This is a genomic window from Chryseobacterium gossypii (genome assembly GCF_041361455.1).
GTDB classification, from domain to species: domain Bacteria; phylum Bacteroidota; class Bacteroidia; order Flavobacteriales; family Weeksellaceae; genus Chryseobacterium; species Chryseobacterium gossypii.
On sequence record NZ_JBGCUR010000005.1, the window covers coordinates 57672 to 115342 of the forward strand.

General features: G+C 35.7%; 45 protein-coding genes, 1 tRNA gene and 3 pseudogenes (2 of these 49 cut by a window edge). 20 read left to right on the forward strand and 29 right to left on the reverse strand.

Features of this window, described 5'->3' with window-relative positions; translation table 11 throughout:
• The 10 genes from ABMQ40_RS04925 to ABMQ40_RS04970 all read right to left on the reverse strand — a co-directional run.
• Positions 1–1308 carry the 5' portion of an L-serine ammonia-lyase gene (locus ABMQ40_RS04925; protein ID WP_370897142.1) on the reverse strand. The gene continues 111 nt to the left of window position 1, outside the view, so the window shows 1308 of its 1419 coding nt (coding positions 1–1308); its start codon is at positions 1306–1308; the stop codon falls past the left edge of the window.
• A 96-nt stretch (positions 1309–1404) separates the two neighbouring features.
• Complete coding sequence (locus ABMQ40_RS04930; RefSeq protein ID WP_370897144.1) at positions 1405–2748, reverse strand: ammonium transporter; 1344 nt, start codon at positions 2746–2748, stop codon at positions 1405–1407.
• A 98-nt stretch (positions 2749–2846) separates the two neighbouring features.
• On the reverse strand, positions 2847–3491 hold the full coding sequence (locus tag ABMQ40_RS04935) for an alpha/beta hydrolase family protein (protein WP_370897146.1): 645 nt from the start codon (positions 3489–3491) through the stop codon (positions 2847–2849).
• A 70-nt stretch (positions 3492–3561) separates the two neighbouring features.
• The gene (locus tag ABMQ40_RS04940) at positions 3562–4188 is read right to left on the reverse strand and encodes a YceI family protein (protein ID WP_370897148.1); all 627 of its coding nucleotides are present in this window, start codon (positions 4186–4188) and stop codon (positions 3562–3564) included.
• Positions 4189–4266: 78 nt separating this feature from the next.
• Positions 4267–4833, reverse strand: a complete 567-nt coding sequence (locus ABMQ40_RS04945; RefSeq protein WP_370897150.1) for a YceI family protein — start codon at positions 4831–4833, stop codon at positions 4267–4269.
• Positions 4834–4976: 143 nt separating this feature from the next.
• Positions 4977–6026, reverse strand: coding sequence for a glucokinase (locus tag ABMQ40_RS04950; RefSeq protein WP_370897152.1), 1050 nt, complete (start codon positions 6024–6026; stop codon positions 4977–4979).
• Between the two features lie 114 nt (positions 6027–6140).
• Positions 6141–6704 carry a hypothetical protein gene (locus ABMQ40_RS04955; RefSeq protein WP_370897154.1) on the reverse strand — a complete coding sequence of 188 codons (564 nt, stop codon included), beginning with the start codon at positions 6702–6704 and terminating at the stop codon, positions 6141–6143.
• Positions 6705–6922: 218 nt separating this feature from the next.
• Entirely contained in the window at positions 6923–7060 is a 138-nt protein-coding gene (locus ABMQ40_RS04960) for a hypothetical protein (protein ID WP_370897156.1), read from the reverse strand.
• A 134-nt stretch (positions 7061–7194) separates the two neighbouring features.
• Positions 7195–8223: a helix-turn-helix transcriptional regulator gene (locus ABMQ40_RS04965; protein ID WP_370897158.1), complete on the reverse strand. Its 1029-nt coding sequence runs from the start codon at positions 8221–8223 to the stop codon at positions 7195–7197.
• Positions 8224–8306: 83 nt separating this feature from the next.
• Positions 8307–8645 carry a HopJ type III effector protein gene (locus tag ABMQ40_RS04970; RefSeq protein ID WP_370897160.1) on the reverse strand — a complete coding sequence of 113 codons (339 nt, stop codon included), beginning with the start codon at positions 8643–8645 and terminating at the stop codon, positions 8307–8309.
• A 135-nt stretch (positions 8646–8780) separates the two neighbouring features.
• Here ABMQ40_RS04970 and ABMQ40_RS04975 point away from each other — a divergent pair, with 135 nt between their 5' ends.
• The 3 genes and pseudogenes from ABMQ40_RS04975 (at position 8781) to ABMQ40_RS04985 (ending at position 12356) form a co-directional block, all read left to right on the forward strand.
• Positions 8781–10163 carry an RtcB family protein gene (locus tag ABMQ40_RS04975; protein WP_370897162.1) on the forward strand — a complete coding sequence of 461 codons (1383 nt, stop codon included), beginning with the start codon at positions 8781–8783 and terminating at the stop codon, positions 10161–10163.
• A 270-nt stretch (positions 10164–10433) separates the two neighbouring features.
• A pseudogene (locus ABMQ40_RS04980) lies at positions 10434–11185 on the forward strand (nucleotidyltransferase domain-containing protein).
• Between the two features lie 112 nt (positions 11186–11297).
• A complete protein-coding gene (locus tag ABMQ40_RS04985; RefSeq protein WP_370897164.1) occupies positions 11298–12356 on the forward strand; it encodes a nucleotidyltransferase domain-containing protein in 1059 nt (352 codons plus the stop codon).
• Between the two features lie 88 nt (positions 12357–12444).
• Here ABMQ40_RS04985 and ABMQ40_RS04990 read toward each other — a convergent pair whose 3' ends face one another.
• Positions 12445–14652, reverse strand: coding sequence for a polyribonucleotide nucleotidyltransferase (locus ABMQ40_RS04990; RefSeq protein ID WP_370897166.1), 2208 nt, complete (start codon positions 14650–14652; stop codon positions 12445–12447).
• A gap of 194 nt (positions 14653–14846) precedes the next feature.
• Between ABMQ40_RS04990 and ABMQ40_RS04995 the strand changes: the two genes are divergently transcribed.
• Positions 14847–15212, forward strand: coding sequence for a DUF4260 domain-containing protein (locus ABMQ40_RS04995; RefSeq protein WP_370897168.1), 366 nt, complete (start codon positions 14847–14849; stop codon positions 15210–15212).
• A 48-nt stretch (positions 15213–15260) separates the two neighbouring features.
• Here the strand turns inward: ABMQ40_RS04995 and rpsO are convergent, their stop codons facing one another.
• Positions 15261–15530, reverse strand: coding sequence for a 30S ribosomal protein S15 (gene rpsO, locus ABMQ40_RS05000; RefSeq protein WP_370897170.1), 270 nt, complete (start codon positions 15528–15530; stop codon positions 15261–15263).
• A 174-nt stretch (positions 15531–15704) separates the two neighbouring features.
• Between rpsO and ABMQ40_RS05005 the strand changes: the two genes are divergently transcribed.
• The 4 genes from ABMQ40_RS05005 (at position 15705) to ABMQ40_RS05020 (ending at position 18791) form a co-directional block, all read left to right on the forward strand.
• Positions 15705–16259 (forward strand): pyruvate decarboxylase, encoded by a 555-nt coding sequence (locus ABMQ40_RS05005; RefSeq protein WP_370897172.1) that lies wholly within the window; start codon positions 15705–15707, stop codon positions 16257–16259.
• Positions 16260–16389: 130 nt separating this feature from the next.
• The gene (locus tag ABMQ40_RS05010) at positions 16390–16539 is read left to right on the forward strand and encodes a bacteriocin-like protein (RefSeq protein WP_370897174.1); all 150 of its coding nucleotides are present in this window, start codon (positions 16390–16392) and stop codon (positions 16537–16539) included.
• Between the two features lie 147 nt (positions 16540–16686).
• Positions 16687–18033 (forward strand): magnesium transporter, encoded by a 1347-nt coding sequence (mgtE, locus tag ABMQ40_RS05015; RefSeq protein WP_370897176.1) that lies wholly within the window; start codon positions 16687–16689, stop codon positions 18031–18033.
• Positions 18034–18053: 20 nt separating this feature from the next.
• Entirely contained in the window at positions 18054–18791 is a 738-nt protein-coding gene (locus ABMQ40_RS05020) for an ABC transporter substrate-binding protein (RefSeq protein ID WP_370897178.1), read from the forward strand.
• 16 nt (positions 18792–18807) lie between these two features.
• Here ABMQ40_RS05020 and ABMQ40_RS05025 read toward each other — a convergent pair whose 3' ends face one another.
• Complete coding sequence (locus tag ABMQ40_RS05025) at positions 18808–19257, reverse strand: XrtF-associated fRMsr-like GAF protein (RefSeq protein ID WP_370897181.1); 450 nt, start codon at positions 19255–19257, stop codon at positions 18808–18810.
• Positions 19258–19268: 11 nt separating this feature from the next.
• The gene (locus tag ABMQ40_RS05030) at positions 19269–20696 is read right to left on the reverse strand and encodes a TonB-dependent receptor (protein WP_370897183.1); all 1428 of its coding nucleotides are present in this window, start codon (positions 20694–20696) and stop codon (positions 19269–19271) included.
• 56 nt (positions 20697–20752) lie between these two features.
• Here ABMQ40_RS05030 and ABMQ40_RS05035 point away from each other — a divergent pair, with 56 nt between their 5' ends.
• Positions 20753–21520: an MBL fold metallo-hydrolase gene (locus tag ABMQ40_RS05035; RefSeq protein ID WP_370897185.1), complete on the forward strand. Its 768-nt coding sequence runs from the start codon at positions 20753–20755 to the stop codon at positions 21518–21520.
• Between the two features lie 67 nt (positions 21521–21587).
• Positions 21588–21669, forward strand: a tRNA-Leu gene (locus ABMQ40_RS05040).
• 255 nt (positions 21670–21924) lie between these two features.
• Here ABMQ40_RS05040 and ABMQ40_RS05045 read toward each other — a convergent pair.
• A pseudogene (locus ABMQ40_RS05045) lies at positions 21925–23271 on the reverse strand (AAA family ATPase); the annotation flags it as partial.
• Positions 23272–23661: 390 nt separating this feature from the next.
• Between ABMQ40_RS05045 and ABMQ40_RS05050 the strand changes: the two are divergent.
• Together ABMQ40_RS05050 and ABMQ40_RS05055 are read left to right on the forward strand one after the other, a co-directional pair.
• Positions 23662–24801, forward strand: coding sequence for a DUF3800 domain-containing protein (locus ABMQ40_RS05050; protein ID WP_370897187.1), 1140 nt, complete (start codon positions 23662–23664; stop codon positions 24799–24801).
• Between the two features lie 8 nt (positions 24802–24809).
• A complete protein-coding gene (locus tag ABMQ40_RS05055; RefSeq protein WP_370897189.1) occupies positions 24810–27368 on the forward strand; it encodes a DEAD/DEAH box helicase in 2559 nt (852 codons plus the stop codon).
• Between the two features lie 131 nt (positions 27369–27499).
• Here the strand turns inward: ABMQ40_RS05055 and ABMQ40_RS05060 are convergent, their stop codons facing one another.
• Positions 27500–28972 (reverse strand): SEC-C metal-binding domain-containing protein, encoded by a 1473-nt coding sequence (locus ABMQ40_RS05060; RefSeq protein WP_370897191.1) that lies wholly within the window; start codon positions 28970–28972, stop codon positions 27500–27502.
• A gap of 741 nt (positions 28973–29713) precedes the next feature.
• On the opposite strand from ABMQ40_RS05060, the gene ABMQ40_RS05065 reads away from it, so the two are divergent.
• Positions 29714–29854, forward strand: coding sequence for a hypothetical protein (locus ABMQ40_RS05065; protein WP_370897193.1), 141 nt, complete (start codon positions 29714–29716; stop codon positions 29852–29854).
• A 69-nt stretch (positions 29855–29923) separates the two neighbouring features.
• On the opposite strand, the gene ABMQ40_RS05070 is transcribed toward ABMQ40_RS05065, so the two are convergent.
• From ABMQ40_RS05070 to ABMQ40_RS05080, 4 genes are all read right to left on the reverse strand, one after another.
• A complete protein-coding gene (locus tag ABMQ40_RS05070) occupies positions 29924–32011 on the reverse strand; it encodes a type IA DNA topoisomerase (protein ID WP_370897195.1) in 2088 nt (695 codons plus the stop codon).
• A gap of 20 nt (positions 32012–32031) precedes the next feature.
• A complete protein-coding gene (locus ABMQ40_RS16715; RefSeq protein WP_442340153.1) occupies positions 32032–32367 on the reverse strand; it encodes a DUF3945 domain-containing protein in 336 nt (111 codons plus the stop codon).
• A 90-nt stretch (positions 32368–32457) separates the two neighbouring features.
• Positions 32458–33486, reverse strand: a complete 1029-nt coding sequence (locus ABMQ40_RS05075) for a DUF3945 domain-containing protein (protein WP_442340151.1) — start codon at positions 33484–33486, stop codon at positions 32458–32460.
• 97 nt (positions 33487–33583) lie between these two features.
• Positions 33584–33865, reverse strand: coding sequence for a helix-turn-helix domain-containing protein (locus ABMQ40_RS05080; RefSeq protein ID WP_042719841.1), 282 nt, complete (start codon positions 33863–33865; stop codon positions 33584–33586).
• A 159-nt stretch (positions 33866–34024) separates the two neighbouring features.
• Here ABMQ40_RS05080 and ABMQ40_RS05085 point away from each other — a divergent pair, with 159 nt between their 5' ends.
• Together ABMQ40_RS05085 and ABMQ40_RS05090 are read left to right on the forward strand one after the other, a co-directional pair.
• Positions 34025–35062 carry a hypothetical protein gene (locus tag ABMQ40_RS05085; RefSeq protein WP_370897197.1) on the forward strand — a complete coding sequence of 346 codons (1038 nt, stop codon included), beginning with the start codon at positions 34025–34027 and terminating at the stop codon, positions 35060–35062.
• A 226-nt stretch (positions 35063–35288) separates the two neighbouring features.
• A pseudogene (locus tag ABMQ40_RS05090) lies at positions 35289–35501 on the forward strand (single stranded DNA-binding domain-containing protein); the annotation flags it as partial.
• On the opposite strand, the gene ABMQ40_RS05095 reads toward ABMQ40_RS05090, so the two are convergent.
• The 5 genes from ABMQ40_RS05095 to ABMQ40_RS05115 form a co-directional block, all read right to left on the reverse strand.
• Complete coding sequence (locus ABMQ40_RS05095) at positions 35478–36605, reverse strand: hypothetical protein (protein ID WP_370897199.1); 1128 nt, start codon at positions 36603–36605, stop codon at positions 35478–35480. The pseudogene ABMQ40_RS05090 and the gene ABMQ40_RS05095 sit on opposite strands and share 24 nt — an antisense overlap.
• A gap of 718 nt (positions 36606–37323) precedes the next feature.
• A complete protein-coding gene (locus ABMQ40_RS05100) occupies positions 37324–37629 on the reverse strand; it encodes a type 1 glutamine amidotransferase family protein (RefSeq protein WP_370897201.1) in 306 nt (101 codons plus the stop codon).
• Between the two features lie 793 nt (positions 37630–38422).
• The gene (locus tag ABMQ40_RS05105) at positions 38423–41416 is read right to left on the reverse strand and encodes a reprolysin-like metallopeptidase (protein ID WP_370897203.1); all 2994 of its coding nucleotides are present in this window, start codon (positions 41414–41416) and stop codon (positions 38423–38425) included.
• Between the two features lie 680 nt (positions 41417–42096).
• A complete protein-coding gene (locus ABMQ40_RS05110; protein ID WP_370897205.1) occupies positions 42097–43287 on the reverse strand; it encodes a helix-turn-helix transcriptional regulator in 1191 nt (396 codons plus the stop codon).
• 302 nt (positions 43288–43589) lie between these two features.
• Positions 43590–43811, reverse strand: a complete 222-nt coding sequence (locus ABMQ40_RS05115; protein ID WP_370897207.1) for a T9SS type A sorting domain-containing protein — start codon at positions 43809–43811, stop codon at positions 43590–43592.
• Positions 43812–43954: 143 nt separating this feature from the next.
• On the opposite strand from ABMQ40_RS05115, the gene ABMQ40_RS05120 reads away from it, so the two are divergent.
• From ABMQ40_RS05120 to ABMQ40_RS05130, 3 genes are all read left to right on the forward strand, one after another.
• Positions 43955–45727: a TonB-dependent receptor domain-containing protein gene (locus ABMQ40_RS05120; protein ID WP_370897209.1), complete on the forward strand. Its 1773-nt coding sequence runs from the start codon at positions 43955–43957 to the stop codon at positions 45725–45727.
• 12 nt (positions 45728–45739) lie between these two features.
• Positions 45740–47428 (forward strand): SusD/RagB family nutrient-binding outer membrane lipoprotein, encoded by a 1689-nt coding sequence (locus tag ABMQ40_RS05125; protein WP_370897211.1) that lies wholly within the window; start codon positions 45740–45742, stop codon positions 47426–47428.
• Between the two features lie 2103 nt (positions 47429–49531).
• Entirely contained in the window at positions 49532–49717 is a 186-nt protein-coding gene (locus tag ABMQ40_RS05130) for a JAB domain-containing protein (RefSeq protein ID WP_370897213.1), read from the forward strand.
• An 868-nt stretch (positions 49718–50585) separates the two neighbouring features.
• Here the strand turns inward: ABMQ40_RS05130 and ABMQ40_RS05135 are convergent.
• Entirely contained in the window at positions 50586–52019 is a 1434-nt protein-coding gene (locus ABMQ40_RS05135; protein WP_370897215.1) for an endonuclease/exonuclease/phosphatase family protein, read from the reverse strand.
• A gap of 636 nt (positions 52020–52655) precedes the next feature.
• On the opposite strand from ABMQ40_RS05135, the gene ABMQ40_RS05140 reads away from it, so the two are divergent.
• Positions 52656–52880 (forward strand): hypothetical protein, encoded by a 225-nt coding sequence (locus tag ABMQ40_RS05140; RefSeq protein ID WP_370897217.1) that lies wholly within the window; start codon positions 52656–52658, stop codon positions 52878–52880.
• 54 nt (positions 52881–52934) lie between these two features.
• Positions 52935–53087, forward strand: a complete 153-nt coding sequence (locus ABMQ40_RS05145; RefSeq protein WP_370897219.1) for a hypothetical protein — start codon at positions 52935–52937, stop codon at positions 53085–53087.
• Positions 53088–53995: 908 nt separating this feature from the next.
• Here ABMQ40_RS05145 and ABMQ40_RS05150 read toward each other — a convergent pair.
• The 3 genes from ABMQ40_RS05150 to ABMQ40_RS05160 form a co-directional block, all read right to left on the reverse strand.
• On the reverse strand, positions 53996–55783 hold the full coding sequence (locus ABMQ40_RS05150) for an RCC1 domain-containing protein (RefSeq protein WP_370897221.1): 1788 nt from the start codon (positions 55781–55783) through the stop codon (positions 53996–53998).
• A 1257-nt stretch (positions 55784–57040) separates the two neighbouring features.
• Positions 57041–57646: a DUF6705 family protein gene (locus ABMQ40_RS05155; protein ID WP_370897223.1), complete on the reverse strand. Its 606-nt coding sequence runs from the start codon at positions 57644–57646 to the stop codon at positions 57041–57043.
• Positions 57647–57654: 8 nt separating this feature from the next.
• Positions 57655–57671 carry the end of a hypothetical protein gene (locus tag ABMQ40_RS05160; RefSeq protein WP_370897225.1) on the reverse strand. Its footprint extends 1525 nt past the window's final position, so 17 of the gene's 1542 nt are visible here — the last part of the coding sequence; the start codon falls outside the window, past its right edge; it ends in the stop codon at positions 57655–57657.

Below are 57671 nucleotides of genomic sequence, written 5' to 3' on the forward strand. Positions count from 1 at the left end.
CGTTACTCTGGCCTTTGCAGGATCACTTTCAAGGGCAATATTTGCCGCAGTGATTGCTTTTATGGCTCCCATTGTGTTTCTTTCTATACAAGGGATCTGAACCAGGCCTTTTATCGGATCACAGGTCAGACCCAAATGATGTTCCATAGCAATCTCGGCAGCCATTAGCACCTGGCCAATATTACCTCCGAGGATTTCGGTAAGTCCTGCGGCGGCCATTGCCGAGGAAACACCTATTTCTGCCTGGCAGCCTCCCATTGCAGCAGAGATCGTCGCATTTTTCTTGAATAATGTTCCGATCTCACCGGCAACCAGAAGGAACCTTACGATATCATCTTCACTGGTGAAGGGGGTAAAAGCCTGCGCATACATCAGAACAGCCGGGATCACTCCGCTGGCCCCATTGGTAGGCGCCGTAATTATTCTTCCGAAACTCGCATTCTCTTCATTAACAGCAAGGGCAAAGCAGGCGATCCATTTATTGATATTGGTGAAATTTTCTTCAGCATCCACTACCAGCTGGAACCATTCATCAATATTTCTGTAAATCTTATCTCCCAAAAGCTTTCTGTTGATCCCCGCTGCCCGCCGGGAAACATTAAGCCCGCCGGGAAGAACTCCTTCCTTATTCACTCCTTTATAGATGCATTCCTTGATCTGCTGCCAGATATACAATGCCTCCTTTCTTGTTTCTTCCTGCGTTCTCCAGCTTTCTTCATTCACAAGGATCAAATCTGAAAATTTCTGAAATCCGAATTTTTCACAATATTTTATTATATCGGAAGCATGGTGGCAGGGGTATAGGGTACGTACGCAATCTTTTTCAATTGAGTTTTTTTCCTGGGTGGCAATAAAGCCTCCTCCTACGGAATAATAATCCTGAACCAGCTCGGTACCGTCTTCAAAAACAGCCTTAAATATCATTCCGTTCGGATGGTATTCCAAGGATCTCTGCATGTTCAGAACCAGATGATAGCCATAGACGAACGGGATCTCCTTTTCGCCACCCAGGTTCAGGCGTTCATCACGTTTTATTTTTGCAACCTTTTCATCGATCTTTGATGTATCGATTGTTTTGAAGTTTTCGCCATTTAGCCCCAGCATTCCCGCGATATCCGTCCCATGGCCGATCCCCGTTTTAGCCAATGATCCGAAAAACTCCAGGAAAACTTCTTTTACTTCCGCAACTGATCTTTCTCTCCTGATCAGGTTGATAAAAGATGTTGCAGCGTTCCAGGGACCCATGGTATGTGAACTTGACGGGCCGATCCCTACTTTAATAATTTCAAAAACTGATATTGACTCCATAAAAAATAATTCCCTTTTCCTGAACAAAGATACATAATAAATAAGTCATATCAGCTTACAGTACAAGATAAAACAGCCTTTTATAATCCCTCTGAATTACGAAAGTTTTTCTTCATGCTGAGACAAATCGAGTCCCATTTTTTCCGATTCTTCAGATACCCTTAACGTAATTATACTGTTTGTGATTTTATACAAAAACAATGAACCAAAAAACGCAAATGCAGAAACCAGAAGTAAAGCGGCCATATGATGGGCAAAAACCCCAAACCCGCCATGAAGAAGGCTTGCATTCTCTCCATGGGCAAAAACAGCAGTAAGGATCATTCCCATAATCCCTCCTACCCCATGGCATGCAAATACATCCAGTGTGTCATCAATTTTTTTAAGCCTGTTCCAGTTTACCATGAGATTTGAAACCACAGCTGAAATAAATCCGATAAACAGGCTTTCAGGAATAGACACGAACCCGCAGCCCGGTGTTATGGCAACAAGACCTACCACAGCACCAATGCAGGCTCCCATAGCGGATATACTTCTTCCATTGATCCGGTCAAAAAATATCCATGTCATCATGGCTGATGCCGACGCTATGGTTGTGGTTCCGAAAGCTATGGCCGCCGTCGCATTGGCACTTAGTGCTGATCCCGCATTAAACCCGAACCATCCGAACCAAAGCTTCCCCGTTCCCAGAAGCACATAAGGGATATTGGATGGCTCATGGTGCGGATTTTTTCTGTTTCCCAACACCAAAGCCCCGGCTAATGCGGCAAAACCGGCACTCATATGTACAACTGTTCCTCCCGCAAAATCCTTCACTCCGAAATATTTGTTCAAGAGGCCATCAGGATACCATACCATATGGCAAAGCGGGGTATAGATAAAAATACTGAAAAGCACTATGAATAAGAGATAGGAAATGAAACGGACCCGTTCTGCAAAGGATCCCGTGATCAGGGCCGGCGTAATGACCGCAAACTTCATCTGAAATAAAGCGAAAAGCACAAAAGGAATGGTGGAAGCAAGCATTTTATGAGGCAGTATCCCTACCCGGCTGAAAAAAGGATAGCTCAGCGGATTTCCAATAACTCCATAATGCTCGCCGTTGATGGTAAAGCCCAAAGAATCCCCGAAAGACAAGGAAAACCCTATCACTACCCATAAGATGGAAATAACGCCCAAAGCGATAAAACTCTGGAGCATAGTAGAGATCACATTCTTTTTTCCTACCATCCCGCCATAGAAAAAAGAAAGGCCGGGCGTCATGAGCAGTACCAGACCTGCGGCAGCTAATATCCAGGCAACATCAGCCCCTACGATATTAGCTTCGCTCAAAAACTCGCCGGTATTGGGAAAATCACTAAAAGGGCTCCAGAACAATCCTCCTATGGCAATAAGGGCGATCATTGAAAACGAAACCACCCATTTCAAACCTATTTTCATAATATTTTATATTTAACCCTATCAAAATTAAATATAATTTATGAAAAACATATAATTATTCCAATAAACCCTCCTAAAAAATAAGGGTATTTATTCAATTAATTAACAAATATTTCATTCAGGATCTTTGAAACTTCTTTATATTTTGTAGCCGGAAAGAGATGGGTTCCCCCTTTAATAATATAATCAGGGCGGGAGTTTTTAACCGGGAATACAATATCCTTGTCTCCTAATATCTGGATCACCCCGGGTATTTCATCACACTTCCAGGAAGAAATCTGCTCTATGGACCATTTCAGGTAATAAGGGTCCCTGACTTTAAAATACTGTAATAGCCTGGGATTTTTAGGATCAAATAACTTCCTTACCACAGAATACATCCGTGTAGCTCTTTCATTGAAAAACCTTACAGGCAGTATCCTGACGATCTTTGTAACTTCACCGGTTCTGATCAATCTGGACTTTTCCTTATGGGATCTGATGCTTCCCAGAATTACGACCTTCAGGGCGGGCTTTATCTTGTTGATCTCCTGTACGATAATACCACCGAAGGAGTACCCTAATAAATAAAAGGGCTCTGAATCATCAATTCTGGCTGCCATTCTTTGGACATAAGTATGGAACGGCTCATTTTTCTCCGGGATCAGCCAGTCTATAAAGACCACTTCCAGATGTTCCGGAAAAGACAACCGTTCCAGGACCTTAAAGTCAGCGCCCAGCCCGCTTACTACATAAACTTTCATAGCACTAAAATAATAAAAATGGACCGCTTTTAAAACGGTCCATTTTATTACTACAGTATATATGTACTGCTTATTTTTTCTTTACAGGAGTTCTGTTCTCATTATCAAGCTTTTCGGTAGATATCTTAAATTGGATATCCATTTCATTCTTAATAAAATAGTCTTTTAATGATGACTGATAGAATACCTTGAAATCTCTTCTGTTCAATGAGAATTTGGCAGACTCTATGATTACGGTAAATTGCGTGATATAGACATTAGCAGGAAAAGAAATTGTTTTTCTCACATCCTTGATCGTAATATCTCCATAAATGGTAGAGTTGTATTCGCTGTTTGCCAAAGGAATGATTTTGGTCAGATGAAATTTGGCGATCGGGAATTTTTTTACATCAAAGAAATTTGGCCCCTTAAGATCATTGGTAAGTTTGATCTGATCTTCTTCAGAAACGTCTCCCGCCATCAGGCTCCTCATATCAATTACAAATTCGCCGTCAACCAAAACGGTTTTATCAAAGTTGAACTTTCCGCTCTTCAGTTTCACTGTTCCGGAATGTGAGGAAGGCACGGTTTTCACCACTTTGTATCCCCACCATCTGATCTCGGAAGAAGTAACTTTTACAACCTTATCTCCTTTTTTCTGAGCAAAAGCAAATGACATGCCCACACACATCATAACAAACAATAGTAATCTTTTCATTCTTTTTTATTTACAATTTAACAAAAATAAAAAAAAGTGTAGAACTTCTACACTTTTAACAATCTTTTTTTGGTTAAATTATTTTGCAGTCACCTTTACAAGCATATCGATGTCATCTTTCACAAAAACATCCTGCATGGTAGACTTGTAAGCAACATCAAACTTTTGTCTGTCGAAGCTGAACTTATTAGATACCAGGCTCACTACACCTTTGCTGTAAGAAATCTTGGCAGGGAACGAGATTGGATTGGTTTTCCCTTTCACTGTAAGGTTTCCGCTTACAAGGGAATTGTAGATCTTATCATTATTTTTCTTTACCGAAGTGATCTTGAATGTTGCCGTAGGGTATTTTTCAACTTCAAAGAAATCCCCGTTTTTAAGGTGACCATTAAGCTTGGCCTGATATTCCCCTGTAAGATCCGTTGAATTAATGGAGGTCATATCCAGAACAAAAGTTCCTCCCACAAGCTGATTTCCCTTCATCACCATTTCTCCTGATTTCACTTTCACAGTACCATCATGAGAGCTTGCTTCAGATTTTGCTACTTTGTAACCCCACCAGTGTACATCAGATGCCACTACTTTTTTTGTTTGTCCGAAACTCAAACCGCTAGCTAAAACCGCTAATAAAAATATTTTTTTCATTTGAATAAAGTTATTTACTTGTTGTTTAACAATGCAAATGTAATCATCTCACAAGATAGATTTTGTTGATGTATATCAATAAAAACAATTATTTTTATGAATAATATCAGCAAAAAAACTCCGGAAAATCCGGAGATGATTCTTTATTCCTGATAATAAGCGGTATAGAGAGCCGCCCCGTTCAGTCCGGTATTATTGGTTTTGATAAGATATATCGGAATGTTTCTCAACATATCTTCCATCTTATCACTTATCTTATATTTCTCATAGAATTTATCCTTATCTATATAATCTTTTATGGTCTGCGGTATATCCCCTGAAATCAGCAGGCTTCCCGTAGCTTTAAGCTTCAGGGTAAGGTTGTTGGCCTCTCTAGCCAGAAATTCCAGGAATGTATCCAGGGCAATCTTACAGATCAGCACGTCGTCTTCAACGGCTGCTCTGTACAATTCCTGAACAAAATTCCCGTTGCTTAAACGCTCGCTCAGCCATTCCGGTTCAGGATGCCTTTTAACATCTCTTAAAAACCGGTAGATATTAAACAATCCCGTTTTAGAAAGCACATTTTCCCAGCTCACAATTCCGTAAAGATTATTCAGGAACTGATAAAATTCAACTTCCACATTCGTTCTTGGAGAAAATTCGGAATGGCCTCCTTCGGTTGCGAACGGCCTCAGGTACTTTCCATCAAAGAAATATCCGGCCTCACCAAGACCGTTACCGGGTGCCAGGATAGCCACGTTACCCTTTTCCAGATGCCCGCTGGAATAGATTGGCTCCAGGTCATTATCCTCAAGCAGCCCCATTCCGTATGCTGAGGCTTCCAGGTCATTAAGCATGCGGACATCTTCAAACCCGAAATCCCTTTTAAAATCTTCCACATCCAGGCTCCAGCCTAATCTTGCCGGGCTGCTTTTGCCATTAATTACAGGTCCCGGAACCGCCATTCCCAGACGTTTTACATTTTCGAGATGGTTATCCTGAATAAATTTTCTTAAAATATCGGAAAAAGAAGAATATTCTTTAGTAGGATAGCTATTATGGGTTTCCATTTCAAGACCTTCGCTGGCGGACATAAAATATCCTAAAGTAGTGATATCTTCACGAAGATTGGCACCTATAATGGAAATATTATCATTATTACTGTTCTTTACCCCCGGTAAATAAAGCGGAAATTTCGGATTCAATTTCATAATCACAAATTTTATCAAATATAATAATTGTTTTCGTAAATACTGTAAGGCAAAACAAAACCTTCTCAAAAATATGAAAAGGTTTGGTTAATAATTGTTTATATTAAAATCTAACTACTTTCCTAATGGAATATTATACGAAAATCCCAGTCCGATGTTTCCCACATTGTAATCCTGGTTCGGTAAATCACCGTCATTTCCTACAAATACCTTCTGATATTGTACGAAGAAATTCCAGTCTCTGTTGTGATATCCGATCTCAGGTTTAATGTAGAAACCTCCGTCCGGCCTGCTTAAAGTACTGTTGGAAGCTACCCTGTCATTTCCAACCAGAAAGCCATATCCCAGATCCGTACCGAAATAGAATCCGGTTTGCTTTGGATATACTCTGATCAAAGCGCCTACAGGAATCACCCCTACATCGTTATTATTGTATCCGTTATTGTCTTTTCCGAAATAATGGGTATATCCCGTAGCAATACCTAATCCGAAACCAGGAGTTATCAGGTTCTGATAAGATACATCCACGCCGACAGCAGCCGAAAGATTATCTGCAGGAACCGCTAAACCAACGTTAGCACCTACTTTAATCATGTTATTCATCTGCGCACTTTGTGCACTTACTGCACCAGCCGTTAAAATACCGGCAAGCAGAGCTACCTGTTTAAACATTTTCATAACTCTAATTTTTAAATTTTACTTACCATTAAGCTGTAAAAATCGTGCCAACAAAGGCCTTTTTTATCTTTTTAACAGCAGCAGACACCCCAAAATAATGAATATCAATCCATTAAATTTAAATATCCGTTTAAGATTATCCGGAAAAATATTCATTAAATGAATAAAAAAGAGGCAATCTTTTAAGACTGCCTCTTTTCAATAATCCTAAATTTTAGCTACTCCCAATTTTCTACAGGAATCTGTTTCCTGTCTTCCTGCTTTTTATTTAGTTTCTCTGATATTTTCTTAACGACGTATTCAATCGCTATGGGTGCTATGATTGCAATCAATGCTTTAAAGATCCTAGATTTCATAATGTGGTTTTTATACTATAATTAATACAATTTCCGAGCCATTATGGTCATACCGGCATCAAATCCGTTATGCTCGCTGATCTCCGGCAGGAATTGATAATTTGTATATCAACCAGTAACTTATAAACGGTAATTCAAGCTTCTTCATTCTCATCAGAAATAGCCAGGTTTTGATAATTCATACTTCCCATTCTGAATTTTTCCTGGATCCTTAATCTTAGCTTTCTCGGCTTGTGTACGACCAGAGCATCACCAAAGCCAAGCAGGAGCCTTTCCAGCTCATAGTTTATCTGGACACAGATTTTAAACAGGGTTCCTTCCTGCGTTTCACTCAGGATCTCCTGACTTCTATGCAGGGGCTTGGTTTTTACATAAGGCGCATTGGAAGAATCTACGAAAAATATCACATTCCTGGGCTTCATCGTTTCGGAAACCGTAACCCCTACTATATCCTTGAAATACTCATCTCCGTCAAGATGCAGATCAATATACTCAATATGTTCCTTAACTTCAATATGTTCCATCCTGTCTAAAGCAAGATTATACATTTTCCCTTTATAAAGGCAGATCAAAAACCAGCGGTTGTTATATTCCTTCAATAATTGCGGATGAACGATAAAACGGCTGGACTCCCTTGCTGTAAAGCTTTTATAAAGAATATCCAGGACTTTTTTATTCACTATACTTTCATACAGGATATCAATATGTTCCAGGCCTTTCAGCTGTTCATTCTTACCGAGATGGATTATAGATTTCTGGCTGGTTGCATGGATAGAATCTTCGAGCTTCTGGATCACTCCGTTCATTTCTTTAAACATTGAAAAGTCTTTGAACTGTTTCAATATCTGAATGGCATTGTTCATTGCCTTCAGATCACTTTCATTAACAGAGATATTATGTATACTGTAATCAGGATCGCTGTACCGGTAATACTTCCGGTCGTACACCTCAATAGGCGCCTCATAGCCGAATTTTTCACTACGCATATTCTGGAGGTCGAGCTGTACCGTACGCCTGCTTACATAGGATTCTTTGCCTTCAAATTCAAATAAAGCTTCGGAACAGGCATCAATAAGATCTTCCAGAGTATATTTCCGGTATCTGTTTTTAAGGCATTTATCCAGGGTCTTATACCGGATAAGGGCATTTTTATTGGATGGCATAGTTGTATTTAAAGAATGTTTTGTTTAATGCCAGAGTTTATCGACGTCAGGCAACCATTTACCCGAACAGGATATCACCGGCTTCACTTTTTCTTCAGAGGATCACCTTCAAAGCGGATCCCGTTCCAGCCCGATACCATAAAATTCCTGATGTTCTGATGATCTGTGGCATCAGGATGCTTCAGGACATCTTCCCTGTAAAATTCACCAAAAAGAAGTAATGTCTTTTCTTCAGACAGATGGTTCAGCTGTGCAAAACTGAAAATTTTACAGGAGCCGTTATTCTGGTTAGCCTCATTCACTATTTTTCCGTTTACAAACTTTGTCGGAGTAAAATCGTAGTTTTTATCGATGTACGTTATGACGTCGTTGAACCGGATGGTTTCAGGATAATTTTCCCATTGTTCAGGCAATATATTCATAAGATCAGATTTCAGGTGTTTAAATGGTTCTGTACTGTCATTGATTTAATTCCGTAAAAATATCAAAAAAAAATTTTACCTGCGCAAAAATATTGCGCAATTGCCTTTTTACTTTGCATCATCAAAATGAAAAAAATGGAATTTAACGGAAATCACTTAATCGAACTTGGATTCAGACCTGCAAAATGGTTTAAGGAGGCGATTGCTTATATCAACGAAAACAATCTGGATGAAAACCAGATCAGAGAATATCTTGGCCGGTTCAAACAGCCGGAACTGATCCCGCTTCATGAAAGTCCTAAAGATTTTGTCATCAATATCAGGGCCGAGCATGAGAGTGAATATGACAATGTAGAAAAAGTAATCAGAACTATGCAGGTGCTGATGAAAACCCCAACCCTGATCGGAGGGGCTCTGATGCCTGATGCCTGTCCTACGGGTCCTGAAGGAAATATCCCTGTTGGCGGGGTTGTGGTAGCCAAAAATGCCATCCATCCCGGCTTTCACAGTGCCGACATCTGCTGTTCTGTCATGCTGACAGATTTCGGAAAGACCGATCCTAAGGCAATGCTGGACGCAGCTCATTCGGTGACCCATTTCGGATACGGAGGAAGGCCCAGAGGTGAGCAGATGCCCATGTCTTTAGAACTGATGGACGCTTTCAGAGAGAATCAATTTCTGAATGATGAAAGGCTGATCAGCATTGCCCGTTCGCATATGGGTACTCAGGGTGATGGCAACCATTTCCTGTTCGTGGGGATTTCTAAAAACACCGGAAATACCATGCTGGTGACCCATCACGGCTCAAGAGCTCCGGGAGCTGCTTTATATGATAAAGGGATGAAGGTTGCGAACAGATTCAGAATGGAGATTTCACCTGAAACCCTAAAGGAAAACGCATGGATCCCTTATGATACGGAAGAAGGAAAAGCCTATTGGGAAGCTCTTCAGCTGATAAGACAATGGACTAAGGAAAACCATACTTCCATCCATGATGCGGTTTTAAGCAGGCTTGAAGTCGGGAAGCTGGACAGATACTGGAATGAGCACAACTTTGTGTTCAGAGACGGAGATCTGTTTTACCATGCCAAAGGCGCTACCCCGCTGGATGATAAATTCATGCCTGATATTACAGGTCCAAGGCTGATTCCTTTAAATATGGCAGAGCCGGTGCTGATCGTTCAGGGAACAACCAATGAAAGAAATTTAGGTTTTGCTCCCCACGGTGCGGGAAGAAATTTCAGCAGAAGCCAGCATAAACGATCATTGGCCCATAAAACCATCGAAGAAATTTTCAATGAAGAGACGCGGGGTCTGGACGTTCGTTTTTTCTCCAATGAAATTGATATCTCCGAGTTGCCAAGCGCCTATAAAAGCGCAAAGAACGTAAGAGCACAGATAGAGGAATACGGACTTTGCGAAGTGCTGGATGAAGTAATGCCTTACGGATGTATTATGGCTGGGGATGTAAAGAAGAACGCACCCTGGAAGAAAAAGAAAAAATTCAGAAATGCATGAACTAAAAAAATAAACTAATGACCGGTTCCTTAAAGGCTATGAAAACCTTTCATAAAGGCGGAGGCAGTAGCTCAGCCAGGTAAAAGCAACATTACTTTCCGCTCCTGGCCAAAAATCCCTGTCTGTGTACACAGGTTCGGATTCTTCCTCCTCCGATAATGTCATTCTGAGTACTTTCAGAGTGACATTTTTTTCAATATTCCCGTAAAAAAATTATCTGCGCAAAAATACTGCGCAAATCTGCTTTTATTTTGTATCAAATAATAAACAATGACATCAAAAATACTTAAAAAACTTAAAGAGATTGAGACCTCGAAGAACGTAGAGATACTTCTTGCCGTAGAATCGGGAAGCAGGGCCTGGGCTTTGCTTCTCCTGACAGCGATTATGACATACGCTTCATATACCGCCATGAAAAAGACTGGTACCTTTCTCCATGGGATAAGGATGAAACCATAGAATTTATGACAGAAGATGACCTGGATGGTTCCGGCTGGGACCTCCGGAAGACATTTCATCTTTTATTAAAATCGAATGCAGCATTGCTGAGCTGGTTCTACTCTCCTGTAGTATATCAGGAAAACAAAAGATTTACAGAGCTGTTCAAGCCTCTGGCAGATAGCTGTTTCTCTCCGGTAGCCGTATCCTATCATTACCTAAGTATGAGCAAGAAATACCTGGATGCCTGCAGGACCGAAGAAGTAAAGCTGAAAAGCTATTTTTACTGCCTGAGAACTGCCCTTACCGGAAAATGGATACTTGAAAAAGGTAGCGTTCCGCCGGTGCTGTTCAGTGAACTGCTGGTCCTTGTAGATGATCTTACAAGAGCTAAGATAGAAAGCCTCATAACCATAAAAGCAACAAAAGGGGAATCCTACCTGCATCCGAACGATTGGGAGCTTTTCGGGTTTCTGGAGGATATGGTTACAGACAATGAAAAAAGGTCTAAAGGGCTGGCTGGAGGAAAGGCGGATAAAAGCAGGATGGAAAGGGTTTTCAGAGATATATTGATGGAAACATAATAATTAAAAGTTGCGGAAACCTTAATCTCCCATTAAACTAAATATATTTGTAACAGGACAACTGATAAGCCGTAATCTGTTAATTGTTTTTATAACGAAATTAAAAATACGCATGACAATCCCGACACTGAAAGATAAAAAACTCATTCTCTTCGAAGTCGTCTCCGGAAGCCGGGCTTTCGGGCTTGCCACGGAAAACTCGGATACGGATATCCGGGGAGTATATTATTTGCCGAAAGAGAAATTTTACGGATTAAATTATATTCCCCAGATCTCTGATGAAACAAACGATACTACCTATTATGAAATAGGAAGGTTTATAGAGCTTCTACAAAAGAACAATCCCAATATTCTGGAAATCCTGGCCAGCCCGGAAGACTGCCTTTTGCATAAAAATCCCCTGATGGATTTGCTGAAACCCGAAAATTTTCTTTCCAGGCTGTGCAAAGATACTTTTGCGGGCTATGCGGTTTCCCAGATCAAAAAAGCGAAAGGGCTGAACAAAAAGATCCTTAATCCGGTGGAAAAGGAAAGAAAATCAATTCTGGACTTTTGCTATATTCTTAAAGATCATGGTTCCGTTCCATTCAAAAGATGGCTTTCCGAGAATGGAAAAGTACAGGAAAAATGCGGACTGGTGAATATCAGCAATACCAAAGGGATATTTGCCGTTTTTTACGATGGCACGGGAACTTACGGTTATAAAGGAATCATCCAGCATGAGGATGCTAACCAGGTTTCGGTATCTTCCATTCCAAGGGATGAAAAGCCTCTGGCCTATCTGTTTTGTAACCTGGATGCCTACTCTGCTTATTGCAGGGAGTTCAGGGAATACTGGAAATGGGTCTCTGAAAGGAATGAAGACCGCTACAATGTTAACCGGCAGCACGGACAGAATTATGACAGCAAAAATATGATGCATACGATACGGCTTTTGCAATCCTGTGAACATATCTTTAAGACAGGTTCACTTCAGACCCGTGTAGACAATCGGGACGAGCTGTTAGAAATCAAGGCGGGAAACTTGCCATACGAAGCAGTAATACAGAAAGCTGAGAAGCTGATACAATCTATTGACCACTTTCATGCCATCTCCACGCTTCCGGATTATCCGGATCCGGATAAGACAGAAAAAATCCTGGTGGAAATCAGAGAAAGGCTCTATTGCTAAATTCCGGCTATTTTAAAGGGGCAATAAATATTAGAAGCAAAAATCCTCCGGTTGATTGGAGGATTTTTATATCTATATAAGAAAGATCTTATGCTTCTGCCGGAGGGTTCTGATTTTGCACAGGTTTTCCGTTTTCTGGCTTAGCCTGTCCTTCCGGTTTTGGTTTTGATTCCGGTTTCGGAGGTCTCGGCAAAAGTACTTTACGGGAAAGCTTCATTTTCTTACGGTCATCATATCCCATGAATTTCACCTCTACTTCATCACCTTCTTTATACGGAACCTTATCCAGACGCTTCCATTCGATCTCCGAAATATGAAGAAGACCTTCTGTTCCTTTCGCCAGCTGAACAAATGCACCGAAATCCATTACCTTTACCACCTTACCATTGTAAACTTCTCCTACTACCGGCACAAAAGTAATTTCGTTGATCTTCGCAACTGCTTCATTGATCTTCGTTCTGTCTGTTCCGGCGATCTCAATACGCCCGATTTCTCCAATTTCTTCAATCGCGATAACTGTATCCGTATCTTTCTGCAACTGCTGGATGATTTTTCCTCCAGGCCCGATCACTGCACCGATAAAGTCTTTCGGAATCTCCATCACCACCATTTTCGGAGCATGTGGCTTCACATCTGCTCTTGGTTCTGCGATGGTTTCCGTGATCTTATTTAAAATATGTAATCTACCGTCTCTTGCCTGCATTAAAGCTTTTTCCATAATATCCATGGAAAGCCCCTGGATCTTAATATCCATCTGGCAGGCTGTAATACCTTCCGCAGTTCCCGTTACTTTAAAGTCCATATCTCCAAGATGGTCTTCATCTCCCAGGATATCTGAAAGTACAGTCCATTTCCCTGATTTTTTATCAGTGATCAGTCCCATGGCAATTCCTGAAACAGGTCTCGTGATCTGCACCCCTGCATCCATCAATGCCAGCGTTCCCGCACACACAGTAGCCATAGAAGATGAACCGTTTGATTCCAGAATATCAGAAACAATTCTGATGGTGTATGGGTTATCCTGCGGAATAACGGCCGTTAAAGCTCTCTGGGCCAGGTTTCCATGCCCTACCTCTCTTCTTGAAGTTCCTCTCAAAGGTCTTGCTTCTCCTGTTGAGAACGGAGGGAAGTTATAGTGCAGGAAGAATTTTTCGTCATGTTGGGTAATAACGCTGTCGATCATATTGGCATCTTTGATAGAGCCTAAAGTTACAGCGGTAAGGGATTGGGTTTCCCCTCTTGTAAAGATTGCGGAACCGTGCGCTCCCGGCAGGTAATCGATCTCAGACCAGATCGGACGGATGGTTTTCGGATCACGGCCGTCAAGACGGATGTTTTCTTCAAGGATCATCTGACGCATTGCTTCTTTCTCCACATCATGGTAGTAGATTTTAGCAAAAGGGGTCACTCTTTCCAGCTCCTCTTCATCTTCAGCGTATTGGGCCAGGAATTCATCAAGAATGGCTTTGAACTTTTCATGCCTTTCTTCCTTGTTGGAAGGCGTTTTTGCTACTTCATACACTTTATTGTAGCACTCATTCCAAACCTTGGCACGAATTTCCTCATCATGTTCTTCGTGGTTATATTCTCTTTTAGGGAAAGCTTTGCCTACTTTTTCGGCCAGTCTTTCCTGAGCTTCGATCTGTTTTTTGATTTCGGCATGAGCAAACTGGATGGCTTCCAGCATTTCCTGCTCAGAGATCTCTTTCATCTCTCCTTCTACCATTACGATGGAGTCTTTAGTGGCTCCAACCATAATGTCGATATCGGCTTTTAATAAATTTTCATAACTTGGGTTTACGGACAGTTCTCCGTCCACCCTTATCACTCTTACTTCAGACATGGGCCCGTTGAAAGGGATATCCGTGATCGCAATTGCTGCTGAGGCTGCCAGACCGGCCAAAGCTTCAGGCATTACTTCTTTATCATAAGAGATCAGCGAAATCATCACCTGCACTTCCGCGTGGAAGTCTTCAGGGAAAAGTGGTCGCAGAACCCTGTCCACCAGTCTCATGGTAAGAACTTCATCATCGGAAGGCTTTGCTTCTCTACGGAAGAAATTCCCGGGAATTCTTCCACCTGCATAGAACTTTTCTCTGTAATCTACCGTTAATGGCAGGAAATCTACACCAGGATTTGCTTCTTTGGCAGCTACAACGGTCGCTAAAAGCATTGTTCCGCCACTTTTTACAACTACGGCTCCGTCGGCTTGTTTTGCCAATTTCCCCGTTTCAATAATGATTTCTCTGCCGTCTGCCAGAGTAATCGTTTCTGTAAACGCTTGAGGTATACTCATAAAAAAATTGTCTCTATGTACTCCGTATTGAGTACGATTAATATTTAAACTCTTTAAATTTTCGTTTGCAAAGGTAATGCATTCTGATGGTTTTTTAAATTTTTAATCTCAAAAATCTTATTTTTATACGGTAAGTTTCAATAAAAAAGATTATCTTTTTAAGCAAACGAATGATCGTAAAATACAAAATATCAATGAAAACACAATTACAGCTCGAATATGTGGCGTTTCTGTTGTTAGGAATCATCGCTTTTGAAAGAACGGGATTTTCATGGTGGTGGTTCATCGGGTTATTCCTGGCACCGGACATTTCCATGCTGGGCTATGCCGTCAACAATAAAGTGGGAGCATTTTGCTACAATCTCTTTCATCACCTGGGCATTGCGATTGTTCTCTATCTGACAGGAATTATCATTTCTCTTCCATATCTGAGCATGGCGGGAACTATTTTGTTTGCCCACTCCGCTTTTGACAGGATCTTAGGGTATGGATTAAAATATCCGGACCATTTTCAGAATACCCATCTCGGAAAGATCGGAAACAATAAAATTAAGGAATAAAAAAAAGCAACTTCTTCCGAAGTTGCTTTATCTGAAAATCTTTATAGATTATTTTCTTAAACCTAGTTCAGCAATAATTGCTCTGTATCTTTCGATATCTTTGTTTTTAAGATAATCTAGTAATCTTTTTCTTTTACCTACCAGTTTCACCAAAGATCTTTCTGTATTATAATCTTTGTGGTTGCTCTTCAAGTGAGCAGAAAGGTGGTTGATTCTGTAAGTGAAAAGTGCAATCTGTCCTTCAGCACTTCCAGTGTCCTGTGCAGATTTTCCGTGCTTTGCGAAAATTTCCTGCTTTTTTTCTGTAGTCAAGTACATTCCAATATTATTTAAATGATTATTATGTAACGGCTGCAAAATTACGACTATTTTTTGATTCTGCAAGCATTATTGATTTCATTTATCAAATTCAATAGAAAAAAATGTTAAAAATTTCTTAATGAACTGTATGACATCCAATGAAAAGGCAGTACTTTTGCACTCAAATTACAAATGAGAAAATTCATATTTTTAACTATTCTGATTTCTTTTTTATTCACCGGCGTGGCTTCAGTGAAAGCACAGAAAAATGCCGACAACAAAGTAAAAAAGATTCTCTATTTCAATCCTGATGTGGAGCCCGACATCGAAGAAATAAAGGAACCCACCAATCATGCTTTCTTTAGTGCGGTTTCAGATAATATGAGCAGATATAAGAGGAATAAGATGCTGAGGGCCGAAATGAAGATCCCGCTTGACAGCATAGACAAAAAGACCATTTCCGATTATTGCATCTACAATGATGCAGATTTTGCTGTGGTTCCGAAGGTAAAATATTTCAAAGTGGGAATAGGAAAATATGTTTTTTCAAACCAGGTTGTAGTAAGCATGAAGCTTTTCGATGCTGAAGGAAATCTTGTTACAGAAAGTGATTATGATACCTACCGGAAAAACATGCGTCTTCTGGGATCTACGGAGAATTTTATCAAAATAGGTACCAACGGTGCCATCAAGAGCATCCTGAAAAAGCTGAGAAAGATCAAGCCATCGGAAGAAGATGGTTTTTAGGTGCCTTCTGAGATCGGCCACAAAAATATTGACGAAAGGAATTTCTTCCGGGCCTCCAAATAATTTCACCGCACAGCGAATAATTAAAAATTTTTTTTTAATTTAGTATTGCTTCAAAATCTAAATTACTATGAAAAATTCAAATTTAAAAAAACTCAGCAGAAATGAGCAAAAAGCGATCAACGGCGGAGCTCTGAAGAGATGCAGCAGTCATTCCCAATGTTTCGGGGCCTGGTGCTGCAACGGAATATGCGTACCTCAGGCATGTATTGAGGCTTAAAACCAATAGCTTTATGTAATTTTAAATTTAATTTTTTGAGCATCCGTTTTTTCAACGGATGCTTTTTTTAGCCGGGTCCGGAGAAAAACTTTAATTAATCCTTAATTTTTTTTCATTATTGCCTAATCTTAAAATTTTGAATTATTTTTGCATAATCAAAAATTTCACGTTTTGAATTCTACAGACGAACTTATCTTTAATCCTGCCGATATCGCCGAAACACTCAGTGGACTTCCCGCTGATGAAAGGCTATTGGCATTTTTGAAGGTTCCTAAAGAATATAAAGCTGAAGTTTTTTCCCACCTCGATCCGGACTTCCAGGAAGAAACCATCAGGAGTATCGGAAGTGACGACGTTTCAGAGATCCTGAATGCCATGACCCCTGATGACAGGACCGCCCTGTTTGAAGATTTTCCGGATGAGCTTATCAAATATTCCATCAATCATCTCAATCCTCAGGAAAGGAGGATCGCCTTGAAACTTCTCGGATACGATTCGGATTCCATTGCCCGTCTGATGACTCCTTACTACATCCAGATCCGTAAGGAATGGACTGTAAAAAGATGCCTTCAGCAGATCAAAAAGGTAGGCAAGAAGGTAGAAACCATGAACCACCTGTATGTAGTGGATGAAAGAAACCGCCTGATTGATGATATAGCCCTGGGAAGTTTACTGCTGGCAGAAGAAGATACTCTGGTTTCCGAGATCACAGATAATCACTTCGTTGCGATCACTACCACCACCTCCAAAGAGGATGCCGTAACGTATTTTGAAAAATATGACAGAACCGCCCTTCCGATCATTACGGAAGCGGGAGTTCTGGTAGGGATCGTAACCATTGATGATATTCTTGACCAGATCGAGCAGCAGAATACTGAGGATATTCAGAAATTCGGGGGTCTTGAAGCCCTGGATGTGCCGTATACCCAGACCTCTCTTCTTGAAATGGTAAAAAAAAGGGGTATGTGGCTGATCATTCTTTTTTTCTCTGAAATGCTGACCGCTTCTGCCATGGGATATTTTGAAGATGAGATCCAGAAAGCTGTTGTTCTGGCCTTATTTGTACCGCTGATCATTTCCAGTGGAGGAAATTCCGGTTCCCAGGCAGCCACCCTTATTATCCGGGCCATGGCACTGCAGGAGATCGGGTTAAAGGATTGGTGGTATGTGATGAGAAAAGAAATTTTCACCGGCCTGCTGCTCGGTGGTATTTTAGGTATTATCGGCTTTTTCAGGATCATGATCTGGCATGAGGCAGGTTTCTTCAATTATGGTGTTTATTGGCCATTCGTAGGCCTGAGTGTAGGGGTTTCCTTAGTGATGATCGTACTGTGGGGAACGCTTTCCGGTTCCATGGTTCCATTTATTCTGAAAAAACTAAAGCTTGACCCTGCCACCTCTTCTGCCCCTTTTGTGGCTACTCTGGTGGACGTTACGGGATTAATCATCTACTTCTCTGTGGCCGGGCTTTTCCTTACCGGAAAACTTTTGTAATTTTAGGCAAAGTCTAAAACATGAAAGTTATTTCTCTGGTTCCTTCTATCACAGAAGCTTTATTTGATTTGGGATTGACTGAAAAAGAAATCATAGGAAGAACAAAATTCTGTATTCATCCTGAAGACAAGATCAGGCAGGTACCCGTAATCGGTGGAACAAAAAACCTGAATATTGAAAAAATCAAGAGCCTGAAACCCGACCTGATCCTTGCCAATAAGGAGGAAAACGTCAGAGAGCAGGTGGAGGCTTTAATGGAAGACTTCAAAGTAATGGTCACCCATGTTGAAACGGTAGAAGATAATTATTACCTGCTTAAGAATCTGGGAAAAATCTTTAATAGGGAAGATAAAGCCCAGGCCTACAATCTTAAGATTTATGAGGTTCTGGCGCAGGCTAAGATCAAATCACAGATAAAAGCGGTCTACCTCATCTGGAAAAAGCCTTATATGACAGTAGGTTCAGATACATTTATCCATCATATCCTTACCGAGATCGGTTTCAGGAACAGTTTCGGTCATACCTCACGTTATCCCGAAATCACTGTTGAAGATCTTGCAGACACGGACATTATAATGCTTTCCTCGGAGCCTTTTCCTTTCAAAGAAAAGCATATTGAGAAGCTGAAGGCTTTTTATCCGGAAAAGCAGATCATTATCGTTGATGGGGAAGCTTTTTCCTGGTATGGCACCCATATAGCCAAATGCGGGGATTATTTCAAGAACTTCCTGTCCGGGATCCATTCGGGAACCGGATAAGAAACGGGATCACCCCTTATAAAATTTTGGAAACTTCATGGCAGAGCCATTCCAGCATCTCAAGATCTTCTTTTGTAAAAGGGTCCAGCGTATGGGAATCAATATCAATCTGACCGATATTTTCTCCGTTTTTAAAAATCGGAACTACAATCTCGGCTTTTGTATCAATCGAGCAGCTCAGGTAATTATCCTGCAGCTGTACATCCGGAACGATAAAAGTTTCGTTAGAAACAGCTACCTGACCGCATATTCCTTTTCCGTAGGGAATAATAGTATGGTCTGTAGGGGCACCAACATACGGGCCCAAAATCAGCTCATCCTTATCCCCGTTTTTAAAATAGAATCCAGTCCAGTTGAAATAAGGAATCTCCTGGTCCAGCAAATGGCAAACCTTCTGAAGTTTTTCTTCAGTATTATGTTTCGGACTTTCAAGAATGGAAGATAGTCTTTTCTTTAATTCCAGCATGATCTTATTATTTAAGAGAATTGTTTTAAGGAAAGCTCTTCTTTATATCCGAACATTCCACGTTCTTTTATCATTTCCGCAACACCTTCCGGAACCTGGGATTCCCATCCTTTGATGCCACATGCGATTTTTCTTAGAATTTCCCTGGAATAAATTTCCAAAAATTCGGGATTATAGTTCTTAATATCTACGATACGGTTATTATGCTTGAAATATTTATAAAGCTCTTTCAGGTTCTCTTCCACCTTAAGGTTTGAAGAGTCAAGCAGCTCATGGGTTTCAGGATCTTTATAGGGATACAGGTATACCCTCATCCCGTTCCTGAAAAATTTACCGAATGCCTCCAGGATACCTCCCGACAGGTCTTTATAATATTTCTCATCAAATACCATCAAAAGGTTATTTACCCCCATGGCAACACCGATATTACCGTTTGTATATGAGGCAAAATAATCGATCAGCCTGTAATATTCGGAAAAATTGGAAACAATTACCGTATATCCCAGCTTTCCGAGAATATCTACCCTGTCCAGGAAGTCCCTTTCATCAATATCTCCGTCCGCTCTCAGGTTGGAGATGGTGATTTCGATCAGGATCTCCGTTTCTTCCTGGGTACATATTGCATCTTTGAGAAACATATCGATACCATTCTGAAGCATATCGATATTCACCTTGGTTACAGGTCTGAAGCTTCCTCTTATAGCAAAGATGTTCTTTTTATATAAAACGTCTGCCGGAAGCATATTATTTCCCTCCGAATTAAAAATTACGGCATCTGTCATTCCGTTCTTCACCAGCTGAAGGGACATTAGCCTGTTATCTACATACGCAAAGGCGGGTCCGCTGAAATCAATCATATCAATTTCAAGGTTGTCTTTGGCAATATCATCATACAAGGACTCGATCAGGGTCCTCGGGTTGTCGTAATAGTTAAAAGCCCCGAAAATAAGGTTCACTCCCAGGTTTCCTAATGTCTCCTGCTGTAAGGTAGCATCATTTTCCTTGAATTTAACGTGGATCACAATTTCATTATAATCTTCATTTTCTTTCACCTGGAAACGGATTCCCACCCAGCCATGTCCTTTAATGGTCTTATCAAAATTAATGGTTGTCACCGTATTGGCATAAGAGAAAAACTTCCGGTCAGGATTGTTCTCTCTGGAAATTCTCTCTTCGATCAATGCTACTTCATAGCGAAGCATTTTACGAAGCCTGTTTTGGGTAACATATCTGTTTTTTACTTCTTTTCCGTAGATGGCATCACTAAAATCTTTGTCGTAAGCAGACATTGCCTTGGCGATTGTACCGGAAGCTCCACCTGCTCTAAAAAAATATCGAACAGTCTCCTGCCCTGCTCCAATTTCCGCGAAAGTACCATAAATAGTAGGATCTAGATTAATTGTTAATGCTTTTTGTTTAGGAGTTAGTTTCTGATACATTAGGACATTAAATTTTTGTGTAAATTTACCAAAATTAATACCAACCTCAAAACAAAATGAAGTTGAAATTTTTAGGAACCGGTACTTCCCAGGGTGTGCCTGTTATTGGCTGTGCCTGTGAGGTATGTACTTCCGAAAATCCCAAGGACAAACGATTCCGATCTTCTGTGATGGTGACTACAGAAGAGAATAAAAAAATACTCATAGACTGTGGTCCCGATTTCAGGCAGCAAATGCTTCTGAACCATGAGCATGCCGTAGACATCACTTTGCTTACCCATGAGCATAATGATCACATTATAGGACTCGATGATATGCGCCCCCTGATCTTTAAAAGCGGAAAAGATATGCCTGTTTTCTGCTATCAGCGGGTAGCCCATGAAATCAAGAACCGCTTCCCTTACGCTTTTACAGAGATCAGATATCCGGGAGCTCCCGCTTTTGAGCTGCATGAAATAGAAAATAGGCCGTTTCTGATCCTGGATACGGAGATCACCCCTATTGAAGTGATCCATTATAAAATCACCGTTTTTGGTTATAAGTTTAAAAAACTGGCTTATATCACGGATGCCAATTTTATTTCGGATACGGAAAAAGAAAAATTAAAGGGCCTGGATGTACTGATCTTAAACTGTATCAGGAAATTTGATCCCCATCCTGCCCATTTCATCCTTCCGGACGTTATCAGGCTGTACGAAGAACTAAAGCCCAAGAAATTATTTTTAACCCATATCAGCCACCACCTGGGGCTGCATAATATTGAGGATAAACAACTTCCACCGGGAATGCATCTTGCCTATGACGGCCTGGAGCTGGAATTTTAAGAAAAATCCACAAAAAGTTTTTAAATAGTAAAAAAAGTTTCTATATTTGCACACCAATTTAAGGCAAGCCCAGATGGCGGAATTGGTAGACGCGTTGGTCTCAAACACCAATGCCGCAAGGCGTGCCGGTTCGATCCCGGCTCTGGGTACAAGACCGGAAAGACGTGATAATTCACTTTCTTTCCGGTTTTTTTCACTCCTAACTCATTGTTTATCTGATAGATATAAGACAATAGAACATTAGGTTTGGTGGTTCGATAATGATTTTTTGAAAATTGCAATTTTTGAGGAAATATCGAACCAATTATTTTGCGTTTCACGTCAATATCCCCGTCAGTATAGACTTTCGCAAGATCTACCAGGTTCGATAATGCTTGGTCTAGTAGTTTTAAAAAATCAATTTTTTTATTATCTTTTCCTTTAGTTAATTTAGCTTCGAGCTTTTCAATTTGCCCTTTACATTCGGCTTTAATTTCAAAATAATCATCATCATCAATTACCCCTTCCATCAGTTTATTTCTTGCCTGTTTTAACCTGCTGTTTAAACGATCTATCTCTAATAGAATTGCTTTCCTTTCCTTTTGGGGATTATTAATTAATTTTTCAAAATTTTGTTTCAACACCTTTTTTAAATAGTTTTTTATAGATGCGCGCATTTCCAATGACTGCAATAGCTCTAAAAATTTTGAATTAATAATCTCAGATTTGTACCGGTATGAACACGGAGACTGGCAATGGTAGTAATAATACTTATTTCCGGAACGTCCCGTAGATGCACTACCTGTGATCAAATGACCGCAATCCGAACAAACTAGGAAACCTCTTAATGGTAAATTATCGTCAGATAATACTTTTACATTGGGTCTGGCTGGATTCACATTTCCATCCATTATACATTGAACTTTTTCGAATAGTTCTTCACTGATCAGAGGTTCATGAATACTTTTAACAAAATGGGCCTCCTCTTCATTGAATTGCTCCACGTAAATTTTCCCACAATATGCCGTATTGCGTAAACTTGCTAGAAAAGCACTTATCTTAACTGATTTTCCTTCCTTTCTGTTCATCATATCCATTATCTGACTCGCTGAATATACGCCTTTTGACATTTCGTTAAATGCCCATCTCATGTTAGAAGCTTCTGGTTCCTTCAGAGTTATATACTTCTTTCCGTTCTCCGTTATTTTGTTAGCATAGCCGTAAGGCGCCCTTCCCATTAATCTGCCTTCTTTTTTAGCACGGCGCATTCCATAATAAGTATCATCATCATTAAAATCACCGGAACCACGACTTAAATAAACTACTTCATAATCGGCTATTGTAATTTTATCTAAGAGTAGCTCTAGTCCTTCTAAATCTTTTTCGGCTAAAATCGAATAGTCATGCAACTCTTTTCTAAATTGATATTTAGGTCGAAAATATACCGAATAACTACCTTTAGAAGAAGTATTCATATGTCCAGTGGATTGTACAGCCAAAGCTTGTGCTTCTTCACTTGCATCTAATCCTTCAAAAAAAACTGTTATAACGATCCAATGTCCCGCCCAATTGCCAATTCCCCGGTTGAAATCGTTTGAATTAAAATTAATATATCTTGGCAATGAATCATCAATAAGTATTCGAAGTGCATAAAAGAGATTGGTTTTGCCTGACCCATTTTCTCCTATTATTGTATTTATTCCTTCAGTAAATTTAAAATGTGCTGATTTAAAATTACGGAAATTTCTAATGGATAATCCAGAAATATACATAGTTAATAGTTTTGTTAAAAATACCAATATTTATAGAATTAAACTAACTGTATTTACAGTTTTACTTAGTAAAATTTATTAATTTCATGACACTAAACGATTTAAAACATAAATACTATGGCCCTTAAGAGAGGACCAAAAAGAATTGCAAAATCACCGGAGAAGAAGATCAACGTGATGACAAGAAAACACCTGGAAACACACCCAGATTAAAACCACCTAAGAAACAACAGGGAAAATAAAATTTTAAAAAGTGACTTTTCAAAAAATCCGAAGCATTAAGATTTTTGTAAATACATGATTAGAACTGTAAAATTAAATTAGCTATCTATTTTCAAAATAGTATTCCGTAACTTTACTATCAGACAGATTATAAACTTAATTTAACTGATGATTCCAGCCAAAATTTTTATCGACGAATTTGGAAATGCACACCTTGATCTTTCGAAAGAAGGAACATTTTCACATTTTATTTACACCTCCATAATTATAAAAGATACAGATATTGAAAAAGCAAGAAAAGTATTGAAAGATATATGTATAAAATATAGACTTGGAGAAAATCTTAAATCCAGTAATATCAAGAACAAAAATTTTAAAAAGAGAAAAGATATTCTAATTGAATTTGTTGAAAGATTGGATTTTGTTATTGACATCATGGTAGTCGATAAATCAAAACTTTTTGGAGAAGGTTTAAAAATCAAAAGAACTTTTTATAAATATTTCCAGTCATTATTTGTAGAAAAATATAATAAAATCTATGAAAGTTATTCTATCAATGCTGATAAAGTAGGTGAAGAGTTTAAGCAGGAACTGCAAGATTATGTTAGGGAAAAAAGCATTAACCGTGATTTATTTAATCAGGACAGAAGCTTTGAAATTTTTGATGATAAAGATGAAAAGCTCATACAAATTGCAGATTTTATTTCAGGATGCTTGGGCAAGGTCTTTTGTACAAGCCATTTTGATCACCAATATATTGAATTGTTCAATCTCTTGCATGCAAGAACTTCAATTTCATATTTTCCTTTCGAAAGCTATATAACCAAAGAAATAGAGGGCAAGTCCGAACTTGACAGACAAATCATGAGAATGAACTATCAGTTAATTCAGAAATTCTTAGAATCAACCAATGTTCAAAAAACTAAAGAAAAAGCCAGACTACTAGAATACCTACGATTCCAATCAGAATTAAATCCTAATCGTTTAGTCTCAACAACTGAACTGCTTATTTATCTCAATAATTTTTTTCCTAATATCAAAAGTGAAAGAGTAAGGATATTAATCAGAGACCTAAGATATGAAGGACTATTTATTGTAAGCCATTCTGGTAAACCTGGTTATAAACTTGCAACAAAGTATTCAGATGTTTCTGAACATTTTAACCATTTTCTAAAATACGTTGTACCAATGCTCCAAAAGGTAAAAATATTAAACGAAACCCTTTCTAAGAATTCATTTAATGATATCAACCCTATAGAGAAAGACCCAAATATGCAAAAACTTAAAGAATTAATATCTGGAATTTAATCCCTATTATGCAAAAAGCCCCTATATATAAGCTAAAAGAACAAGCGATACATATCGATGGCAAAGACAGAACTGATGAGATAGAATCTTATTCTTTTGTGGGTAATAAGTGTGTTGTGGAATATAAAAGCAGTGAGAAAACCTATTCTTATCCTCAAAGTAGAATTAAAATCGTAAGATCAGCTATTCAAAGTGAGAGAGCAGGAAATATTTTTTCTTATCTAAAGGCGATTGCGGAAAGTGTTGGTTTGAAGACCGAGGAAGGCAATAATATTTTGGCCAATAGCTATGGGAGTATCCGTTTTATTCCTGAGACATCTATTCTTTACAATTTCCTTAATGGAAAAGAACCTGATAAGAATTACCACGCCTCTCCTATTGAAATCTTTCCTTTTGGTTTTAATCTGAGCCAGAAAACAGGAGTTGATCATGCATTTTCAAACCCGCTAAGTGTTATAGAAGGTCCTCCCGGAACAGGAAAGACCCAGACTATTCTTAATATTATTGCCAATGCAGTGATGAATGATCAGAGTGTGGCTGTTGTTTCAAGCAATAATTCGGCGACAAAAAATGTTTTTGAAAAGCTGGAGAGCAATGGGGTTTCTTTTATAGCAGCATTGTTGGGAAGCAGCCAGAATAAAAAAGAATTTATCGATGCTCAAACTGAAATTCCGGATCTATCAGATTTTAGATTAAAGGAAGAACAGGAACAATCCCTTATTCAATCTACTACTCTTCTTTTTACTGAACTTGCTGAAAAGTTGGAATTAAAGAATGAGTTGGCTTTGCTTACACTGGAAATAGATAAGATCCAAACAGAGTATCAACATTTTACGGATAATATCGCATTGGCAACCGAAATCCGTTTTAAAAGAAATGTCAGCTCAGATCAGCTTCTTTCATTATGGGTTACATTGGAAGATTATGAGAAAACGGATAAAAGATTTTACTGGTGGCGAAAACTGATATTTCCTTTCTTATATGGGGTGAAAGATAAGATTTTTTATACCTTATCGTATGAAGAGATGATCAGGATTGTTCAGTCAAAATACTATGGGGTAAAAATTTCAGAGCTTGAGCTTAGAAAGCGAGAGCTTCAAAATACGTTACAGCATTTTTCTTTCTATGATAAAATGAAAGAATATACTGAAGGATCTATGCAGCTGTTTAAAAACAAACTTTACAAAAAATATAAAGGAAATGAACGTTTAGAATATACTGAATGGGATCTTCGTTTTAATTCAGAAGAATTTATTAAAGATTATCCCGTCATTATGAGTACGACGTACTCCTTAAGAAGAAGCCTTGCTGAAAATGTAGTCTACGATTATGTAATTGTTGATGAATCTTCACAGGTGGATCTTGCAACAGGTGTGCTCGCATTATCCTGTGCAAAACAGGCCGTCATTGTGGGAGATTTAAAACAGCTCCCCAATGTAGTGGATTCTGAAACAGCAGAAAATACAGATCAGATTTTTAAAAACTATGATATACCGGAACCTTATCGCTATTCCAATCACAGCCTGCTTTCTTCCGTAACAGAAGTATTTCCGAAGGTACCTAAAACACTGTTAAAGGAACATTATCGCTGCCATCCTAAAATCATCGATTTTTGTAACCGTAAGTTTTATAATGATCAGTTGATTATTCTTTCGGAAGGACAAACAGAAAGAGAACCTTTATTAGTCTATAAAACAACTGAAGGCAACCATGCCCGGCAAAGAGAGAATCAACGGCAGATTGATGTGATTATTCAGGAAATCATTCCCCAGCAAAAGCTGGAAGGTGTAAATCTGGGAATTGTAACCCCTTACCGAAATCAGACCTTAGCACTACAAAGAACATTCCAAGGAACAGATATCAAAGCTGATACAGTAGATAAATTTCAGGGAAGGGAAAATGATGTGATCATTCTCTCCACAGTAGATAATGAAATCTCAGAATTCACCGACAACCCCAACCGACTTAATGTAGCCATTTCCAGAGCCAAAGATCAGCTGATTCTATTGGTGAACGGAAATGAAAATGACACTGACACGAACATCTCAGATCTGATCCGTTATATAGATTACAATAATTTCAGCACGATCAACAGTGAGGTACATTCTATTTTTGATTACCTGTACAAAGGATATGAAGAAAAAAGAAGAACACTTTTATCGGATCAAAAAAAGAAATCTGTTTTTGACAGTGAGAATCTCATGTATGTATTAATCAGGGAGGTTTTATCTGAAGAACAATTTTCTAAATATGATGTTATTCTACATCATCCTTTAAGAAATTTACTGTCAGATTTTTCCAGATTAAGTCCTGAAGAAGAGCGTTACGCCAGACATCATGCCACACATCTTGATTTTCTGATCTACAATAAACTGGGAAAAAACCCTGTATTGGCCATAGAAGTTGATGGGTATGAATATCATAAAATAGAAAGTCGGCAAGCCGAAAGAGATGTCATGAAAAATGAGATCTTAGAGAAGTATGGAATTCCGTTGGTAAGGTTTTCGACGACGGGAAGCAGGGAAAGAGAGAAGCTGATAAGTGTACTAAAAACATTAATAGGCTAATAGTAAGCCCCTTACAAAAGTTGCAAACCGGTTTCTTTTTTGGAAGATAAAATTATATAATACTTAAATACACAGATAGATAAGTGTTTAATAAAAACCATCTTTGTACCAATGATTATAGACCAACGATATTACTTCTTGAGACCAATACAGCATTTCTTATACTTTTTTCCAGAGCCGCAAGGACATCGATCATTTCTACCAACTTTTTTATGACTGCTCAAATTATTGTTAATTGGAAAATCCCTAACAGTTAATGTTTCCCGAACCATTTTTTTAGTTTCTAAGAAATTAATGTTTTTATTTGCATCCGAATAATACAAAGTATCGTCTTCGGACCAATCCTTTGCGTTAAGTAGAATGAAATCCTCAGAATTGGTTTGGGTAAATTTAGGAGCGTCAATAGCAATCCCTATTATTTTTTCATACCTAGGAAATTTGTTTTTTGTAACACCACAGGCTATTTCCAGCAGCGCTTGTCTTTTAGGTCTATATTCATTATCGTAATCCTTATTTCTGGGATCATGTAATTGTAAAAAAACGTAAACTGTATTTTTATAAAAGGACGGCATAATAGATAAATTACGCATAAGCGTTGTCCCATCTCCAGGAAATCCCTCTATAGCTCGTGTCATAAGATCAGACAACGTTCTTCTAAAAAATCTAGGTTCTTTGGCCATTTCACAAATGGCGCTTTCACCTTTAAAGATGTTACTATTTCCTTTAAGCGTTTCATCTAAGGCATTTTGAGTAGTATATTGAAGTAAATTATCCCACAGCTCAGATATTTTATTTGCTTCTTTTCTCCTTTTGTACAAAGCTGAATTTTCAAAGGAGTTCCACCCACCTTCGGAAATCATAATACTGGTTGCTTTTTCATCTATTACTCCAACAAAATGTTTTTGCTTTACCGAATCAAAGTTTTGAAAGTAATTAGCTAACAGATCTTCTTCTCCGCAATAAGTAATATTGTCATAGTGCTTTAACGCCATCTCTTTCTCTGAAAGATATTCAGAAAAATCGTATACAGTATCTAATTCTTTTAGAATGATTTCTAAATTAAAGGTATCAAAAATATGAATAGGTTTATTACTATCAAGCTCCACGAGAAAAGGAATATCAAGCCCTAATTTTCCCATTTTACTGTAAGTTACAGCAAGACTTCCGTTAATATTTTCGGGTGAATGCCGCAAACAAGCTTCCGCTGCTCCATGAGCAATAATAATACTATATATAGTTAGATTTTCATGAGGTATCAGTATAGGAAAAGGTATTGTTTTTTTACTGTCCAAATATATTTTATTGGGATTTTCAAGTACATATCTTCTTGCTCCTTCCGCTGTTCTTATTTGGTTTTCAATTACATTTTTGTGCCAGCGTTTCCATTGCACATTAATATCTCCTTCCAAATTATCAAATTTCCTGCTTTCACGATCAAAAAATAAAAAAATCTTATTGTCAAAGACAGCCATTAAATCGCACAATTCCTTTGTATCTTCTTTGTAAGGATTTGGATAAGACCATAGTTTTAAGAAAGTAGCATCACATAATTTTGCTAATATCCTTTCTGTTTCAGTATAACCTGTAGATTTTTCAATTGCCATTAGTTTTAATCTTTAAGAGATAATGTAAGGTAGCAATTATTTAGTGAGTCTCCTATAGTTTTAATTTTTTTTATTTGTTAATCAAGATTTTAAACATTACTAACGTAGAATTTTTGAGACTACGGAAAACCGTAATTAGTTCCTTTAAAGTTCATTTAGATTTGTAGACATAAAATTAACTGCAATGAAAAAATCATTACTTTATCTGGTATTACTTCTCTCTGTTATTTCATGTACAAACTATTATACTGTTAGACTACAGGAAGCTACACCTCTTTACTACAGCAGTGACAGCAGTAGATCAGTTACCATTATTCCTAAAGATACGGAAGTTTTCTTGTCTTCAAAAGCTAGTAAGAAAAATTACAACAAACTTAAATGGGGAAATTATTACGGGTGGGCCTATAAACCCAGCTACACAGCTTATAGCGGCTATTATAAAACCTCATCGTATTCTTCTTCACCAGTAAGATCATCCTCTAGTTACAGTTCTCAATCAAATTCAGGTGGTTCAGTACATGTTAAAGGTTATACGCGAAAAGATGGAACTTATGTTCGATCTCATACAAGGAGTGCACCGAGAAGGAGATAGTTGCAATCAAAATTGTTTTGTCAATCCTTCTGGAAAGCAATGATTACGGATTTCCGTAATGAAAATGATGACCAAAAATTTACTTTTGATCTGGTATTAATCTGTTTTGATATCAAAATAATTATTAATTAATCTTTATTGTACTATCTATGAATACAATCAAAGCAATCAAGCCAGGGCCTAAGCCTAAAAAACCGGATGGAGAACCTGACAGAAGAAGAAGGGTAACACCTCCCAATCAGCCGAAGCATCCAAAGCTAAAACCTCACGAACACGAAAAAGGGGATTAGACTTGGATAAAATGTAAAATGAAGAAGCAGCTCGTCTGCTGCTTCTTCACATTATTATTTTTCTTGAAATTAATTTTTGTTTTCAAATTCAAATGATGTACTAAAATCATTTTTTAGAATAATAAACGCATCAAACTTTTTACCGTTTTTGTTTTTCATGTTTTTGATGAGTGATGTTTTGTTTTGAGTTAATAACAAAGTAAGATCTTTAATACTAAGTTGTATTCCACATATAGTTCTAAAGAGAATCCAACTGCATTGTTCATCTGGGCATTTGACAATTTTATCCTTGATAATAAGATTGTGTTGCTGGCATTTGGGGCATATTAATTGTGGAATATTTTCTTGGGGAATATGAAGTGATAAAAGTTCGCTGGTGATTTCTGCTGTGTAATTTTGGATATCATTGATAAATTGGGTTCTGTTGAGTTCACCTTTTTCAATTCGATCTAATGCCATTTCCCATTCTGCGGTCATTTGGACATTGGCAATTTTTTTGTCGTTAACAAGGTTATAAACTTGTAATCCTTTATCTGTAGGAATTAATGTTTTGCTTTTTCTGGTGATATAGTTTCTGCGGAGTAGGGTTTCAATAATGGAAGCTCTTGTAGCCGGGGTTCCTATGCCTATATTGGATAGAGCTTTCTGTTCTTCTTTGTTCTCCATAGATCGGCCTGCATTTTCCATTGCTGATAAGAGATCAGCTTCTGTATAAAGTTTGGGAGGTTGTGTTACTTTTTCCAGTAAGTCGGTTTTTGAGATCTTCAATTCATCTCCGATTTTGAGTTTCGGAAGTTCAGTAAGGGCTTCGTCAACATTCTTTGAATCTTCAGTGTCAGAAAGGATTCCTTTGATGGCTCGCCAGCCTTTCTCTAGGATTGTAGAGCCTTTGATCCGGAATTCATAATGGTGTACTTTTATCATAATATGACTGACTTGTTTTGTACAGGCATGGGATAGAGATTCCAATAAGCGGTAAGCAATCATATCATAAATGGCTTTTTCCGTTGCAGTAAGCGCAGAAGGAACTTTTGTTGTAATGAGTAAACCGTGATGGTCCGTTACTTTTAGATCGTTCACAATCCGTTTATTAAAGTTTCCAAATTTTATATAGGTTATAGCTGGCTTGAACTGATCGGTTGCATTGAGAATTCTGACCAGTTCAGGAATTTCAGGCCATAAGTCTTCGGGAATATACTTGCTGCCGGTTCTGGGATAGGTAATGAATTTCTTTTCATACAAGCTTTGAGCAATCTGTAAAACCTCATCGGCAGAAAAGCCTAGCTTTCTGTTGGCTTCTTTCTGTAATTCTGTGAGGTCAAAAAGTAACGGAGACTGTTCCTGCACTGTTGTAATAGATACATCTTCTACAAAAGCCCTACCCTCCCGTTCTATGGATTTTTGGATTTGTTCTGCCTGCTTTTTTTCTTCCCATTGTAATAGTGAAAGGCTGGTGAAGTCTGTATATTCTTTTCTATGGCTCAGCTGGATTTGAAAGTACTTTTGCTTAGTGAAGTTTTGATTTTGCAGGAATCTTTGACAGATTAAAGCAAGAGTTGGAGTCTGCACTCTGCCTAATGAATAAACATCTTGGTTTCCGGCAATGGTTAATGCCTGGGTGGCATTGATTCCTACTAGCCAGTCTGCTTCGCTTCTGGTTTTAACTGCTTGATACAAACCGTCAAAGGCTGAGCCTGGCTGAAGTTTGCTGAAGCCCTCCTGTATTGCCTTTTCGGTAAGGGAGCTTATCCATAATCTTTCAAAGGGTTTGTTGCATTGTATGTAGTGATAGATATAGCGGAAAATCAGTTCTCCTTCCCTTCCTGCATCTGTTGCTACAATGATACTGCTGCATTGATTGATGACTTGTTTTATAGTGTTGAGTTGTTTTAAAGCCGAAGGATCAGGCTCATAGCCTTTTGCTTTCTTTAATTTTTTGGGAGTTAGAATAAAAGGGTTTGGAAAGATAGGCAAAGAGGCTTTGTTAAAACCTCTTATACCATAATCTTCCGGCATTCCTAATGCGATCAGATGTCCTAATGCCCAGGTGACACGATAGCCATTACCGGATAGGTAACCATCTTTCTTTTCATGTGCTCCTAACAATTGTGCGATTTCTCTTGCGACACTTGGTTTTTCCGCGATGATTGCTTTCATATAAAGGATTTAGATGATTATTATAGTTTTTGTCCTCTTGGTTTTCTACCCTTTTTTTGCTGATCCTCTTGCTGCTTATTCGCAGGCTGCTGCTGTTTTGATTCTAAAGGCTCCTTCACATTTCTAGTAGCTTCATTGGTTTTACCATGGGTGTTAACCGCAGTTTGGGTCTTATGATCTTCTGTAGGTTTTACCTCTTCTTTAAGTTTATTAGGATGAGTGAAGGAGAAATCGGTTTTAAAGGTTTCTTTATTGAAGGTAATATAGCCTTGATAGGCTTTACCTTTAGCATCGGTAAGGCCGTCAACGTACACGGTTTGCCCGGCTTTGAACTTTTCATATTGTGAATCGTCCAGCTCTTTTCCTCTGAATGCTCTGGGTGCCTCTTTATCCGTAGGCTGAGTTTGTTGTTGGTTATGATGCTGCTGTTGACTTTGTTGGAGTGCCTAGTTATTGTTGAATAAAAATTCCACATACCGCTTATCTGCATTGAACTGTACAGTGGCATCGAAAAGTTCACCTTTTTTAGAGGTCATGCCTTCAAGGTACAATGGTGCTCCTTCTAGTAGGGTTTGTTTCTGATGTTCATCCAGTTGTATCCCTTTAATTTCATCAGGGATTTTCATGTACTCTGCTCTATAGGCAACCAATTCATTGGTTAAACGGTCACGGCTGATCACTGATGGAATGATTTCATCTGTTTTAGGATTGACAAGATCTACTACCCTACCCATATTCCCGGTTTCTCTAAGGTTCTTTTTGTCTTCATCACTGAACTGATGACCTAAGAATTTATTATTGAGGTTCGGCTCTTTTCGGATACCGTGCAGATGAACGGCAACCTGCCCTGTATCCCCTGTTTGAAGGGATAATCTAACATCCATCTTGCTTACTGCCGTTCCCAGATTAATAGTAATGGGGATTAATGTATTGGTTTTAAAGCCTCTGAGTAATGAATCCATCACATTCATTTTTTCAAGCTTTTCCTGATTAAGTCCGAATTTTTCCATCGTTTTCCAGTCGATCTGTTCAGGCTGAAAACGATATTCCTGATTTTCTGTGTTGTTGTCCATTGTATTTTGATTTTTTGAATTGTTGTTACTGTTAGGCAAAACTTCGTATTCTTTCAGTTTGTCCATTTCTTCGGGTAATGCCCGGTCAACATACTTCTGAAGATCTTTGGCCGTATTGACAGCATCATATTCCGAGACTTTGAAAAAATTGAATCGGAAAGGATTTTTAAGCTGCCGGTAAAAGTTGGAAAAGAAATTGGAGAATAGGTCGCCGTGCTTATCAACTCTGATCAGCTGCTCATTATCCTTTTTTTCTTGTGGAGCAACCTTTTGCAGATTCCCATCTTTATCTATACCTTTGACCATTTCAATCTGGTTGGTATGAATGTTCAGGACAAGTAATGTGTCTGTTGCTAGTTTGAGCTCATTGGTTTCTTGTGAGTTTATCAATTCATCTTCCATTGTATTTCATTTAATGGAACGAAGGTATAGGCTCATTCAGAAACATGTAAAGATGGGAATGGTGATGAATGATTTGGCTGTTGATGTCTTATCACTGTTAAGAGTTTAAGCACTCCCGGATCAATTGATGGACATCAGAAAGCTTATAATATAACTTTCCGCTGATGGTATAGTAAGGCAGCTTTTTATCAGTGCGGTACCGCTGTAGTGATCTGGAACTTATTTTTAAAAGCTGTAAAACATCCTGGTTATCCAGAAGCTGCTCTCCGTCCACTTCTATAAATCTGGATTGATTCTTTGCCATTTGTTCTTTCAGTAGGTCGAATCTTTCCATGATTCTTTCCATCCAGGCTATAAATTCTGTTCTTTCAATATTCATAACTGTGATTTTTATGATTGCTGATGATGTAAAATTGAACAACAGAAATCATATAAAATCACTACTTTTTCATAGTAACGAAAAAAGAATATAGAATGATGGAATCTTAACCAAAAGCATCGTAACTTACAAAGCATTTAATAGTAAAGACTAACGATTATGAGTGAAATGTCTGATTTTAGAGAAAATTATATTAAACAACTTGAAAGAGAGGCGGAAAAGGCATTGAAAAACAATGAAAAAATAATTCTTGACTTTATACGCTTTGCTGCGAGTAAAAATATAGAATTAACTACTCAAGATTTTAAGTACACTCAAATATCAGGCATTGTTGTTGAATCACCTGAAATACTTTTGAAGTTAAACGAAGATCTAATTCCTGATAAAGACGGTCTTTTAGATTATAAATTGCTCAGCTCTAAATTTAAAAAGCAAATATTCTCTGACGGCTATTTTTTTGCAAACAACTATATAACAATGGCTAGTCCTTTATTCCGGCGGAGCTACTCCTCGTTAAATGGCTTCCAGCCTAGATTTATTAATAAATTTTGGGCTATAGACCCTACCACTTATGATGAAATAAAAATAAGCTTGGATCAGCACAATTTAAAAATTGATGTACATAATGCTGCAATTTTAGAGTTAGATACTTGGTACGGTTCTGTTTTTAATCAAAATGTAGAGAGCATTTCTGACCAATTGGTAAAACTAAGGCCATCACTGGATTTTAATGATTCTGAAATTAACTTTTTCTTTGCAGATACATACTCCTTAGATATCAAATGGGCTTTATCAAAAAATATTAAAACGTTTCAGGCGGAGGAATTTAAAAGTGAACATATCAAAGTAAAAATTGATGATATTATTTATTTCCCTGTCAGATATGTCCATGCAGAATTTGATATGAGCACCCTTAGTTTTAGACATTTTGATGGAGCTTTTCATTTCTATACTGAAGAAGAATATTTCCGAAGACGAGATTCTGACCTTAACTACAACAGAAAAGATCATTCACAAATTAAGTCAAAGTCAAAAAAATTGTTTAAAATAAATGGTAAGATACCCATCGAAACTTGGGTAGACCTAACAGGTCATTTTTTTTCTAAAAATCCCTTGATCTATGAATATTTTAATGGCGAATATCCTCCTAATATAAAAGAAATTTTAGACTTAAAACGAAAAAATCAAATCTCTTAAAAATCCTTGAGAAATTATGAAATGTTGATATGTCAAAATAATGACGCAAATTCCGAGGAACATAAATTTAAAGCCTCAGATATCAGGCGTCAATTTGGTAAATCATTTGATGCCTATTATGATGGTGAAAATTCACACCCATTCAATTCACCAAAAGATAAACTGATTAAATTTCCAAAAGTGATCTGCATCGATTGTAACAATAATCAGACAAGAAATGCAGATATTGCTGGCGTATCTGGTTTCAAGGAAGCATGTTCCTACCAAAAAAGGTACGATGTATTTTGGTATCTGGATCGATGCCGAAGAAGAATATTTTGATACGGCTCGTTTTCCAAATTGTCTTGAAGAATATCCTTTTCAGGGTAGTGGCTGCTATCTCTTATTAGGAACTGTAGAAGTCGATTTTCACTTTCTAACTGTTACAATTCATAAAATGGAATTTTTTCTTTATTTGTAATCGTTTTAGGTTTCTGAATACAAAAAAAGAAATAAAAATAATAAGAATTCCAGATAGGATGATAAAAAGCCATATCCTGTTTTTTCCTTCTTTTTCCTCGTTTTTTATCGCAGCTATAAAAGTTTTAGTCGAAAGGTTGGCTGTTTTAGCCCTATCCTCTTCAAATTTTTCTTTTTCCTTATAAAAAAGATCTCTAAATTGATGTTCTCTTTTCTGATCACCAGTCTCGTTATATAAATTAGCAAGATCTAAATAAATCCATTGAATATTTTTTCCAAAAGTTTCTTTTGTAGCTACAAAATTTTTCAATGATTTTTGATAAGCTTCTTCTGAATTTTTGTACTGATGCATTTTTTGGTAGTACATCCCGGCGATTAAATATAATAAACCATGATTGCCATTTGGAAACCCTTCTTTATTAGCTATTTCGATCCCATTGTTAAGATAAATCTGGGTTGAATCCAACTCATTTTTTTGAAAATGTAAAGCTGCGATCATCCCTTCTGTTGCGACATTTTTTTTAATATCTCTGGCTTTATGAACATATATTAAGGAAGAATCTCCTTGGACTTTAGACTTATTAATATAAACCAGTTGTAGCAGATATTGTTTCGTTTCAGAATCTTCGCTTTTTTTTAAACAATAAAGTGATTTATCAAAATATTGATGGCCTATATCACCCATTAAAAGAAGCAGATTGAGCATTCCATACTGATTATATAGATGCGCTTTATGGATCATATCATCTGAATTTTTTAAAATAGAGTCAGCCTTTTGTAAAAATAATAAACTATTTTTGTAATTACCCTTATAATAATTGAGAAGAGCAAGATTAGTATAGCAGGTTGCTTTACCGGGTTCATATTTCTCTTTATCAGCAATCATAAGATACTGTTTATTGAGACTGATTCCTGCATTTAAATTCCCTAAAAGACAAAACTTCTCAGTTTGCTTCATTAACGGTAAATCAAAAGTTCTGAGATATTCCTTTTTTGAAGGATGGCATGATATTAAAAGAACGACACATAAAAATACAAATAATATCTGTTTTTCATACTTATTCTGTTTTTTGTTAAATAACATTGATTTGATGTACAAATATAAATTATAAAATTTTGTTACACTGATTCTATATTAGTTTAATATCTAATTTAAAATATTTTCAGAAATAAATTATTTTTTTGTAATCGCCCATGAATAAATAGGTTGAGCATCGTTTTACCTTTCAAAAAGCAAAAAAACGAAACGCCGAAAAATTACCATTTACTACCATTTTACTACTATTATCCATCAAAAATTACTATTATCTGGTCTTTAAGAAGGCTTAATTATTATGATACTACTATTCTCTATAAATACTGTAAATAAGCAATTTAAATGTGTCTTTTTCAAATTTACCAAAATATTTTATCTTATTATCTATATTCCTAGCCTAGTGATGCCTATAGTTGCAATATTGTTTTTCATTTAAAAGTATACTAAGCAGTACGTGGAAGAAATAAATTCAGGCTTGGGATTTATTTGATTAAGAAATTATAAAAACATAAAGAGTCCGGAATTACCGGACCCTTCACCACAAAAAAACTACTATGAAATCTCACTATATTTCCAGACACGCCAAATCAACTCTTTCTAAGAACCTAATTATTAATTCACACAACCACAACATTAAATAAAATGAAAAATTCATTAAACATCAATTTCACTTATGACAAATACATTAAATACGACATTAGTTTACAAAAACAAAATTATTATAATCCATTAAAAACTAAAGAAAACAACATCCTACACGGACCCTTCATGACCGCAATGAACTGATGTCTTTTATCTGCAAAATCAAATTCCGAAAATCTTCTGCAGATTTTGCACCACCGCAGATATAGAGGGCAAAACAAACACTTGATGTTGTAGATAATGAATGATCTGGAATGTACACCTGGCCATCCGAAGATTTCACTAGCACCAAAGAATCAGCAATATATTGTACAACGACATCCACACTTATTGTTTCTATCAAATGATCGGTAAAAACAACATCAAACGTGTCAGTCATCAGAAAGCCAATTACACGACTTTCAATGGTATCTTTAATTGTATTTGCCATACTTAGAGCTTCTGAAAACTTTATTGAAGGTTCAATTTCTGAACTCTGAAGACTTACAGTATCGGCATCTGCAGGAATACTTTGGTTGGGCTGATCGAGAATTTTAACCTAAACATCTAATCTGGATTCTACATCATGAGCTAAACCTTTGTCTACAAAAGCTAGCAGTTTCATCATTCTTCCTTTAATAGCAGATATGGTCACTTTTGAAAGCTAAAAAACTAATGCACCTTAGGTGAATTTTTTCAAACGCAAACTGACTGTAAAATAGTTTTGCCTGGGAATAATGGTCTACAAAACTTGAGCCTCTTGCCCTTACTTTATGACCTTCCATCCCTTCTTCTTGAGTGGCAAAGCCTTCCTTACATATTCCAATGACTATGTTTGAGAAAACCGCATCAAGCTTAAAAAGAGAGTTTAGGTCACTAAGAAAAGTTATTATTTATTGAATCTATTTAAATTTAAATATTAATAGATTTTATCTTTAACTACATTATTTTACTTTTCGTCCACTGAACCTACGTATAAGTACCCTTTAAAGGCAAGTCTGAATTCTTTTTCTCAATACTGGTAAGACTTTTTTAAGGATTAATCAGATCGTTCAAATAATGCGGGTATTAATTTTATTAAATAAAGATGAATAAGGCTAATTGAAGTTTCCTTGACTAATTTTTAAAGAGAAACATTTAATATATTAAACTGTCAAACACATATAAAATAAAAGCAGCAAAAATTTGAATTTCTGCTGCTTTGTAGTAAGTGTTATTCTATCTAAAAAGAAATACTTTTCAATCTACTTTTTGATAAATTTCGAAGTTAAAATCATTTTCTCATTTTCGTAAATGGTAATAATGTATCCACCCTTCATCAAACTTGAAACATTAATTTTTCCACCACTGATATTTCCACTACCTACCAACTGGCCAGTAACACTATAAATTTTATAAGTCGCTTTATCAGAAACTTTAGTAATATTTAATACATCACTTGCAGGGTTAGGATATAACTGGATGCCATCGTTTTTAATAACAGTTTCTGAAGTTCCTAAAGTAGCCGTTGCTACAACATTATAATCCTCAGCTTCTCCATAATTAAATGTTCCGCACGGGCTAGGTAGCGAAGCTCCCACATTGCTAGTACCTCCATATACTAATACAACTCTCATTCTCATAGGCGAACCAGTCACAGCCGACTGTGGAACCGTGAATGAACCAGTGACAGGACCTGTTATAGCACCAACAGGATAGTTAAGAACTCTTTCAGAGCTTTCAAATACACCGTTTTTATTAAAGTCAATCCAAGCAGCTACTGCATCAACATCTGGATTTCCGATCGTAACTGAAATTGGGTAAGTACTGCCTTTTATTACATTAATCTGAAGAGCAGGGTTAGTTGTATAATTGGTGTAAGAACTTTTTGCAGAAGTATTGTTTATGTTCGCAACTGTCACGTTAGAAATAAACTCATCATCAATGTTGGTTACTTGAGTTACACAATACGTCAAAGTTTGTATTGTAAAATTCGTAGGCTGAGAATAAGTCCCTGTTGTACCACTACATATAGTAGCGACTTGTACTTCATAGGCAGCACCTTCTACTAAATTATTTAAAGTTGTATAGGCAGTATTCAAACTCAATTCAGTCCAATTTGCCTCACTTACTTTTTTATAACGCAATTTATACGTAGCACCTACAACTGGCTGCCATGTAACGTCTGCAGAATATGCTGTAATATTTGTTACCACAAGATTTGTTGGAGCAGCTCCGTTACAAGGCGCAAGTGTAGTAATCATTACTGATTTTACTGCATAGAATATATTTCCTATTGCAGAAATTCTTACTTTAATAGTCTGTCCATTCAAAGAAGATGGGAATGTATAATTTTCAGAACCATCATTTGGAGTTGAAGCTGACAATACAGTCCATGTTGTTCCATTGTCTGTCGTGTAATCAATCTTTACATTAGCTACATTATATGGAGCTGCAGTAGTATTAGCAACATCCCACTCTATTGCAGTAGGAACATTGTTATTTACATATAAAGTATTAATCTTGAATGGCCCGTTACTTCCAACCACAACAGTTTGTTCTGCAAATTGAGTCTGCTGTTGATTTGCTGCTGGGTTATTATCTCTTACAGTTACAGAAAACTTAGTTGTTCTTGGCACCATAGAAACAGATTCCCATTGATTATTTGAATTATTTAGAACCCCAGACATTACTGAAGCAAACTTAGGAAAATATCTAGTTGGGCTCGTTGAAGGTGCAACTGATCTAAACGATGCACCTGTGGAAGTTGTTCCAATATTACCACTGTTAATAGTAACATTTGCATTATCTACTTCTTCCCAGGTATATGTCAATGGATCATTCTCCGCATCAGTTGCAGAAGCCGTTAATACAAACGCAGTTCCCAAAGGAATATTATATGTTGGCAATGCAGCTATAACAGGTGGGTTATTTGCGATATCCGTTTCTATATCACAAGTCTTATCAATTAAGTTAGCTTGAATCTGTTTGATGCTCGCAATATGAAAATAAGGATCTGAATGAGGCTGAACATCAGTTGTTGTTCCTGGAGGCGCTGATTGATTTGTGATACCAGCATATCCCATAATTGTACTTCCTGAACCAGGTTCCATATTTACACCATAATTTTCTAATTTGTGTGCAAAAGTGTGATTAGCTCCTAATTGGTGTCCCATCTCATGAGCTACATAATCAATATCAAAAGTATCTCCTGAAGGTGGGTGCGAAGCAGAAGCATTTACTGTTCCGGTTGCAGGAGATGTAATACCTGATCCTTTACCATAACCTACTATGGGATCATTAGTAGTACCAATAGGACTTAGGCAAACACAACCAACACAACCAGCATTTCCTCCTCCTCCGGAAGCACCAAATAAATGTCCTATGTCATAGTTAGCCTGTCCAACATTCGTGGCCAATACATCACGAAGTGATGTATTCCAAGAACCTGGAGGCCGTTGAGGATCAGTAACAGTTGCATAGGGATCAGAAGCTGGATCTGCATAGATAATTGCTGGATAACTGAGTACATTTAAATGTAATGCAAAATCTTTTTCAAATACAGCATTCACTCTTGTTACTGTCGCATTAATCTGCGCAAGCGCGTTAGCTACTCCTCCGAAATACTGTGTATATTCACCAGTAACTGATATAGCTAGCCTCAAGGTTCTGTACTTTTTGTCAGAATTCTTAGAAAAGCTAGTTGGTTGATTGGTAAAGGACTTTCCTTCTTTCAACAATTCATTGATTTGGCTTTGTGACACATGATCTTCCGGTGTTGAACACAAAAATCCATTCTCATCTTTCTTTGTTTTAGGGTGTACTCCATAAATTGTTTTATCGGCGTTTACGGCCTCGATAAATTCATATTTACCATTTTGAATGATCATCGATTGAAAATCATTTGGAGCAACAGAAAATCTCAGGTATTTACTTGGATCGTCCAAACTAACCCCTGCATAAGATCCTAGCTGATACCGATCAGCAAAATCTTTTGTCATTACCGGAAAGCTATAAACAGCGAATCTCTCAATTTTTCCATCCATAGTAGGAAGTAAAATTTCTACAGGTTTAGAGTTAGGTCCCATTTCTTGAGCAGTTCTAAGCTGTGATTTGATTTTGTCAAGATCAAGCTTATAATAACTTCGGACATAATTTGATCCTAGCTTCCCTCCTCTTTCGTATGTTGCAGGAGTCCATTGCGCCATGGCAGAAACTCCTATCAAACTACAGAATAAAAAAATACATAGTTTTTTCATAAAAAAATAATTAGTCTAACAAAAATAGTTATATATGAAAACCTCAACAATCATTCTATAAACATGAGGTATCCATGTAGTACATTCTACTACTGTAGATTTTTATTCCAAATAAAATATACCTCTAAAATTCAAAGTATATTTATATATTACTTTTTAATATTTAAATATTAAGCTTTCAGACGAATAAATAAGTCTATGATTTCCAAACAATGATTATACTTTCACCAATAAAACCTAAATATTTAGTCTCCTATTGAATATCTGATTTTGATTAGTCTAACTAAAAAGTAGACGCACGAAACAGAAAATATCCAAGGTTAACAATAAAATCTATTAGTATATTATTGATAGTTATACTAATAATAATATTGCTGCTATCAAATATCTTAAATTATGTTTTCACCAACTTTAGAATTAATTTCGATATTTACAATCGAGGCAAAAACATGTCAAATTTTGGATTCTTAAAGATGTAAAATGCCTACTTATTGATATTTTACTTTTAATTAGAAATATTTTTACAGCATTTATTGAAAAATCTTATAAAAGAAATGTTTATAGTTAAATTCCAGAATTTTTCACTTAATTGATTTCCATGCAATTACACTGTATTTCTATACTAAAGGTAAGAGCTTTCCTTATATATCAATCACTAATTAGTTATGGAAAAAAATCAATTAAATATTATCGAAAAATTTGTATAGATCAATGTCTTTGGGAATATTAAGCTTTTTGCGTAATCTATATTTTTTCTGTTGGACTGATTTATGTTGTACACAAGTAAAATCAGCAATCTCTTTTGATGAAAATCTTAATTTCAGCATTATACAAAATGCAATTTCTGATTCTTCTATTGTAGGATATTTTTTAGTTAAATTATTAATAAATAGTGGGTCTATTTCTTTGTACTTAACTACATAAATAGGATTGTTCTTTTTAATTAAATTGATAACCTCATCAAGCTTTTCTCTATAATTCATATTCCTTATTACTTCAACTGTCTGTTCATTTGTTAAATGAACGGGAATATAATCAGGCTTACTTTTGAAATTTGATATAAAGAAAGAAAATCCAAAAAATGACATACAAAGTAGCCCCAATATTAGTATACTATACTTAAGTTTTTTTTCTTTCTTTGTAATATTGTTAATTTCATAGATAAAATCATAAGTAGTATTATTTAGTTTTTTATTATGCTCAATAGTGCTTAAATTTACTTTTTCTAATTCATTTTTATAAAACACTTCATCTTTTTTTTGTCCTGCCATTTTATAAATTTGAATCAATCCTTCATATGGTCTATACAGATCTAGAGTAAAGAACTTACTTTTACCTGAATAATAATCCTTGATCGATTGCTTAAAAAAAATTTCAGAATTATTATAATCATTCGTGAGATAGAAAAAATAGCCTTTTTCACAGTTAAGAAGAAATGTAAAGTATATATTTTTATTTCTAGCAACTAAATTTGATGTGTTGTTAATATAAACTCTAGCAGAGTCATAATCGTTATTTTCTATATGGTTCATTGCTGACATAAAGTTTGCCAAAAAATTATTTTCCACCTTTAAAGATTTATTTAAAAATTTAAAGGTTTTTTGCAAACTCCCCCCTCTGGTGTAATTAAATAATAAATTAAGCAAAGTCATAGCTTTTCCTCCCCAATATCGCCTTTTATCTGCTAATCTATAATACTTTTTATTAAATAGAATGACTTGATCAAATTGAGTATTAAAAATTAAATTTTCATTTTGAAAAAATAATTTATCGTCAAAATTACTTTTAAAATTACTTTTTGACTCATTACATGAGGTAAAGAAAAAACAAATTATGAGATATCGTAAAACAAAATTTAACAAATTTTTCATATTATGTTATTTTAAATAAATTTGCATTATATAGCAACAAAAATAAATTAATTTAATGTTCTACAAATGCACAAATAGGCCATGTAGTATATAAGTATGTAGAATCTTAAGTAATAATTGCGATTATTAAAATAGATGACAGCCACCTGTTTTGAGCATAGTTCTATATGATCTTTTCGTTTCTGTCCAAATAGTCCTTAGCTATTAATTTCATGTCTCCCAAAAGTAGTTTACGTCATATGATAAATATTATCATATAGATCAATATAAAAGCCCTTTTAAGAAAGGGCTTTTAAAACTATTTAGTTATTTACGAATTTCTTCGATTCTTTTTTATCAGAGTAAGTGATAATATATACTCCTTTTGGTAATGCTTGATTGATTTGAACTTCACTTGTTTTAGAAGTCCCTTTTTGCAATACCCTACCACTCATGTCAAAAATCTGGTAATCTCCAAATACAGCATTTTTCCCTCCGATTAATTGAAGTTTATTATCTGCTTTTGTATACGATTCTGGTCTCAAAACTTTCTTTTACCTCAGATGTTCCCAGATTACTTACAATTCTTACTGCATAATCTTCCATTTGCCCATACTGTAATTGGGCACAAGCTGTAAAATCAGGAAGGTTTGTAGAAGAATCCTTTACTTATGCTGGGACTGCGGTAATGGGGTCTACTATAACGGAAAGTCATTTAAATGATTTCGCATACGATAGATTATATGACGGAACTGGGACTCCTATCGACGGTACCCACCCTACAGATTATGGTCCGGAGCCGGTTGTTTCTGAATATTATAAAAGCGTTGCATCTAGCTTTAGATATTATGGAGATTTGATGGCTAATTTTAATTATGACCTTAATGATGATCTGAACTTGAAATTTAATGTTGGGCATAATATTCAGGATACTTCTTCTTCAATAACTTCTGTTGGTGGTAAGAATTTGCAGGTACCAGGTTGGTATCATATTAATAATGTACTACAGCCGGATAAATTTTATAACCTTGATAATAGTAAGAACCAGCAAAGATCTTATGCTTGGTTTGCTAACTTGGATTTGGGCTACAAAGATTTCTTATATTTCAACTCTACTTTCAGATATGAGAAAAACTCTGTTTTAAGTCAAAATCCGGTAGGTCCAAATAAAGAGAAATTGGACTTTAGTAATAAAGGTTACCCATACTATTCTTTCGGTGCATCATTCATTCCTACTAAGGCGTTTGCCTCCATTAAAGGAAAGGTGTTGAATTATGCTAAAGTGAGTTTGTCTTATAGTAAAGTGGGTAACGCGGGAACTGTGCCTGTTTATGGATTGGATCGTGTTGGGGTTTTCCCGACTGGATATCCTTTTAATAGTTTATCATCTTATCTACCAGCTACAACTTTATATAATCAAGGTATTCAGCCTGAATTCCTTAAATCTAAAGAGGCGTCATTGTCCTTAGGATTATTTAATGATCGTATTACCTTTGATGGCTCCGTATATAGAAATGATACAGATAACTTGATTACAACGATTACTACCTCTCTAGCTTCTGGTATTGTAGCATTCCAAGATAATATTGGGAATAGCAGAAACCAGGGGTTGGAATTGGATTTAGGATTTACGCCATTCAAAACGAAAGATTTTGAATGGAAAGTAAGAGGATCTTATACTACTTATGAAACTAAGATCTTAGGATTGGCTGATGGTGCTGATGAAGTAGCATTATCAACCTATGGAACGCCTGGTGTGGGTATTTTTGCTGTTAAAGGAGAAAATTTTCCGGTAATTAAGGGAACTAAATATCAAAGAGATCCCAATGGAAATATTATAGTAAATGCAAAAGGTACTCCTTTGGCGACTTCTACTTTTGAAGTATTAGGTAAAGTAAATCCGGATTATATTTTAGGATTCAGTACTTCATTCAAATTCAAAGGAATAACCTTGAGTGCGGTGGCTGATTATAGAACTGGGAATAGCTTTGTTGCTTTCAATAAGTCGTTATTAGGAAGTATGGGTTCATCGGAGAAAACTGCTGATTTTGACAGATCAAAAGGGTATGTGGTTCCGAATTCTGTTCAGTTAGTGAATGGGCAGTATGTTCCTAACATAACGCCAGTAGGTAGTGATCCTTCATATACTGGTGTAAATGCGTATTTCACTGGGCCATACAAGTCTGTTGGGGAAGAATTTGTTGTTGATGGGACGGCATTAAAAGTAAGAGAAATTGCCTTAAGTTATGACCTGCCAAAATCAATCTTAAGCAACACATTTGTTAATTCGCTATCAATTGGTGTTTATGCAAGAAATCCTTTCTTCATTTATGCTAAGGATAACAGAAATTATTCAGATCCTGAAACGGCTTCAACTTCTGGAAATGCTGCTGGTATTGCTCTTAATGGACAGTATCCTAGTATAAGAAATTTTGGTTTTAACCTAAATGTAACTTTTTAATTTTTGAATAACATGAAGAATAATAAATTTTTAACAATACTTTTAGTTGCAGCATTAGGTCTTGCAGCAACCTCTTGTTCCAATGATTATTTGGATGTCAATGACAATCCGAATGCAATTCAAGCGGAAGATATTACTCCAGAACTTATGCTTCCGGGTGCTATTAGTACTGCTTATAGAACCCAAGCTGGTACAATGATGCAGTTTGGTAATTTAATGATGAACAGCTGGGCTGGAAATGCTTATACTTTCACCAGTCCTTTTCAGAGAGAATTTAATCTTAATAGTGTAGATAATACTTTTTATACTGGAATCTGGGAGTTGTATCCCAAGATTGCTAATTTCGACCAGATGGAAAAATTTGCAAATCCTGATCATAAACAAGATAATTATATTGCTGTTGCTAAAATTATGAAGGCATACTATATGCAATATATCGTAGATTTGTATGGAGATGCTCCTTATAGTGAGGCTTTCAAAGGACAGGTAAATACCTCGCCAGTGTATGATAATGATGTAGATATCTACAAAAGCTTAATTTCTAAACTAGAAGAAGCTAATGCTCTGCTGGATGCGGCGCATCCAGATGCTTTGCCAATAACTACTCCTGATATAGTTTTTAAAGGAGATATGGATAAATGGAAAGGATTTTCTAATACAGTAATGCTGAGGCTTTTGATTAGGATGTCTAAAGTTACAGGAGATTTGCAGACATACAGAAATCAAAAACTACAAGCGCTTTCTGCTAGGACTTCTAATGGAGCGGATGGTTCATTTATTGAAGAGGAAGTAACTGTTAATCCCGGATACTCTTCTGGAAATGATGATCAAATGAATCCTTATGTTCTTACATGGGCTAGGACTTCGGCAAATACATCAGTACAGAACTATAATTTTATAGTGGTCTCCGAGCATATGGCAAATGCATTAGAAGGAAATGTTATTTTGAATAGCAGTGATTATGCAAAGTTTACGGGGCTTAAAGATCCTAGAAGAAGTAGATTGTTTACGAATGTAAATTCTGTTGACGCAAATGGAAATCCTTTTGTTGGTTTAAAAGGGATTAGACAAGGGAATATACCTGGGCAACCGGGTGTGCCAGTTAATAATGTTAATACTTCTAATATGGGAATAGGTAACTTTACTTCTAATATTTATAATCCTGTCAATACGAATGCATGGCTTAGCATAATTGGTGATAATAATACAAGAGGAGGTTCTCTTTTTTCTATAGCAGAAAGTGATTTATTGCAGGCTGAAGCAGCTCTTCGTTGGCCTGCTATGTTTAGTGCAATAGATGGCCAAGCTAAGTTTACGAATGCAATAAATGCGAATGCAGCTTGGTTAGGTGTGAATACTGCACAAATGGCAATTTATTTAACAGGTGGTCCTGGTATTACTGGTATTAATGCTAGGCCTGGACTAGGGTGGATTGGTAGTGATGCTCAGAAATTGGAGGCTATTATGACGCAAAAATGGATTGCTTTAACGAATATTAATCCTACTGAAATGTTTATAGAATACAACAGAACGGGATACCCATACACGCCTATGGCTACTACAGCTCAGTATCCTAATAAGCCTTATAGATTAGTATATCCGTTTTCCGAATATGCAGCAAATTCTGCTCATGTTCCTAATATTAGTAGTGCTCAGGTTTTTGTTAAAAATCAATACACGCCTTTCTGGAATCAAAATTGATTTCGGAACATATTTTAATATATTTAACCGCCTTTTGGCGGTTTTTGTTATTTATTACAATAATCTTTATAAGATTATAAATCTAGAACTACTTTCCCTGTTAGATGTAAAAATTTATTTAATAGGATAAGTAATATATGACTTATTTTTCCAGCTGAGCCTTATCAATAGTTTTTATTCTCGTAAAAAAATTATATACGCAGCCACTTTGTTGGTTCTTCCATAGTACTGTTAGCGGTTCTTGCAATCTCACCCAACCCGGCTGGGGATGCTGTAGTATTTATCAAGCCAGGGAATACGGGCAGTACGCGAACACCTTTTGGTGTGACCTAAATAGATAAGCTTTTTACTCTAATGTTTCAATCACATTTCAAAACAACTCCTACCTATCATAAGTATTTAAGGAAATTCAAGATTTTGGTTTATATAAAAGTATGCTCCATCCTATCATCCGGGTTACAAAAACACTATTACTTTTTTAAACTTCAAAATTATCTATTAATACTTTTAAAATTCGATCAATATTAGCAAGAAATTGTTTTGAAGATAATCCCATCAAGCTCACATAACTGGATTATTAATTTCTAAAATTCTTTCCAAATCTTGCACCAAATGTTTCGATATTTCTTCGGTTACGGGTACAAGACCGGAAAGAGATGATAATTCACTTCTTTCCGGTTTTTTTTTCGCACCTAAATTGTTTATCTGATATATATAAGATAGCAAAACATTGGGTCGGGTGGTTCGAAATGATTTTTTTGAAAATTGCAATTTTTCAGGAAATATCGAACCAATTATTTTACGTTTTACCTTGATATCCTCATCGGTTAGGCTTTCGCAAGGTCTACTAGGTTCGATAATGCTTGGTCTAGTAGTTTTAAAATCTATTTTCTTATTATCTTTTCCTTTAGTTAATTTAGCTTCGAACTTTTCAATTTGCCTTTTACAGTCGGTCTTAATTTCAAGATAATTTCATCATCAATTACCTCCTGCATCAGTTTATTTCTTGCCTGTTTCAATCTGCTGTTTAAACGATCTATCTCTAATAGAATTGCTTTCCTTTCTTTTTGGGGATTATTGATTAATTTTTCGAAATTTCGCATCGTCAGAAAGCTTAGAATATCATTCGCATCTTCAATGCTTAATTCAACTCCCTCCTCTTCTTTAAAAATTTTGATAATCTCCTCAACGGTTATGTTACTAATTTCACTTTCTTCTCCATATCAATGCTTTTTAATAAAAGTATTGGACAAGTGTTCTGAAAGTAAACCCAGACACTTATGTGATGTATTTGGCTTTTAAATATAAATGTGTGACGCTTAAAAACACGTAAATCCAGCGGAACACTTAATATCCACCATCAGGCAGCAAAAATTTTTTATTTGCAAAAAATGTGATTACCTTTAAATTTATTTTTAAGTGCAACAAGAGAAAATTGATGCAAAGAAATTCATCGTTCTTAGATTCACCTAAGGATACAAATAAAATCAACAATGTTAACTTAAACATTATTTCATATACAAAAACAGGTTATTGACTGTTATTAGACTTAACATTTTCCATAATAAAGCCGGTAAAAAGGCAGCTAGGGTATTGTTGTCAGCCATCTGCTAATCCACCAAAGACTACGGCATAAACGGTTTCCTTCCCGAAGGTACCCTCCAATTATTCCGTTTCCTTTTGGTTTTTATTCTTTGTCAACACTTCATATCTGCTTTATTTTTTCCGGTTTTTCTTTTGAAAAAATATTCAGCGAAGCCTGAAAGGCTTTTAAGGAATAAGCTGGAGAAGGGATGAGAAACAAAGCTAAAATATAACAGGTACGGGAAACTCAAGTCTCTGCCGTACAAGAGCAATCACATGGATTTTAATATTGTCAATGAAATAAAGTTAATCTACTCACGAAAAGGAAATTCTGAGAAATTAATAAGCTGTTCACGTGCTGCCGTTGAGGTATTTCGTCAATACTTTGACTCTGATGAAATAGATTATAGAGAATCGTTTTTTGCATTGTATCTAAATCAGGCAAACAAAGTTTAGGTATCAAGAAAATATCTGAATCCGGTAAGTTGATTTAAGAATTATTATGCAAGCAGCCCTATTGTGCAGTGCAACTGCCATTATAGTAGCACATTAATCACCCATCAGGAATTTAAAACCCTCAGCGGAAGACTTAAAAATTACTCTGAGCATAAAAAGTGCATCAGAATTTTAAATATTAAATTATTAGATCACTGTATTCTAACTTCAACAGATTATATGTCGTTTGCCGATGAAGGATATCTTTGAATAAGCTTTTACAATTACTAGAGTAAGCGACAATCCTTCATTGTCGCTTATTAAAATTTGGCGAAAAGACAATTCCTTCCTTTGGTCAGAAAAGTCTTTTCGCGCATCGTAAGGAGTAACCCTATTGAAAAATTAGCTTAGATCAAGCTATTGTTTAATAAGAGGTGATTTCAGGAAAATATATATTGAACGGATTATTAAAGTCAATTTTTCACGATTCTACAAATTATGATACGGCTAAAAAGCTTCAATATCTCATTTCTAATAGACATTGTATTCTTCTGTAATTTTCTTCCGGGTTTTTATTTGCAATAAGCTTTCAATCTTTTAGATTCTGTCAGCTATTTTCTATTCAATCCAATATTCATTCTTTAGCGTGAAAATTTTTAATAATACCAAAGGTTTTCTTTCTGAAATTGTGGATCTCAAAATAGAATTTAACGGATTTAAAATTAATAGACGTTTTCCAATGCTTTTAAATTTTTATACTTTTACCTCATATTGTTTAAAAGTTGTTATACTTATATTATTCAGCATTAAATTGTATCTGCGTTTATTTTCATAGCTCGTTAAAATGACGTAAGTATTTTTTACACAGGTTAATGAAACCAACCTAATATTATTACACAGCTTAAAAGCCTTGCAGACCGTATTAGAAAAATTGTTGGAAGGCACAACCTGACCAAAGTATTTTCAGCCTCTCTTTTATTGAATTCTATAGTGACCAATGATCAATATATGGGGTGATATAATAAAGACATTTTGTGAAGAAAAAGCTTAATTAGTTTATTTGTTTAAAAATTCTACACATAAGAGGCTACTTCAAATTGAGATACCTCTTTTATTCATATATATCCTAAAATTACATTTAATTATTTTCCACTGAAAACTCCACAAAAGGACTATCTCCCGTAGATATTTTACCTGTCAATTTAATATTATCCTTTACTTTACTAAGACTTGGGCGGGTACTATTGGTTTCCAGATCATTTTTTGTTATTTCATTAAATCCGACAAGGACATTATTTGTGAAAGCATAAGACCAGGGAACATAAGTTCCAAAACTTAGCTTTACACTCCCTAAAACATAAGTGAGCTGATTAAAAACACCGGTTGCCTCTCCTGTATCGTGTGTAGCTAAAATCACTCCATATTTACCAGAAGAGATCTTTGAAGGAGGAGAACTAAAAAATGTACTGTTATACCATTGTGTTTTGTTATAAAAAACAAGATCTCTGTTTGAATTGTTATGAATGATTATTTTTGCTGACTGACCAGTTCCATAAGCAGCTTTTAAACCATTAATTTTATCAACAGCTTCGTTATAGGTATTAACAACATATGCCTCTGGTTTGTGGATACTTTTTGTAAATGAAAGTGTAGACTGTATTCCATAGTGATCTGAACATGGAATGATTGAATTAAAATAGGAGGACTGATAATTACAGTCGCTTATAACCTGAGATGAAACAGTATTAAGTCCTTCAGAGACTAAAACATAGTCCAGTCTTTCCTGGGTAGGGCCATTTGATGCAACAGGATAAAAATAATCGGCAAGTTTATTTAACGTGTTATCGTATGTAAATCCGCTTATAGAGTTAGATTCCCTGAAAGAATCTTTATAATTAGCGAAAAGTGACTTCATATCGGTATATTCCAGTAATCTGTCTCCTATTACATTTAAATCCCCTGTTATAATAGAAGGTATTCCTTCCAGATCATTCATATTTGATTTAATCTGTTCAAATTGTTTTTTTCTAATGGAGATATGACCTGAATCCTGAGCATGAGTAAAAAAAGAATAAAAATCTCCATTTGGGGTAGAAAATCTTGTTTTATGGAATCCTTTAGAAACAAGTCCAAGATCCCCTGCCGAATCATTATAAGCATTAAAACTACTTTCCTGGATGGGAAATTTAGATAAAATAAGCAATCCGTCTCCTGGATTAATAACTGTAGTATTGGAATGCATGGAATAAGGATATATATCTTTAAGACTTTCAACAAACTCATTCTTTGTGTCATCCCTCCAAATCTCTGAAAGATAAAGGACATCATTAGCAGATGAATTTGATCTTATAAACTGAATAATTTTCTCTTGTCGCACTGCGTCTTCCAAAGTAGTAAAAGGAACAAAAAGGTGAAGGTTATATGCCATCACTGTAATTTCATTATTTCCTTTTCTTAAAGCAGAAACATTAGTTTCCTCATTGATTTCACTCATTTCTAAGTTTTCTGTCTGACAGCTGGTAACAAATAATACAATTAACAGGTAAATGAAATTTAAATTTTGTTTCATCATTTTTCAATATGGGTTTTAAGGTGTTTTTTAGTCAATCCCTTCTTAAACAACAGAAGAAGAAATCTGAATACGATCTCTAAAATCAACATAGTTTTTCAATACAAAAAAAGAGAATATATACAGATAAAACATTAATTTAATATTAATAAAGCAAGCGTTTATATTAAATATTTTTCATTTTATACAAAAGATGAAACAGTTTTTGGAATAATATTTAAAGCTGGCTTGTCAATTTAATAGTAAATTTATATCTATAGATTACGGAGAAGTTTAAACTTTATAAAAGTTGTTGAAATCATATACAAAAAAAGAGTCAGTTTGAAAGGAAAACATCAGCAACATCGTTAGTACAACTGATGCACAAGACCCATAAGATTATACTCATGCTTCCGATATATTAATTTTCCTCCATCTAAAACCTAAGGATGTGAAGCCAGTTGGCTGGGATGAAAAACCTTTGTAAAAATCCCTAAAATTGAAACTTTTCAAAACCCCAATCAGATGGTAAGTAGGCTAAAGTTAAACATAAAATCAAAAGCTATATAGAAATATAAAGCTTTTTAAAATTCTATGGGGGGCTACCCAAAATAAATCTTTTATGTAATTTGTTATTACTGTAAATCTTACGCATTGCGAGTGAGGACTGATTTATGGAAATCACAGATAATAAAGCACTTACAAAAAGGAGATACTATCTTAAATGAATTTTCCAGATTGGAGTTCAGTATGCTTGAATGTATGGAAATAATTTCCATTACTACCCAGATCAATATTTATTCTGTAAAGGGAAACTGGCAACTTGGCAATATCATACAGGGTAAAGTGATGGCAATGGTATTTTCTATGGTATCAGAGATTTGATTTTCAAAAGAACAAAAAGAAGCTTTGCAGACAAAGAAAGCTAGTGGGATAAAATTGAGAAGACCTAAGGGACCAGGAAAAAGTAAGCTAGACGCCCACAAACTGGAAATAGAGGCTTTACTTAAAAATGGTTCTACCAAAAGGTTTATCGCAAAACGCTATAACTCAACTCTGGTGAACCTTCATAACCGGATAAAGAAAAAATAAAATACAGGATCTATAATCCTATTTATTAATTCATCTGTCAAAAATAAACTACCTCGAGGTATTCTCTTCGAATAAATATTATTATTAACCTTGTACTTTACTTTCGTAAGTTACCCGCAAGTATTAGTTACATAAAAAGCCCGGCTTTTAACCGAGCTTCACTATCATAGAATCAAAGAGTTATTTCTTAATAAATTTCAATCTTGAAACAGTTCCTTTATCTTCAATTGTAATAATATATCACCTGTAATTAAATAGAATGCAATTCCAGCACCGAATATCACTATTTTCTCCTTTAAAAGAAAGAAAAGGAAAAATAACATCTGTTTTTTATATTTGTTTTTTTATGTTAAATAATTAATGTACATTATATGGCCTACCTTTTTATCAAAGCTAACTATGGTTTATGAAATGAGCAGAAGAATGGTAAATAAACAAGCTGGTAAATTGTAGCTTATTATCAATAGTTGGAAAAAATAAGAAAAGTAAAATTTAATTTTAGTAACAGTGCAGACCTTATCAATCTTGCGGATTATTAAGTTAGAAAAAGGACGGATAAAAGATACGCTGGAAATTTATTTGCTGAATATTAATTAAATCAGGATTTGGTCTCATTTATTAAAATATAAATCAAAAATTGAAACTTAATAAAGGTTGTTATTAACATTGAGAGAATGGAAATTGTATCATAATTAATAACGTATTGACATTCAAATTTATAATCCTTTTTCAATCACAAAAACTATTATTGCACTACTAAACATAAAAAAGACTTTGCCATTTTTGCAAAGTCTTTTCTCTAAAGAGATAATTAAACAGATAATATATATTTTTTAATTCAATATTAATCTATTGCCAATTTTAAATTTCTATTTTATAATTCATAAATAAGTAAGTATTTATATTTACTAGTATGTAATGGGTTTAAATATCATTGCTACTCCAGATGAAGATTCTCTTACAGTGCTGCCACCTTGGCCTGATCTACCATCACCTGCAGTATACAAGTTTACTCCTACCGTATCATTATCAGTAGGCTTTTTAACTGCTATTGTGGACCTTAAAATACAAGCATTCACTGAAACATATTCCATACCAGAAAATTGAGTTTGTGATTTGTCAAATAAAGTCCAAGTTGGTATAAATTCTGGTGTAAAGTTGTTTGCTAAACGTGATCCATAAGAATTGTCGTAATAATTCCAGCCTTTCATAAATAAATCACTTTTGGTGATTGCTAATGAATAAGCATATCCATTACTAGCTGAAAAAGAGCTTCCAACCATATTACCTGAATATACAAATGGAAATAACCCTCCTGAATTTTGATTTACAGTACAATAAGAAAAGTCAATAACTTTATGTTGATCTGCAATAGTAGAAGTGTTTGTATAATTAGTGCCTGGATACAGTAATGAATTCAGAAGTATAGGAGAAGTTGTGTAAGATGTTGTATTAGCAGTCGAGTAAGGATCATTCAGCCCCATTGTAATACCAGTACCAAATAATCTACCATCATTAAGAAGCAAATAGGAATTTCCAACTCCTACAATGAATTTTTTTATTGTAGCACCCCCAAGTATATTTTCTGATGTATCATAAGTTCGTGTAACATTGGTGGGATTTCGAGTATATTGCCCATCAGTTGAGGTACTAGAAACAGTGTTTCCAAAGTTGCCATCATCAGAGCCTGTGTTTGGTTTGTAAGAAATTAAGCCACTAGTTAAAACTCTTCCCCATACAAAGAGTTTATTGGTAGATGATACTGCTGATATACATTCACCTTCACTGGTATTAAAATTGATATCTATAATGAATTTATCTGCATTTGTTGTGTTATCGTTGGTTCTAAAAATTATTTTTTTGAAAGTTGTTTGGTAAGAGTTTTGAGCAATTCCATTTCCATTTGTACCATAATAATTATATCCTGCCATAAAAACATTTCCTTGGTTTGATAATAATGCAACATTTGCACCTCCTGCTGCTACTTTTATTATTTTTTCTCCTGGTTGCAATCCTTCAATAGAGTTAGTTACATTTGTATAATCCTTTAAAGTTTGTCCTGAAGGTCTTCCTAATTGTCCGTATGGATTAGCTCCAACTGCATAAACTGTACCATCTTCGGTGACTCCAACTGAATAAAGGTAGCTATCAGAAACTACAGTATATCCACCCAAAGCATGACTTACAAATTTCAAAGTTGTCACAAAAGTTGGATTAACCCCGGAACCCACCCGGTCGGTAAGAGGAGGATAATCGATGTTATTATTTCCTGCTCCATAGAGATTTGATGAAACAGAGTTAACATACGCTAAGCCAGTTGCAGATGCTGTAAACATTGGATAGCCTTTCGAGTCTCTTTTTACTCGTATAGGCGTTTTTCCAGTTTCTAAGAGAGTATTAAGATCATCGTTAATAATTGGTAAATTATCTTTACTAACTATACATTGAGACCAAGCAGATGGTGTTTTGATCTTCATACACTTTTCCACATTGTCCCAAACGATTGTTCCTTCTAACACAGGTGATCCTTTGGGAGTTTTCATACTAGCAGTATTTGCTGTTTCAGGAAGAACAAGCCCCATATCCTTTGTTCCGGCTCCTCTGATATCAAGAGCTCCCTTTGGATCAGTATTACCAATTCCTACTTGAGAGAATAAAGTCTGTGATATCACTAGACAAAATAAAATCTTTTTCATGTTTGCAAATTTTAGTTGTTTTTCATTTATTTAATTAAAGTAAAATGCTTGTGTCGTTATAAAACGTTTTAATTTTTATGATATTAATTCAGCTTTATCAAATTCATTTACGATTTAGCTTGAATTAATATGTTTATATTTTGTTCAGCTGCTAAAGGAGCAGATATTAAATGGGTGTATATACACGAAAAAAATAAAGACACCCAAAATCATTTATATTTTTATTTGTGACATCATTGCCTGAACATTCTAAAAATTTACAAATCCTTACCTCCTCAACTTCTAGTTCTAAAACCGTGAGATTAATTAATGAACCTAATGAATATCCTTTTAGTTAATTTGTATAAATCACTGCTAATTACCATAAGTGTACGTATAAAATCCAAAAAATATATCAAGATAAGCAACAATTATATGTAATACTGTAGCAAATTTAATATACCAAAGCAATACTTTAAGATATGTTCAAGCTACTTACATCATACACGTACAATATCTATATGTTACTTACATACTACATACGTATTTAGTGATGATTTTAACACGGATATTTGGAAATCCAAAAAATGTATCAAGATAAGCAACAATTATATATAATACTGTAGCAAATTTAATATACCAAAGCAATACTTTAAGATATGTTCAAGCTACTTACATCATACACGTACAATATCTATATGTTACTTACATACTACATACGTATTTAGTGATGATTTTAACACAGATATTTGGAAATCTCATTAAATGCCCAGATAATATTTTAGAGATTCTAGTTCTTTTATTGCAATCTACTTTTTACCTTCTTCATGGCTTCTGTTAACATATCTAAGGAGCTATTCCCATCAATCGTCTCTCCTTTTTTGCTCTTCGAATTCCACGGAAGATAATTCAATAACCTTCTATCATTTCACCTTTCAGAAGTTGATAAATAAATTGCCAACATCAACTTTTTTCAGGAATAGACGATCTCAGTTTTTAGATCACCCTCAGAGTACTGGTTATATTCTTTTAAATTTTAAGAATTCCAAAACACAATTTATTTCGTAAAATTTGAGCACTAATAAGAAAATTCTTTCCAAATCTTGCACCAAATGTTTCGATATTTCTTCGGTTACGGGTGCAATTGAAAGGGTTAATTAATTATTAACCATTTTTCTTTTGATGGCATTTATCAATTTCCATTTTTTTAAATTAGCTAATTGACGAATAGAAGCCACAACTTAAAAAGTGTAGCTTAAAATGATATAACAAATTTATCTATTGTTTTATAAGCGTAAATTCACCTCTTGGTAATGAAAATTCTTTTGGAGCAGGCATTGCAGGATTGGAAACAACTGAATTAATATTAGATATTTTTACTTTTAGAACCTGCTGACCATTTACTATTATCTTTCTTAAAAAAAGTCTTGCCGATCTCTGGGAAAAAGTATCCATAATACCTAAATCTAGTCTTATTTCATTAGGATTACATTGTGGGCATGGCCACAAACGGGTATTGTTATTAGTAATAATGTGATTACCTGCTATTGAGTGTTTTCTCTGATTATTATATACCGTATCAAGCTGAGATAATGTATTTATTTTTTCGGTCCCATTTTCAATGTATTGATATTCACCAATTATCAAATCCTCATAATATCTCCCATTAAATTGCATTAGTTTCTTTACTAAAGTAATTTTAAAATTATTATTTCCATTAGTATATAAATATGTTCCGGTAAATGAATCCAAAAGATTATTTGTGTCTTTTCTATAAAATCCATCGGGTTGATTTAGATAATCATCCTGAATATCTATTGTTGATGTTTGTGATTTTAATAACGATATCAATATTATTGTTATTAATGATAAGGTTTTTCTCATATTTATTTTTAATTACAGTTAGCTG

Bases quoted from the DNA above. Each gene is read 5' to 3' on its own strand.
- ABMQ40_RS04965 (WP_370897158.1), bottom strand. From the start codon at position 8,223: ATGCCATCCAATAAAAATGCCCTTATCCGGTATAAGACCCTGGATAAA.
- ABMQ40_RS04950 (WP_370897152.1), bottom strand. From the start codon at position 6,026: ATGAAATTGAATCCGAAATTTCCGCTTTATTTACCGGGGGTAAAGAAC.
- ABMQ40_RS05105 (WP_370897203.1), bottom strand. From the start codon at position 41,416: ATGAAAAAACTATGTATTTTTTTATTCTGTAGTTTGATAGGAGTTTCT.
- ABMQ40_RS05155 (WP_370897223.1), bottom strand. From the start codon at position 57,646: ATGAGAAAAACCTTATCATTAATAACAATAATATTGATATCGTTATTA.
- ABMQ40_RS04955 (WP_370897154.1), bottom strand. From the start codon at position 6,704: ATGAAAATGTTTAAACAGGTAGCTCTGCTTGCCGGTATTTTAACGGCT.
- ABMQ40_RS05025 (WP_370897181.1), bottom strand. From the start codon at position 19,257: ATGCTGGAATTAAAGAAAAGACTATCTTCCATTCTTGAAAGTCCGAAA.
- ABMQ40_RS04970 (WP_370897160.1), bottom strand. From the start codon at position 8,645: ATGAATATATTGCCTGAACAATGGGAAAATTATCCTGAAACCATCCGG.
- ABMQ40_RS05030 (WP_370897183.1), bottom strand. From the start codon at position 20,696: ATGTATCAGAAACTAACTCCTAAACAAAAAGCATTAACAATTAATCTA.
- ABMQ40_RS05110 (WP_370897205.1), bottom strand. From the start codon at position 43,287: ATGAAAAATTTGTTAAATTTTGTTTTACGATATCTCATAATTTGTTTT.
- ABMQ40_RS05135 (WP_370897215.1), bottom strand. From the start codon at position 52,019: ATGATGAAACAAAATTTAAATTTCATTTACCTGTTAATTGTATTATTT.
- ABMQ40_RS05055 (WP_370897189.1), top strand. From the start codon at position 24,810: ATGCAAAAAGCCCCTATATATAAGCTAAAAGAACAAGCGATACATATC.
- rpsO (WP_370897170.1), bottom strand. From the start codon at position 15,530: ATGTACTTGACTACAGAAAAAAAGCAGGAAATTTTCGCAAAGCACGGA.
- ABMQ40_RS04960 (WP_370897156.1), bottom strand. From the start codon at position 7,060: ATGAAATCTAGGATCTTTAAAGCATTGATTGCAATCATAGCACCCATA.
- ABMQ40_RS05120 (WP_370897209.1), top strand. From the start codon at position 43,955: ATGGGGTCTACTATAACGGAAAGTCATTTAAATGATTTCGCATACGAT.
- ABMQ40_RS04930 (WP_370897144.1), bottom strand. From the start codon at position 2,748: ATGAAAATAGGTTTGAAATGGGTGGTTTCGTTTTCAATGATCGCCCTT.
- ABMQ40_RS04995 (WP_370897168.1), top strand. From the start codon at position 14,847: ATGAAAACACAATTACAGCTCGAATATGTGGCGTTTCTGTTGTTAGGA.
- ABMQ40_RS04935 (WP_370897146.1), bottom strand. From the start codon at position 3,491: ATGAAAGTTTATGTAGTAAGCGGGCTGGGCGCTGACTTTAAGGTCCTG.
- ABMQ40_RS05100 (WP_370897201.1), bottom strand. From the start codon at position 37,629: ATGGCAAATACAATTAAAGATACCATTGAAAGTCGTGTAATTGGCTTT.
- ABMQ40_RS05035 (WP_370897185.1), top strand. From the start codon at position 20,753: ATGAAGTTGAAATTTTTAGGAACCGGTACTTCCCAGGGTGTGCCTGTT.
- ABMQ40_RS05070 (WP_370897195.1), bottom strand. From the start codon at position 32,011: ATGAAAGCAATCATCGCGGAAAAACCAAGTGTCGCAAGAGAAATCGCA.
- ABMQ40_RS05150 (WP_370897221.1), bottom strand. From the start codon at position 55,783: ATGAAAAAGATTTTATTTTGTCTAGTGATATCACAGACTTTATTCTCT.
- ABMQ40_RS04985 (WP_370897164.1), top strand. From the start codon at position 11,298: ATGACAATCCCGACACTGAAAGATAAAAAACTCATTCTCTTCGAAGTC.
- ABMQ40_RS05065 (WP_370897193.1), top strand. From the start codon at position 29,714: ATGAATACAATCAAAGCAATCAAGCCAGGGCCTAAGCCTAAAAAACCG.
- ABMQ40_RS05095 (WP_370897199.1), bottom strand. From the start codon at position 36,605: ATGTTATTTAACAAAAAACAGAATAAGTATGAAAAACAGATATTATTT.
- ABMQ40_RS05005 (WP_370897172.1), top strand. From the start codon at position 15,705: ATGAGAAAATTCATATTTTTAACTATTCTGATTTCTTTTTTATTCACC.
- ABMQ40_RS04990 (WP_370897166.1), bottom strand. From the start codon at position 14,652: ATGAGTATACCTCAAGCGTTTACAGAAACGATTACTCTGGCAGACGGC.
- ABMQ40_RS05125 (WP_370897211.1), top strand. From the start codon at position 45,740: ATGAAGAATAATAAATTTTTAACAATACTTTTAGTTGCAGCATTAGGT.
- ABMQ40_RS04975 (WP_370897162.1), top strand. From the start codon at position 8,781: ATGGAATTTAACGGAAATCACTTAATCGAACTTGGATTCAGACCTGCA.
- ABMQ40_RS05085 (WP_370897197.1), top strand. From the start codon at position 34,025: ATGAGTGAAATGTCTGATTTTAGAGAAAATTATATTAAACAACTTGAA.
- ABMQ40_RS05060 (WP_370897191.1), bottom strand. From the start codon at position 28,972: ATGGCAATTGAAAAATCTACAGGTTATACTGAAACAGAAAGGATATTA.
- ABMQ40_RS05020 (WP_370897178.1), top strand. From the start codon at position 18,054: ATGAAAGTTATTTCTCTGGTTCCTTCTATCACAGAAGCTTTATTTGAT.
- ABMQ40_RS04940 (WP_370897148.1), bottom strand. From the start codon at position 4,188: ATGAAAAGATTACTATTGTTTGTTATGATGTGTGTGGGCATGTCATTT.
- ABMQ40_RS05075 (WP_442340151.1), bottom strand. From the start codon at position 33,486: ATGGAAGATGAATTGATAAACTCACAAGAAACCAATGAGCTCAAACTA.
- ABMQ40_RS05050 (WP_370897187.1), top strand. From the start codon at position 23,662: ATGATTCCAGCCAAAATTTTTATCGACGAATTTGGAAATGCACACCTT.
- ABMQ40_RS05010 (WP_370897174.1), top strand. From the start codon at position 16,390: ATGAAAAATTCAAATTTAAAAAAACTCAGCAGAAATGAGCAAAAAGCG.
- ABMQ40_RS05080 (WP_042719841.1), bottom strand. From the start codon at position 33,865: ATGAATATTGAAAGAACAGAATTTATAGCCTGGATGGAAAGAATCATG.
- ABMQ40_RS04945 (WP_370897150.1), bottom strand. From the start codon at position 4,833: ATGAAAAAAATATTTTTATTAGCGGTTTTAGCTAGCGGTTTGAGTTTC.